The organism is Sphingobium quisquiliarum P25 (assembly GCF_000445065.1).
Taxonomy (GTDB): domain Bacteria; phylum Pseudomonadota; class Alphaproteobacteria; order Sphingomonadales; family Sphingomonadaceae; genus Sphingobium; species Sphingobium quisquiliarum.
The window spans coordinates 1-56,643 of sequence record NZ_ATHO01000146.1 but is presented as its reverse complement, the minus strand read 5'-3'; the positions used below and the strand labels follow the sequence as shown (position 1 = coordinate 56,643).

General features: G+C 62.8%; 52 protein-coding genes, 1 tRNA gene and 1 pseudogene. 36 read left to right on the top strand and 18 right to left on the bottom strand.

What is annotated here, in order from left to right; all coding sequences use genetic code 11:
• From L288_RS38125 to leuA, 7 genes are all read left to right on the top strand, one after another.
• On the top strand, positions 1 to 461 hold a 461-nt coding region (locus tag L288_RS38125; RefSeq protein WP_021239410.1), incomplete at its 5' end, for a tRNA (adenosine(37)-N6)-dimethylallyltransferase.
• A 101-nt stretch (positions 462 to 562) separates the two neighbouring features.
• Positions 563 to 2,311: an acetolactate synthase 3 large subunit gene (locus L288_RS38120; protein WP_021239409.1), complete on the top strand. Its 1,749-nt coding sequence runs from the start codon at positions 563 to 565 to the stop codon at positions 2,309 to 2,311.
• A gap of 10 nt (positions 2,312 to 2,321) precedes the next feature.
• The gene (locus tag L288_RS38115; protein WP_021239408.1) at positions 2,322 to 2,672 is read left to right on the top strand and encodes an LSm family protein; all 351 of its coding nucleotides are present in this window, start codon (positions 2,322 to 2,324) and stop codon (positions 2,670 to 2,672) included.
• Complete coding sequence (gene ilvN / locus L288_RS38110; RefSeq protein WP_021239407.1) at positions 2,672 to 3,187, top strand: acetolactate synthase small subunit; 516 nt, start codon at positions 2,672 to 2,674, stop codon at positions 3,185 to 3,187. Before L288_RS38115 ends, ilvN begins: the two co-directional genes overlap by 1 nt.
• 189 nt (positions 3,188 to 3,376) lie before the next feature.
• Positions 3,377 to 4,396 (top strand): ketol-acid reductoisomerase, encoded by a 1,020-nt coding sequence (gene ilvC / locus L288_RS38105; protein WP_021239406.1) that lies wholly within the window; start codon positions 3,377 to 3,379, stop codon positions 4,394 to 4,396.
• Between the two features lie 356 nt (positions 4,397 to 4,752).
• On the top strand, positions 4,753 to 5,379 hold the full coding sequence (locus tag L288_RS38100; protein ID WP_021239405.1) for a YceI family protein: 627 nt from the start codon (positions 4,753 to 4,755) through the stop codon (positions 5,377 to 5,379).
• 367 nt (positions 5,380 to 5,746) lie between these two features.
• The gene (gene leuA, locus L288_RS38090; RefSeq protein ID WP_021239404.1) at positions 5,747 to 7,417 is read left to right on the top strand and encodes a 2-isopropylmalate synthase; all 1,671 of its coding nucleotides are present in this window, start codon (positions 5,747 to 5,749) and stop codon (positions 7,415 to 7,417) included.
• A gap of 114 nt (positions 7,418 to 7,531) precedes the next feature.
• Here the strand turns inward: leuA and L288_RS38085 are convergent, their stop codons facing one another.
• Complete coding sequence (locus tag L288_RS38085) at positions 7,532 to 7,948, bottom strand: VOC family protein (protein ID WP_021239403.1); 417 nt, start codon at positions 7,946 to 7,948, stop codon at positions 7,532 to 7,534.
• Positions 7,949 to 8,010: 62 nt separating this feature from the next.
• Between L288_RS38085 and trmFO the strand changes: the two genes are divergently transcribed.
• Positions 8,011 to 9,363, top strand: a complete 1,353-nt coding sequence (gene trmFO / locus L288_RS38080) for a methylenetetrahydrofolate--tRNA-(uracil(54)-C(5))-methyltransferase (FADH(2)-oxidizing) TrmFO (RefSeq protein WP_021239402.1) — start codon at positions 8,011 to 8,013, stop codon at positions 9,361 to 9,363.
• A 4-nt stretch (positions 9,364 to 9,367) separates the two neighbouring features.
• On the opposite strand, the gene L288_RS38075 is transcribed toward trmFO, so the two are convergent.
• Complete coding sequence (locus L288_RS38075; protein ID WP_031304719.1) at positions 9,368 to 9,832, bottom strand: EF-hand domain-containing protein; 465 nt, start codon at positions 9,830 to 9,832, stop codon at positions 9,368 to 9,370.
• A gap of 11 nt (positions 9,833 to 9,843) precedes the next feature.
• Entirely contained in the window at positions 9,844 to 10,347 is a 504-nt protein-coding gene (locus L288_RS38070; RefSeq protein ID WP_318253757.1) for a hypothetical protein, read from the bottom strand.
• Between the two features lie 274 nt (positions 10,348 to 10,621).
• Here L288_RS38070 and L288_RS42640 point away from each other — a divergent pair, with 274 nt between their 5' ends.
• The 3 genes from L288_RS42640 to L288_RS38060 all read left to right on the top strand — a co-directional run bounded on the left by L288_RS42640 (position 10,622) and on the right by L288_RS38060 (position 13,736).
• The gene (locus L288_RS42640; protein ID WP_084465967.1) at positions 10,622 to 12,424 is read left to right on the top strand and encodes a TadE/TadG family type IV pilus assembly protein; all 1,803 of its coding nucleotides are present in this window, start codon (positions 10,622 to 10,624) and stop codon (positions 12,422 to 12,424) included.
• Positions 12,421 to 13,020, top strand: coding sequence for a TadE/TadG family type IV pilus assembly protein (locus L288_RS38065; protein ID WP_021239399.1), 600 nt, complete (start codon positions 12,421 to 12,423; stop codon positions 13,018 to 13,020). Before L288_RS42640 ends, L288_RS38065 begins: the two co-directional genes overlap by 4 nt.
• A gap of 74 nt (positions 13,021 to 13,094) precedes the next feature.
• On the top strand, positions 13,095 to 13,736 hold the full coding sequence (locus L288_RS38060) for a TadE/TadG family type IV pilus assembly protein (RefSeq protein WP_236613054.1): 642 nt from the start codon (positions 13,095 to 13,097) through the stop codon (positions 13,734 to 13,736).
• Between the two features lie 51 nt (positions 13,737 to 13,787).
• On the opposite strand, the gene L288_RS38055 is transcribed toward L288_RS38060, so the two are convergent.
• From L288_RS38055 to eno, 4 genes are all read right to left on the bottom strand, one after another.
• Complete coding sequence (locus L288_RS38055; protein ID WP_021239397.1) at positions 13,788 to 15,176, bottom strand: pyruvate dehydrogenase complex E1 component subunit beta; 1,389 nt, start codon at positions 15,174 to 15,176, stop codon at positions 13,788 to 13,790.
• Entirely contained in the window at positions 15,176 to 16,249 is a 1,074-nt protein-coding gene (pdhA, locus tag L288_RS38050; RefSeq protein WP_030540511.1) for a pyruvate dehydrogenase (acetyl-transferring) E1 component subunit alpha, read from the bottom strand. Before pdhA ends, L288_RS38055 begins: the two co-directional genes overlap by 1 nt.
• A 110-nt stretch (positions 16,250 to 16,359) precedes the next feature.
• On the bottom strand, positions 16,360 to 16,671 hold the full coding sequence (locus tag L288_RS38045) for an FtsB family cell division protein (RefSeq protein ID WP_021239395.1): 312 nt from the start codon (positions 16,669 to 16,671) through the stop codon (positions 16,360 to 16,362).
• Between the two features lie 75 nt (positions 16,672 to 16,746).
• A complete protein-coding gene (gene eno, locus L288_RS38040; protein WP_021239394.1) occupies positions 16,747 to 18,021 on the bottom strand; it encodes a phosphopyruvate hydratase in 1,275 nt (424 codons plus the stop codon).
• Positions 18,022 to 18,232: 211 nt separating this feature from the next.
• On the opposite strand from eno, the gene L288_RS38035 reads away from it, so the two are divergent.
• The 5 genes from L288_RS38035 to L288_RS38015 all read left to right on the top strand — a co-directional run bounded on the left by L288_RS38035 (position 18,233) and on the right by L288_RS38015 (position 20,450).
• Positions 18,233 to 18,823 (top strand): hypothetical protein, encoded by a 591-nt coding sequence (locus tag L288_RS38035; RefSeq protein ID WP_021239393.1) that lies wholly within the window; start codon positions 18,233 to 18,235, stop codon positions 18,821 to 18,823.
• A gap of 52 nt (positions 18,824 to 18,875) precedes the next feature.
• Positions 18,876 to 19,247 (top strand): phage holin family protein, encoded by a 372-nt coding sequence (locus L288_RS38030; protein WP_031304716.1) that lies wholly within the window; start codon positions 18,876 to 18,878, stop codon positions 19,245 to 19,247.
• Positions 19,244 to 19,567 carry a hypothetical protein gene (locus tag L288_RS38025; protein WP_021239391.1) on the top strand — a complete coding sequence of 108 codons (324 nt, stop codon included), beginning with the start codon at positions 19,244 to 19,246 and terminating at the stop codon, positions 19,565 to 19,567. The genes L288_RS38030 and L288_RS38025 overlap by 4 nt, the downstream gene beginning before the upstream one ends.
• Positions 19,560 to 20,147, top strand: a complete 588-nt coding sequence (locus L288_RS38020) for a DUF883 family protein (protein WP_021239390.1) — start codon at positions 19,560 to 19,562, stop codon at positions 20,145 to 20,147. Before L288_RS38025 ends, L288_RS38020 begins: the two co-directional genes overlap by 8 nt.
• 78 nt (positions 20,148 to 20,225) lie before the next feature.
• A complete protein-coding gene (locus tag L288_RS38015; protein ID WP_021239389.1) occupies positions 20,226 to 20,450 on the top strand; it encodes a DUF4170 domain-containing protein in 225 nt (74 codons plus the stop codon).
• An 18-nt stretch (positions 20,451 to 20,468) separates the two neighbouring features.
• On the opposite strand, the gene L288_RS38010 is transcribed toward L288_RS38015, so the two are convergent.
• The 4 genes from L288_RS38010 to carA form a co-directional block, all read right to left on the bottom strand.
• Positions 20,469 to 21,107 (bottom strand): rhomboid family intramembrane serine protease, encoded by a 639-nt coding sequence (locus tag L288_RS38010; RefSeq protein ID WP_031304715.1) that lies wholly within the window; start codon positions 21,105 to 21,107, stop codon positions 20,469 to 20,471.
• 26 nt (positions 21,108 to 21,133) lie between these two features.
• Complete coding sequence (gene greA, locus L288_RS38005) at positions 21,134 to 21,610, bottom strand: transcription elongation factor GreA (RefSeq protein ID WP_021239387.1); 477 nt, start codon at positions 21,608 to 21,610, stop codon at positions 21,134 to 21,136.
• An 81-nt stretch (positions 21,611 to 21,691) separates the two neighbouring features.
• A complete protein-coding gene (carB, locus tag L288_RS38000; protein ID WP_021239386.1) occupies positions 21,692 to 25,027 on the bottom strand; it encodes a carbamoyl-phosphate synthase large subunit in 3,336 nt (1,111 codons plus the stop codon).
• Positions 25,028 to 25,079: 52 nt separating this feature from the next.
• Complete coding sequence (carA, locus tag L288_RS37995) at positions 25,080 to 26,273, bottom strand: glutamine-hydrolyzing carbamoyl-phosphate synthase small subunit (protein ID WP_031304714.1); 1,194 nt, start codon at positions 26,271 to 26,273, stop codon at positions 25,080 to 25,082.
• A 154-nt stretch (positions 26,274 to 26,427) separates the two neighbouring features.
• Here carA and L288_RS37990 point away from each other — a divergent pair, with 154 nt between their 5' ends.
• The 8 genes from L288_RS37990 (at position 26,428) to L288_RS37955 (ending at position 35,046) form a co-directional block, all read left to right on the top strand.
• Complete coding sequence (locus tag L288_RS37990) at positions 26,428 to 26,880, top strand: GatB/YqeY domain-containing protein (protein ID WP_021239384.1); 453 nt, start codon at positions 26,428 to 26,430, stop codon at positions 26,878 to 26,880.
• A 227-nt stretch (positions 26,881 to 27,107) separates the two neighbouring features.
• The gene (locus tag L288_RS37985) at positions 27,108 to 27,536 is read left to right on the top strand and encodes a GIY-YIG nuclease family protein (protein ID WP_021239383.1); all 429 of its coding nucleotides are present in this window, start codon (positions 27,108 to 27,110) and stop codon (positions 27,534 to 27,536) included.
• Between the two features lie 2 nt (positions 27,537 to 27,538).
• The gene (gene dnaG / locus L288_RS37980) at positions 27,539 to 29,416 is read left to right on the top strand and encodes a DNA primase (RefSeq protein ID WP_021239382.1); all 1,878 of its coding nucleotides are present in this window, start codon (positions 27,539 to 27,541) and stop codon (positions 29,414 to 29,416) included.
• A gap of 43 nt (positions 29,417 to 29,459) precedes the next feature.
• Positions 29,460 to 31,505, top strand: coding sequence for an RNA polymerase sigma factor RpoD (gene rpoD, locus L288_RS37975; RefSeq protein ID WP_021239381.1), 2,046 nt, complete (start codon positions 29,460 to 29,462; stop codon positions 31,503 to 31,505).
• Between the two features lie 137 nt (positions 31,506 to 31,642).
• Positions 31,643 to 32,323 carry a DUF6975 family protein gene (locus L288_RS37970; RefSeq protein WP_021239380.1) on the top strand — a complete coding sequence of 227 codons (681 nt, stop codon included), beginning with the start codon at positions 31,643 to 31,645 and terminating at the stop codon, positions 32,321 to 32,323.
• A gap of 348 nt (positions 32,324 to 32,671) precedes the next feature.
• Positions 32,672 to 33,517, top strand: coding sequence for an AAA family ATPase (locus tag L288_RS37965; protein WP_021239379.1), 846 nt, complete (start codon positions 32,672 to 32,674; stop codon positions 33,515 to 33,517).
• 10 nt (positions 33,518 to 33,527) lie between these two features.
• Positions 33,528 to 33,941, top strand: a complete 414-nt coding sequence (locus L288_RS37960; protein WP_021239378.1) for a GFA family protein — start codon at positions 33,528 to 33,530, stop codon at positions 33,939 to 33,941.
• 82 nt (positions 33,942 to 34,023) lie between these two features.
• Entirely contained in the window at positions 34,024 to 35,046 is a 1,023-nt protein-coding gene (locus tag L288_RS37955) for a hypothetical protein (protein ID WP_031304712.1), read from the top strand.
• An 18-nt stretch (positions 35,047 to 35,064) separates the two neighbouring features.
• On the opposite strand, the gene L288_RS37950 is transcribed toward L288_RS37955, so the two are convergent.
• On the bottom strand, positions 35,065 to 36,429 hold the full coding sequence (locus L288_RS37950; RefSeq protein ID WP_021239376.1) for a methyl-accepting chemotaxis protein: 1,365 nt from the start codon (positions 36,427 to 36,429) through the stop codon (positions 35,065 to 35,067).
• Between the two features lie 141 nt (positions 36,430 to 36,570).
• Between L288_RS37950 and L288_RS37945 the strand changes: the two genes are divergently transcribed.
• Positions 36,571 to 37,746, top strand: a complete 1,176-nt coding sequence (locus tag L288_RS37945; protein WP_031304711.1) for a vWA domain-containing protein — start codon at positions 36,571 to 36,573, stop codon at positions 37,744 to 37,746.
• Positions 37,747 to 37,749: 3 nt separating this feature from the next.
• On the opposite strand, the gene L288_RS37940 is transcribed toward L288_RS37945, so the two are convergent.
• Complete coding sequence (locus L288_RS37940; RefSeq protein WP_021239374.1) at positions 37,750 to 38,838, bottom strand: anhydro-N-acetylmuramic acid kinase; 1,089 nt, start codon at positions 38,836 to 38,838, stop codon at positions 37,750 to 37,752.
• 119 nt (positions 38,839 to 38,957) lie between these two features.
• Between L288_RS37940 and tyrS the strand changes: the two genes are divergently transcribed.
• On the top strand, positions 38,958 to 40,175 hold the full coding sequence (tyrS, locus tag L288_RS37935; RefSeq protein ID WP_021239372.1) for a tyrosine--tRNA ligase: 1,218 nt from the start codon (positions 38,958 to 38,960) through the stop codon (positions 40,173 to 40,175).
• A gap of 75 nt (positions 40,176 to 40,250) precedes the next feature.
• On the top strand, positions 40,251 to 40,604 hold the full coding sequence (locus tag L288_RS37930; protein ID WP_021239371.1) for a PilZ domain-containing protein: 354 nt from the start codon (positions 40,251 to 40,253) through the stop codon (positions 40,602 to 40,604).
• Here L288_RS37930 and L288_RS37925 read toward each other — a convergent pair.
• Positions 40,576 to 41,655, bottom strand: a complete 1,080-nt coding sequence (locus tag L288_RS37925; RefSeq protein WP_021239370.1) for a mechanosensitive ion channel family protein — start codon at positions 41,653 to 41,655, stop codon at positions 40,576 to 40,578. The genes L288_RS37930 and L288_RS37925 overlap by 29 nt on opposite strands.
• A 155-nt stretch (positions 41,656 to 41,810) precedes the next feature.
• Positions 41,811 to 43,874 (bottom strand): ATP-dependent DNA helicase RecG, encoded by a 2,064-nt coding sequence (gene recG / locus L288_RS37920; protein WP_021239369.1) that lies wholly within the window; start codon positions 43,872 to 43,874, stop codon positions 41,811 to 41,813.
• Positions 43,875 to 44,081: 207 nt separating this feature from the next.
• Here recG and L288_RS37915 point away from each other — a divergent pair, with 207 nt between their 5' ends.
• From L288_RS37915 to L288_RS37900, 4 genes are all read left to right on the top strand, one after another.
• On the top strand, positions 44,082 to 44,351 hold the full coding sequence (locus L288_RS37915; protein ID WP_021239368.1) for an FAD assembly factor SdhE: 270 nt from the start codon (positions 44,082 to 44,084) through the stop codon (positions 44,349 to 44,351).
• A 72-nt stretch (positions 44,352 to 44,423) separates the two neighbouring features.
• The gene (gene mfd / locus L288_RS37910; RefSeq protein WP_021239367.1) at positions 44,424 to 47,897 is read left to right on the top strand and encodes a transcription-repair coupling factor; all 3,474 of its coding nucleotides are present in this window, start codon (positions 44,424 to 44,426) and stop codon (positions 47,895 to 47,897) included.
• A 117-nt stretch (positions 47,898 to 48,014) separates the two neighbouring features.
• On the top strand, positions 48,015 to 48,425 hold the full coding sequence (locus L288_RS37905; RefSeq protein ID WP_021239366.1) for a hypothetical protein: 411 nt from the start codon (positions 48,015 to 48,017) through the stop codon (positions 48,423 to 48,425).
• 25 nt (positions 48,426 to 48,450) lie between these two features.
• Positions 48,451 to 49,143, top strand: a complete 693-nt coding sequence (locus L288_RS37900; protein WP_051209727.1) for a TorF family putative porin — start codon at positions 48,451 to 48,453, stop codon at positions 49,141 to 49,143.
• A gap of 210 nt (positions 49,144 to 49,353) precedes the next feature.
• Here L288_RS37900 and L288_RS37895 read toward each other — a convergent pair whose 3' ends face one another.
• On the bottom strand, positions 49,354 to 51,372 hold the full coding sequence (locus L288_RS37895) for a putative bifunctional diguanylate cyclase/phosphodiesterase (protein WP_021239364.1): 2,019 nt from the start codon (positions 51,370 to 51,372) through the stop codon (positions 49,354 to 49,356).
• A gap of 122 nt (positions 51,373 to 51,494) precedes the next feature.
• Between L288_RS37895 and moaA the strand changes: the two genes are divergently transcribed.
• The 3 genes from moaA to L288_RS37880 all read left to right on the top strand — a co-directional run bounded on the left by moaA (position 51,495) and on the right by L288_RS37880 (position 53,435).
• A complete protein-coding gene (gene moaA, locus L288_RS37890) occupies positions 51,495 to 52,508 on the top strand; it encodes a GTP 3',8-cyclase MoaA (protein WP_021239363.1) in 1,014 nt (337 codons plus the stop codon).
• Positions 52,505 to 53,281 (top strand): NAD kinase, encoded by a 777-nt coding sequence (locus L288_RS37885; RefSeq protein ID WP_021239362.1) that lies wholly within the window; start codon positions 52,505 to 52,507, stop codon positions 53,279 to 53,281. The genes moaA and L288_RS37885 overlap by 4 nt, the downstream gene beginning before the upstream one ends.
• A gap of 79 nt (positions 53,282 to 53,360) precedes the next feature.
• Positions 53,361 to 53,435 (top strand) — tRNA-Asn (locus L288_RS37880).
• A gap of 563 nt (positions 53,436 to 53,998) precedes the next feature.
• Here L288_RS37880 and L288_RS42635 read toward each other — a convergent pair.
• A pseudogene (locus L288_RS42635) lies at positions 53,999 to 54,224 on the bottom strand (IS110 family transposase); the annotation flags it as partial.
• Between the two features lie 203 nt (positions 54,225 to 54,427).
• Positions 54,428 to 55,042, bottom strand: a complete 615-nt coding sequence (locus L288_RS37875) for a TetR/AcrR family transcriptional regulator (RefSeq protein WP_031304709.1) — start codon at positions 55,040 to 55,042, stop codon at positions 54,428 to 54,430.
• Positions 55,043 to 55,137: 95 nt separating this feature from the next.
• On the opposite strand from L288_RS37875, the gene L288_RS37870 reads away from it, so the two are divergent.
• Positions 55,138 to 56,265, top strand: coding sequence for an acyl-CoA dehydrogenase family protein (locus tag L288_RS37870; protein ID WP_021239359.1), 1,128 nt, complete (start codon positions 55,138 to 55,140; stop codon positions 56,263 to 56,265).
• A 10-nt stretch (positions 56,266 to 56,275) separates the two neighbouring features.
• Positions 56,276 to 56,643: thiolase family protein (locus tag L288_RS0122045; protein WP_031304708.1), on the top strand; the 368-nt coding region annotated here is incomplete at its 3' end.

Sequence of the window (56,643 nt, the reverse complement as noted above, 5' to 3'; positions counted from 1 at the left end):
CCGACACGGCCCGCGTCGCCCGCGCGCTGGAGGTGGTGCGCTCCACCGGGCGCACGCTCGCCCTGTGGCAGCAGCATAAGAGCGGCGGCATAGCAGCGCAGATCAGCCTTGCTCCGCTCATCCTGCGGCCGCCCCGCCCGTGGCTGTTCGAACGGTGCGACCGCCGTTTCGAACAGATGGTGACGGGCGGCGGGATAGCGGAAGCCGAACGGCTGATCGCGCGCGGCCTTTCGCCCAGCCTTCCGGTGATGCGCGCCATCGGCGTGCCGGAAATCGCCGCATGGCTCAGCGGCCGGATCGATCACGCGGCGATGATCGAACGCGGGCGGATCGCCACCCGGCAATATGCCAAACGCCAATATACCTGGTTCTCCCACCAGCCGCCCGCCGCCTGGCGCCGGGAAATGGGGCAAATTGATGACAAAAGCATCGAAGACATTGTAACTAAATTTCTTGATTAGCGGTTGACGTGGCATTTTATGTCTAATAGAGGCACCCACCTTGCCTTCGTTCCGCATCTGGAGCAGAGGGCGCAACCTGCATCCAGTGGAAGGATTTCATCGTGGCCGAAAAGAGCGGCGCGGACATTTTGGTTGAGTGCCTGATCGACCTGGGGGTCGAGGTCGTGTTCGGCTATCCGGGCGGGGCGGTGCTGCCCATCTATGACGCGCTTTTCGACCATCCGAAGATCCGCCACGTCCTCGTCCGCCACGAACAGGGCGCGACCCATATGGCGGAAGGCTATGCGCGCTCGACCGGAAAGCCCGGCGTCGTCCTCGTCACCTCCGGCCCCGGCGCGACCAATGCCGTCACCGGCATCACCGACGCGCTGATGGACTCGATTCCGATGATCGTCATCACCGGACAGGTCCCGACACAGCTGATCGGCACCGACGCGTTCCAGGAAGCCGACACGGTCGGCATCACGCGCCATTGTTCGAAGCATAATTATCTGGTCAAGGACCCGGCGAAGCTCGCCAGCGTCGTCCATGAGGCGTTTCACATCGCCACCACCGGCCGCCCCGGCCCGGTCGTCATCGACATTCCCAAGAATGTCCAGATCGCGACCGCGCCCTATGCCCCGCCGCTAAGCTTCGAACATGCAAGCTACAAGCCGCAGACCCAGGCCGACGCCTCCGCCATCGCGACCGCCGTTGAGATGCTGGCCAAAGCGGAACGCCCGGTCTTCTACACCGGCGGCGGCGTCATCAACTCCGGTCCCAAGGCGTCGCTGCTGCTGCGCGAACTGGCGGAACTGACCGGCGCGCCCGTCACCTCGACCCTCATGGGCCTTGGCGCTTTCCCCGCTTCCTCACCGCAATGGCTGGGGATGCTGGGCATGCACGGCACCTATGAAGCCAATTGGGCGATGAACAAGGCGGACCTGATCGTCTGCATCGGCGCCCGCTTCGACGACCGTGTCACCGGCCGCCTCGACGCCTTCTCGCCCAATAGCAAGAAGATCCACATCGACATCGATCGCAGCTCGATCAACAAGACGGTGGAGGTCGACCTGCCCATCGTCGCGGATGTCGGCAATGCGCTGACCGACATGATCACCGCATGGAAGACGCACGGCCACAAGGCGGCCGATCTTTCCGAATGGTGGGCGCGGATCGAAGGCTGGCGCGCGCGCAACAGCCTCGCCTATCCCGAAAGCCGCGAAGAGATCATGCCGCAGGAGGCGATCGCCGAACTCTACCGCGCCTCGAAGGCGGCGAAGGACGTCATCATCACCACCGAAGTCGGCCAGCATCAGATGTGGGCCGCCCAGCATTTCGGTTTCGAAGCGCCCAACAAATGGCTGACCTCCGGCGGCCTGGGCACGATGGGCTACGGCTTTCCCGCCGCGATTGGCGCGCAGGTCGGCAACCCGGACAGCCTGGTCGTGTGCGTCGCTGGCGATGCGTCGATCCAGATGAATATTCAGGAAATGGGCACCGCCACGCAGTATCGCCTGCCGGTCAAGGTGCTCATCCTCAACAATGAATATATGGGCATGGTCCGCCAGTGGCAGGAACTGACCTATGAAAGCCGCTATTCCAACAGCTATTCCGACAGCCTGCCCGACTTCGTGAAGATGGCGGAGGCCTATGGCTGGACCGGCATCCGCATCGAAGGACCGCAGGAACTGGCGGCGGGCATTGCCCAGATGATCGACACGCCTGGCCCGGTGATCGTGGACTGCCGCGTGGCGAAGCTTTCCAACTGCTTCCCGATGATCCCTTCGGGCGCGGCGCATACCGACATGCTGCTCGACCCCAACCAGATTGCGGGCATCATGTCGGATGAGGCGAAGGCTCTGGTGTAAGGATGGGGGCGTGACGCAGCATCTGAAGCTCCGCATCCATGTGAGCGAACCCTTCGACTTCGAACGGCATGCGGGCACGGCCGAGCTGAAAGGCTGGACCGTGGACCATGCCGATGCGGAGAATGAGGATTGGGAAGTGCATCTGGATGAAGGCTTCGATTTTCATGGACGCCGGATCGGCCGCCTGCTCGTCAGCCCGCGCTATGTGGGCGAGCATCTGGCCCGCATGTTCGATGCCATCGCCGGATTTCCGGTCCGCATCGCCCATCGCGACGACGGCAGTTGGCAATATGCCTTCACCGGCATGATTTCCGAGCGCCACGAGCGCGAAAAAGAACCGGAAAACGGGACAAGCATCTGATGCATATCCAGGAAGAATATAGCGAGCGGCACGTCCTGTCGCTGATGGTCACCAATGAAGCGGGCATATTGGCGCGCATCGCGGGCCTGTTCACCGCGCGCGGCTATAATATCGACAGCCTGACCGTGGCGGACATCACGCCCGATCATGCGATCAGCCGCATCACCATCGTCACCAACGGCCCGCCCAAGGTGATCGACCAGATCATTGCGCAGCTCGACCGGCTGGTGCCGGTGCACAAGGTCACGGACCTCACCGCCAACGGCCCCTTCGTCGAGCGCGAACTGGCGCTGGTCAAGGTGTCCGGCACGGGCGAGGACCGGATAGAGGCGCTGCGCCTTGCCGATGTCTTCCGCGCCAAGGTGGTGGACACGACGATCGAAAGCTTCATCTTCGAAATCACCGGCACGACCGACAAGATCGACAATTTCGTCGCCCTGATGCGGCAGATCGGGCTGGTCGAAGTGGGCCGCACCGGCGTCGTCGGCCTGATCCGCGGCAAGGAGCCGAATTGACTTAGACCCCTCTCCCGCCTGCGGGAGAGGGAGGGGCCTGCCGCGAAGCGGTGGGAGGGTGAGGGCCAGTCACGCACGGCCCCATCCGGTGGTTCCCCCTCACCAACTTCGACTGGGGCCCTCCGGCTCGGGTCTTCGTATCCTCTCCCTCCAGGGAGAGGGTCAGGATATGAAAAAGGAAGAACGGACATGAAGGTTTATTACGATCGCGACGCCGACATCGGCCTTATCAAGGGCAAGAAGGTCGCCATCCTCGGCTATGGCAGCCAGGGTCACGCCCACGCCCAGAATCTGCGCGACAGCGGCGTGGCCGAAGTCGCCATTGCCCTGCGCCCCGGTTCGGGCTCGGCCAAGAAGGCCGAAGGCGCGGGCTTCAAGGTGCTCCCCAACGCCGAAGCCGCCGCATGGGCCGACGTCCTCATGATCCTCGCCCCCGACGAGCATCAGGCGGAAATCTACGCCAAGGACATTCACGAGAATCTGAAGCCCGGCGCGGCGCTCGCCTTCGCCCACGGCCTCAACGTCCATTTCGGCCTGATCGAGCCGCGCAAGGACGTGGACGTGATCATGATCGCGCCCAAGGGTCCCGGCCACACCGTCCGCAGCGAATATCAGCGCGGCGGCGGCGTGCCCTGCCTGATCGCCATCGCGCAGGACGCGACCGGCAACGCCCATGACATCGCCCTGTCCTATGCTTCGGGCGTCGGCGGCGGCCGTTCGGGCATCATCGAAACCAACTTCCGCGAGGAATGCGAAACCGACCTGTTCGGCGAGCAGGCCGTGCTCTGCGGCGGCGCGACCGCGCTGGTCCAGGCTGGCTTCGAAACGCTGGTGGAAGCTGGTTACGCTCCCGAAATGGCTTATTTCGAATGCCTCCACGAACTCAAGCTGATCGTCGATCTGATGTATGAAGGCGGCATCGCCAACATGCGCTATTCGATCTCGAACACTGCCGAATATGGCGATATCAAGACCGGTCCGCGCATCATCACCGAAGAAACGAAGAAGGAAATGAAGCGCGTCCTCGCCGACATCCAGTCGGGCCGCTTCGTCAAGGACTTCGTGCTCGACAACCGCGCCGGCCAGCCCGAACTCAAGGCCAGCCGCCTCGCCGCCCAGCGTCACCAGATCGAGGAAACCGGCGCCAAGCTGCGCGCCATGATGCCCTGGATCGGCGCCAACAAGCTGGTGGACAAGGAAAAGAACTAAGGCCCCTGGGCCGGGGCGCCCTTCCGCTGCCCCTCCTCCAGATGCTGGGTTCCACCCATCATCAATTTGCGAAAAGGCGCAGAGAACGTAAGGGAATTTTCTCCCGCGTCCTCTGCGCCGCCGCGCGATTAAATCACATAGAACACTCACTAGAATGACGTTCGCGCCAGGTCGCGGAGGAGGGCGTGCGCCGCCACCGCCGTTCGCTGAGCTTGCCGAAGCCTCCGGCTCACTCCGCCCGCCGGGTGGACAATCACCCTCTTCCCGTAACCCTTCGTTTCCGGTTACACCTCTGGAACAATCGAACGACGCCGCTATGGTAGCGCGTCCCTTGACTGCTTCTGGAGAACCCATCCATGCGCACGTTCCTGATTTCCGCCGCCGCCATCGCCGCCATCGCGGGAGGCACCGCCGTCATAGCCCAGCAGACGCCGGGCGTTCCGGGCGCGAAAGATCCATCGCGCGTGACCGGCGGCACCTATCAGGTCGATCCCGGCCACACCCAGGTCGCCTTCGCCTATGATCATATGGGCTTTTCGAACAATTTCGGCCTCATCTCCCAGCCGACCGGCACGCTGACGCTGGACCCCAAGAATGTCGCTGCATCCAAAGTGTCGATCGACGTGCCGATCGCCAATCTGCGCACCGGCATCCCGGCGCTGGACGAGCATCTGATGAAGGCGGACTTTTTCGATTCCGCCAAATTCCCCAAGGCGACGTTCGTTTCGACCAGCGTGAAGCCTGACGGCGCGACCAGCGCCGAGATCACCGGCAATCTCACCATCAAGGGCGTGACGAAGCCGGTGACGCTCGACGCCGATTTCTATGGCGCGGGCAAGGCTCCGGCGATGGCGGGCGGTAAGGAGAATGTCGGCTTCGTGGCGACGACGACGATCAAGCGCAGCGACTTCAACATGGGCTACGCCGTCCCCATGGTCGGCGACGCCGTCGAATTGAAGATCGTCGCGGCGTTCCAGAAGTAAGCCATCCTCCCCCTCTCCCATCAGGGAGGGGGGGTAAGCGCCACAAGATCGAACACCTTAACGTCATGCTGAACTTGTTTGAGCATGACCAACGTAGCTGCTTCAAATCCGCCCCGTTCGCTTCAAGCGCAGCCGAAAAGCCATTCTATCAAGAAACACTGGACGCGCCGCCCCAAAAAGGGTTAAGGCCGATCCATCATGCAGCGCGTGCTTCTTCCCCTGCTACGACTTACACGCCCTTAGGCGTGGCTTTTGTGCTGCTCTTCGCTTGAATGACGCAGCGATACGCCTAAGGGCATTTTCAAGCAGATAGTCATTCACTGGGCCAGCGCCGCGCTGCCCGTTTGCGTAAAGAAGTAGCTTTCCCATGATGCTGACCGATCCTTCGCAGAAATATCGCCCTTTCCCTCAGGTGGACCTGCCCAATCGCCAGTGGCCGGGCGCCGTCATCACCTCGCCCCCGCGCTGGCTCTCGACCGACATGCGCGATGGCAACCAGTCGCTGATCGATCCGATGAACGCGGAAAAGAAGCGCCGCTTCTTCGACCTGCTGCTCAAGGTCGGTGTCAAGGAAATCGAAGTCGGATTTCCCAGCGCTGGCGCGACCGAGTTCGACTTCATTTCCGGCCTGGTCCGCGATGGCGCGATCCCCGACGATGTATTCCCGCAAGTGCTGACCCAAGCGCGCGAGGACCTGATCGCCACCACCTTCGAAAGCCTGCGCGGCGCGAAGAAGGCCATCGTCCACGTTTATAACGCCGTGTCGCCCGCCTGGCGCAACATCGTGTTCCACATGGACCGTCCGCAGATCAAGGAGATCGCCATCAATGCGGCGAAGCTGCTGCGCGACAATGCCGCCAAGCAGCCGGACACCGATTGGCATTTCGAATATTCGCCGGAAACCTTCTCCACCGCCGAGCTGGATTTCAGCCTGGAATGCTGTGAAGCGGTGATGGAGATCCTCCAGCCAACGCCCGAAAAGCCGCTGATCCTGAACTTGCCCGCAACGGTGGAGGCGGCGACGCCCAACATCTATGCCGACCAGATCGAATGGATGTGCCGCAACATCTCCAAGAGAGACAGCGTCGTCATTTCGCTGCACACCCATAATGACCGTGGCACCGGCGTCGCGGCGGCGGAGCTGGGTCTGATGGCGGGCGCGGATCGGGTCGAAGGCTGTCTGTTCGGCAATGGCGAGCGCACCGGCAATTGCGACCTGGTGACTGTCGCGCTCAACATGTACACGCAGGGCATCAATCCGGGGCTGGACTTCTCCGACATTGATGAGGTCATCCAGACCGTCGAATATTGCAACCAGCTGCCAGTCCACCCGCGCCATCCCTATGCGGGCGAACTGGTCTTCACCGCCTTCTCCGGCTCGCATCAGGATGCGATCAAGAAGGGTTTCGCCGCTCAGGAAGCGCGCAACGACCAGATTTGGGATGTCCCCTATCTGCCGATCGATCCCAAGGATCTGGGCCGTGACTATGAGGCGGTGATCCGCGTCAATTCTCAGTCCGGCAAGGGCGGCGTCGCCTGGGTGTTGCAGCAGGACAAGGGGCTGAAGCTGCCCAAGCGGATGCAGGCCGATTTCTCGAAGGTCGTGCAGGCGCTGGCCGACCAGAGCAGCCGGGAACTGAACGCGGCCGACATCTGGGTCGCGTTCGAAGATCACTACCGCTTGACGGGTGACCAGCCCTACAAGCTGATCGACTATAATGAGACCAGCCATGCGGGCGACCGCATCTTTACCGGCAAGATCGCGCACAAGGGCGGCGAGCGGAGCATTTCCGGGCGTGGCAACGGCCTGATCTCATCGGTGCTGGCGGCGCTGCGCGATGATCTGGGCGTCGATCTGGAGGTGGCGGATTATAGCGAGCATGCGATCGGCGTCGGTACGGATGTGGCCGCGGCGGCTTATGTCGAATGCCGCACACCCGATGGCCGGACGGTCTTTGGCATCGGCACCGACACGGACGTGGCGACCGCCTCGGTTCAGGCAGTGCTTTCCGCCGCCAATAGCGTCGCTGTGGGGTGATCAGCACGGGGCGGATGCCGGTGAAAAACGGCATCCGCGCCTCAGCAGCCTGGTTCGAGCGGCAGGACCTGTCCCTGCCCGCACAGGAACATGAACTTGGGTTAGCCGGAACGATCAGGGCGCTTCGTCAGGCGCGCTCAAGTCGACTTCCGCATGGCAGACGGCTTCCACATTGATGCCGTCCGGGTCCAGGATGAAGGCGGCGTAATAGCTCGGCCCATAATGTGGCCTTAGGCCCGGTGCGCCATGATCCCGGCCGCCCGCGCGAAGGCCCGCCGCATGGAAGGCGTGTACCTGCGCACGGTTTTCGACGCGGAAGGCGATGTGCGTACCCTCCCCCACCGCCTCATTATCGCCGATCCAGAAAAATGGATCATCATCCCGGCCATAGCCATGGGTTTCGCCGCCGCTGAGATTATCGGCCGCCGGGATGGTCATCAGCCGTTGCAGCCCGATGGCGCCCAGCAGTTCATCGTAGAAGTCGCGTGACCGCGCCGCGTTACTGACCGCGATGCCGATATGATCGATCATTTTGCGCTCTCCTTTTGCCGCCGATTGACCTAAACGCCACGCACCAACGCATGGACGGGAAAATGGGCGAAGCGACAGATCATCAGGTGCATATCATCGGCGGCGGGCTGGCTGGGTCAGAGGCGGCCTGGCAACTGGCGCAGGCTGGCGTGAAGGTCCGTCTATCCGAAATGCGTGGCGCGGGAGACATGACACCAGCGCATCAAACCGATGGGCTGGCGGAGTTGGTCTGCTCCAACAGCTTTCGTTCAGATGATGCGGACAAGAATGCCGTTGGCCTGCTGCATCAGGAAATGCGGCGCCTGGGCTCGCTCATCATGGCTCAGGCGGAGCCCGCCAAGGTGCCCGCCGGATCGGCGCTGGCGGTCGACCGTCATATGTTTTCCGATGGCGTCACCCGCGCCTTGGCCGCGCATCCCAACGTCGAAATCGTGCGGGAGCGTATCGACCAGTTGCCTGCCGCGGGAATGACCATCGTCGCCACCGGGCCGCTGACTGCTCCTGCGCTGGCCGAAAGCATCGGGGCAGCAGCGGGCATGGATCACCTCGCCTTTTTCGACGCGATCGCGCCGGTCGTCCATTTCGACAGTATCGACATGGACAAATGCTGGATGGCCAATCGCTGGGACAAGATCGGGCCAGGCGGTGGCGAGGGCAAGGACTATATCAACTGCCCCATGAACCGGGAGCAATATGAGGCCTTTGTCCAGGGACTGCTGGACGGGGAAAAGACCGAGTTCAAGGAGTGGGAGACGAACACGCCCTATTTCGAAGGTTGCATGCCGATCGAGGTAATGGCGTCGCGCGGCCCCGAAACATTGCGGCATGGACCGATGAAGCCAATGGGTCTGGACGATCCGCGCACCGGGCGCTGGCCCTATGCCGTGGTCCAGTTACGGCAGGACAATGCATCGGGCACGCTGTGGAACATGGTCGGTTTCCAGACCAAGCTCAAGCATGGCGCCCAGGTTGAGCTGTTCCGCACCATCCCTGGACTGGAGAAGGCGGAGTTCGCGCGGCTGGGCGGCCTGCACCGCAACACCTTCATCCAGAGTCCCAAGCTGCTCGACGCCACGCTCCGCCTCAGGAGCGCTCCGCACATCCGTTTCGCCGGGCAGATGACCGGGTGCGAAGGCTATGTCGAAAGCGCGGCGATCGGCCTGCTGGCGGGACGGTTCGCGGCGGCCGAACTGCTGGGGCTGCAAATGACGCCGCCGCCGCCGGAAACCGCGCTAGGAGCATTGCTGGGCCACGTCACCGGCAATGACGCGACCGCGGACTATCAGCCCATGAACGTCAATTTCGGCCTCTTCCCACCACTGGAGGACGTGAAGAAAAAGCAGCGGAAGGAAGCCATGACCTCCCGCGCACGCGCCGCACTGGGAGAATGGCTGGGCGAGCTTCAGCCCGCCTGAGCCATCAGCATTTGCATTTGGGCGCTGCGCTGCGCTTGGGCGCGGTAGTAGCAAACTCGGCTGGCGTCAGCTTGCCGTCCGCATTCGCATCCGCCTTGCCAAAGCGATCCGATGTGGCGACCGCCCATTCCTCGAACGACAGAAGATTGTCCTTGTCTTTATCGAGCGCCTTGAAGGCCTTGACCCGGCTGCCCATCATCTCGATGCGGGTGATCACTCCATCGCGGTTGCGGTCATAGCGGGCAAAGCGCTTCTGCTCGCGGCTTTGCGGACTGGCTTCGGCAGGCGTCGGCAACGGCTTGCCCACTGCTGCGGGGTTGCCCTTGGGCAGGTCCTCAATGGCCGGAGGCGGCGGCGGGGCCACCATCGCCTGTGGCACGAGTTCGCTGGTCGCGCGTCCCTGCCACCAGAAAAGGCCCGCCGCTACCAGGAGCAACGCGGCGCCCGCACCTGCCATGATCCGCCCCACAAGGTCCTCCGTCAGCCTGTGCTCAATGCAACGCGCAGCAACCGCAGATAAAGACGCGGCGTCAGTCGCCCAGGCGCTGCCCGGCCCTTTATGATGTCCTGCCGCGCCAGACCATAGGCAATCCGCATCGGCCGCCATGCCGCTGGCCAAGGGAGTGGCCCGGAAAGGAGCTTCACCCTGGCGCGCTCGATCGCGTCAGCGGCGAGGGCGCGGTCGCTCACATGGCCTGACAAGTCCCACAATGCCCAAACGGCGCCAGCCTGGATCAGCCATGGCGGCGCCTCAGCCTCTCCCGCAAGCGAATGAAAGAATCCTCCCCCACGACCATCTGCATAGACGTCCAGATCGATGTCTCCGATCATCGCTTCCCAGCCGTCGAGCCATGCGGAAAGCCCCGCAGGCGGGATCGTTCCGATTTCTCGCAAGGCATCGATAAGGGGTTCGCCCCTTCCCTTCACCCCTTCCTCATCACTCAAGGCTTCATGCCACCAGGCCAGACGAATTTGTCCGATCATCGGTTCGCTTGTCGTTGCCGCCAACTTGGCGAAGCGCGCATCCAGGGCCCAAAGAAGCCGATGGCGCGGCATGCTTTCGCCAGCATAAGCGCTGAGCAATGCTGCCAGCCCGGAAGGTTCCGTATCCACCAGATCAGTCATGACGCATATACCGGCAGGTATAGATTAGCGTCATTTTAACTATGTCCCGAATAATGATCATAACAACTGTCCATTATGGAACAGTGGCTGCCCTGCCTGCATGGGGTCGGGACGAGTACGGGTGTAAGCAAAAATGAGCGACAGGATCAAGCGCACGCTGTTCATTTTGATGCGGCTATATCACAATCAGGCGGGCAATACGCTGATGATCGTAGCTGCTGCGGTCATTCCGTTGCTGGGATTGGTTGGCGGCGCCATCGATATGAGCCGCCTCTATCTCACCAAAGCTCGGTTGCAACAAGCATGCGACGCGGGAGCGCTCGCAGGCCGGAAACAGATGGGTCCGGGTGCATGGTCGGCAGACAATGGCAAGGCCAATCAGGTCGCCCTTCAATTGTTCGATGCCAATTTTGGCACAGATCCGTATGGCACCACCGGCACGACCCGAAGCTTTGCCGAAAACAACAGGAAAGTCACCGGAACAGCATCGGTCACAGTGCCTATGACAGTCATGCGTGCCTTGGGCCAGTCATCCAAGGTCTTGCAAACCACCTGTGAAGCAGAAATGCGAATTCCCAATACAGACGTCATGTTCGTGCTCGACGTCACAGGGTCTATGGCTTCCAAAGCTAACAATAACGACAGCCTCACTAAGATTGAAGGCCTAAAGAAGGCAGTAAAGTGCTTCTACGAAGCACTTGCAAAAATAAACACTAGCGCAGACTGTGGGTCAACGCCGACAGGCAAAAATAGTTCTACAGCGCAGATACGCTTTGGTTTTGTACCATATAGCGTCAACGTCAATGTAGGCAGACTGTTGAAGAACGACTGGATAGCGGACAATTGGACATATCAAAGCCGCGTCTACGCCGGACAGGACTGGAGCTATTGGCGGTCAGGATCAGCTGATATAAGCTGCTCATTGATCAACGACACCAATACCGAGCAATATCGGAACAAGGTGAGTGGCAATGGCAATCAAAAATGCTGGTACGAAAAGCGGACATACGGCGCTGTTTACACCTATAAGCCTATTAGCCTGAATGTCAGTGGATTGAAGGGAGGAGGCAACGCTTGGAATTCATCTGTCACATTACCGCTCGATGCCGATAATGCGAATGTTAGTGTCAGTTGGGATGGATGTATCGAGGAGCGACCAACGGTACGGGCTTCAACTTACGATCCGATTCCGTCGGGTGCAAAGGATCTCGACATCGACATGGTCCCCTACACAGGCGATAGCACAACGCAATGGGGACCGTTACTGCCTAATGCCGTGTGGGGACGCGTAAGCGAAAACGGGAGCAATTCCTATGATGCTGTGACAACCGGCGATCTTTCTCGCAATATAAGTTCCTCTTGCCCCGCTGAGGCTAGAAAATTGCAGGTTTGGCCTTCGGCAGCGAATACGGAAACTTTTGAGGCCTATGTAAATTCCCTTTCGCCGACCGGGAACACCTATCATGACATCGGCCTGCTGTGGGGCGCGCGCCTTGCATCGCCCACAGGTATTTTCGCGCAGGAGAATGCAGCAACCTCTACAGGCGGGCAGATCGAACGACATATCGTTTTTATGACAGACGGTGATACTCAGACGGCGGTTACAAATTACAACGCCTACGGAGTGCCCTGGTGGGACCGTCGACAAACCTCTTTGTCGTCTGCACCGTCGAGCAATGATACTAACGCGCAGGTCAACGCCCGCTTCTCGGCTCTTTGCACGGCGATAAAAAACAAAGGTTTTACCGTGTGGACGATTTACTTCGGCGTGAAAGTCACGACTAGTTCCTCCCAGAACGTTAAGGACACTGCTGCGCGGCTGAAAAATTGCGCGTCAGATGACCATCACGCTTTTACAGCAGCGGACTCCGCCACCCTGATCAGCAACTTTCAGGACATTGCCGATAACATTTCACAATTGAGGTTGACGCAATGAAGGGACATCTTCATTGCCTGTGCAGGCAAGATCAAGGCGCGACGATCGTAGAATTCGGACTAGTGGCGCCGGTCTTCTGCCTTCTTCTGATGGGCGTGCTGGATCTGGGACATTCGCTTTATATGCAGAGTGTCTTGCAAGGAGCATTGCAAAAAGCTGCTCGCGACAGCACACTGGAAAGCGCGTCGGAGGCAACGCAGCGCACCTTGATAGACGGTGCAGTCGAACAACAGATCAAGAATTTGGCCAATAATGCTACTGTAAAGATCACTCGTACGGCCTTCCGCGATTATGGGAGAGCCGCCAACCGTTCTAAGGAACCATTTACCGATACGAACCATAACGGCACCTGCGATGCCGGCGAACCTTATGACGATCTTAACAACAGCAAGTCATGGGATGTAGATAACGGCCAAAACAGTGCGGGCGGAGCGAAGGATACAATCTTGCTTTCAGCCGACATCTCCTACCCGCGCCTTTTCCCGATGGCGACCCTTGCGGGACTACCGGCCAACGTCACGATGAATGCAAGCACCGTTCTGGTAAACCAGCCCTATGGCGAGCAAAAAGCTATCGCGAAAGGGAACTGCTTATGAGCGCGAGATATTTGCCTCCCGTGGTTAGACTTATGGCGCGTCAGCTGTGTTGCCTCCGGCAGAATACGTGCGGCATGGCAATGGTCGAATTCGCCATTTGCCTTCCTTTTGTCATCACCGTGACAATGGCGGGGGCAGAATTGGCGAACTATACGACGACAAAAATGCGGATCAGCCAACTTGCACTGCTGGTGGCAGATAACGCCTCCCGCATCGGATCGGGCTCCATGAACGCCAAAACGATTAGCGAAACGCAGATCAACGATCTTCTGACAGGCGCAGGTCTGCAATCAGGGCGGCTCAATCTGTTCCAGAACGGCCGCGTCATTTTGGCCAGCCTACAACCGTCGGCAACGGAAAACAAATTCGTGGTTAAATGGCAGCGCTGCCGAGGAATGCAACAAGTGACGTCCAGCTATTACACTGCCACCAACACGACCAACCTGAACCTTCCCGTCACCGGCGACATAGATGGCATCACGGTCAAAAACCACTTGGTCACTCCTCCATCTAAAGGAGCGGTAATGTTTGTGGAAATCAGCTATACCTATCAACCGCTGGTCAGCCTGCAATTTCTGCCGAGCATCAATCAGACAATAAATGATAGCGCGGCGCTCACTGTACGTGACAATCGCGATTATACAGGCGGAACCAGCGGGATTTACAATGCCGAAAATGCAACGCGATCGCTTTGCGCCCAATATACCGCCACATGAGCAGGCTAGCAAATGACCCCTCCCGATCAGGAGGGGCTTTGATTCATACGCTTAACCTTTATAGCACACCTTCTTCGCTGCAGTGACGACCCGATCTGCATCGATCAGGGCGGCCTTTTCCAGATTGGCCGCATATGGGAGCGGGACATCTTCGTTGGTCACGCGCAGGACCGGGGCGTCGAGATCGTCGAAGCCTTGCTCCATGACCACCGCCGCGATTTCCGATGAGATGGAGCAGACGGGCCAGCCTTCCTCGACAACCACAAGCCGGTTGGTCTTTTTCAGGCTTTGCAGCACCGTGGCGGTATCGAGCGGGCGCAGGGTGCGCAGGTCGATGACTTCGGCATCGATGCCCTCCCCCGCAAGCGTTTCGGCGGCGTCGAGCGCGACGCCGACGCCGATCGAGTAGCTGACCAGCGTCACATCCTTGCCTTCGCGGACGATGCGGGCCTTGCCGATCGGCAGCACATAGTCATCGACCTTAGGAACATCGAAGCTGCGGCCGTAGACAAGCTCATTTTCCAGGAACACGACCGGGTCCTCGGACCGGATCGCCGCCTTGAGCAGTCCCTTCGCATCCGCCGCGTCATAGGGTGCGATGACGATCAGGCCAGGGACCGCCGCATACCATGGTCCGTAATTCTGGCTGTGCTGAGCGGCTACGCGGCTGGCGGCGCCGTTTGGGCCACGGAACACGATCGGGCAGCGCATCTGGCCGCCTGACATATAGTTGGTCTTGGCCGCCGAATTGATGATGTGATCAATCGCCTGCATGGCGAAGTTGAACGTCATGAACTCGATGACCGGACGCAGCCCGCCCATCGCAGCGCCAGCGCCGACGCCCGCAAAGCCATGTTCGGTGATCGGCGTGTCGATGACGCGCTTTGCCCCGAATTCCTCCAGCAGTCCCTGCGTGACCTTATAGGCGCCCTGATACTCGGCGACCTCCTCGCCCATCACGAAGACACGCTCGTCGCGGCGCATTTCTTCCGCCATGGCATCGCGAAGGGCTTCGCGAACGGTGGTCTTCACCATCTCCGTGCCTTCGGGCAGGTCCGGGTCGGCGATGCTGGCCTTTGTTTCAGAGCCCAGTTTGGACGTGCCGCTTTCAGCCTTCTTGGGCGCTTCCGGCGCAGCTTCGGGCTTGGCAGGAGGCGCGCTCTCTTCGGCCTTGGGGGCTGCCGCCGCTGTCTTATCGCCTTCTCCGGCCATGGTAGCGATGACGGTGCCGACCTTCACGCCTTCGGTGCCTTCGGGCACAACGATTGCTCCGATCTTGCCTTCATCGACAGCCTCGAACTCCATCGTGGCCTTGTCCGTTTCGATCTCGGCCAATATGTCGCCGGACCGCACTTCATCGCCTTCCTTCACCAGCCATTTGGCGAGCGTGCCTTCCTCCATGGTCGGCGAAAGCGCCGGCATCTTGATTTCGATACCCATTAATACTGCTCCACCAGCACGTCAGTATAAAGTTCGGACAGCTCCGGCTCGGGGGATGTTTCAGCGAAGTCCGCAGCGTCGCTCACGATCTTGCGGATATCCTGATCGATCTTCTTCAACTCGTCCTCGCTGACGCCCATCTCGGCCAGATATTTTTTGGCGCCTTCGATGGGATCCGACTTTTCGCGCATCGCCTGCACTTCTTCGCGCGAGCGGTATTTGGCCGGGTCGGACATGGAGTGGCCGCGATAGCGATAGGTCTTCATTTCCAGCAGGATGGGGCCATTACCGTCCTGCACCCATTTCAGCGCCTCTTCGGTCGCGCCGCGCACGGCCAGAACGTCCATGCCGTCGACCTGCAAGCCCGGAATACGGAAGCTTTCGCCGCGCCGGTAGAGCTGGTCCTCGGCCGAGGAGCGATTGACGCTGGTTCCCATGGCATATTGGTTATTCTCGATCACGAAGATGATCGGCAGCTTCCAAAGCTCAGCCATGTTGAAGCTCTCATACACCTGGCCCTGGTTCGCCGCGCCATCGCCGAAATAAGCGACGCACACGCCGCCATCGCCCCTGTATTTGTGCGCAAAGCCAAGCCCCGTCCCCAACGACACCTGAGCGCCGACGATGCCGTGACCGCCGAAAAATTTATGTTCGACGCTGAACATATGCATCGAACCGCCCTTGCCCCTCGAAATACCGGCTTCACGCCCGGTCAATTCCGCCATGATCAGCTTGGGATCGATGCCGTAAGCAAGCATGTGGCCGTGATCGCGATAGCCGGTAATCACGCTGTCCTTGCCAGGCTCAAGCGCCGACTGGATGCCAACGGCAACAGCTTCCTGCCCAATATAAAGGTGGCAAAATCCGCCAATCAGCCCCAGCCCATAAAGCTGGCCCGCCTTTTCCTCAAACCGGCGAATGAGAACCATCTGCCGGTAAAATTCCATCAACTCTTCCTTGGACGCCTTGTAATCAGTGGGCGCTTCAGGGCGAGGCCGGTTATGGTCGGCGCTTGCAGGGCTGGGGGCCTTTGCTTTGGCGCGCGAAGGACGCGGCGTCGTTGGTTTCGCCAAGGTTCTTATCCTTTTGCGTGGACAGGGATGGAAGGAACGCCCGTATAGCGGCAGAAGTCCGCCGATTGCAACGTTAAGGAGCCGGAAAAAGGCGTCCGCCGCCCCTCAGGTCAGTTCAGCGGAACAACGACTTCGTCATGATGGATGACGCCCAACTGGCGCCGGATCAACTCATCACTGAGGTCTGGGTCAACCCTGCGCGGATTGAGCAGGTCGACACGATTGCGCAGTTCATTCCTGTGCGCCTCAACCTGCTTCAACTCCGCCTTGGCATGGTGCAACTGCCGCGTGTAATCACCCCATGCCAGCACCCCGTTGGAACCGAGCACGACATAACCAGCGAAGAACAGCAGAAGAAGCATCGCAATCGCCGGCCCAATAGCCGAAAACAACAACATGCGAAGTTTAGCGATATGCGCCATGGACAAGTTGAATCACAGCCGGAGGTCAGCCGCAAGTGAAATCTTGTTCACCTGCGGCCGGTTCGTCGCAAGAACTTAGCGGAAGATGGAACGGCCAGCATAAACGGCGACGTCCCCCAACTCCTCTTCGATGCGGATCAGCTGATTATATTTGGCGAGCCGGTCCGAACGCGCGAGTGAGCCGGTCTTGATCTGGCCGCAGTTGGTTGCAACAGCGAGGTCTGCGATCGTCGCATCCTCCGTCTCGCCCGAGCGGTGCGACATGACAGCAGTGTAGCGCGCGCGGTGCGCCATATCGACCGCCGCCAGCGTTTCCGTCAAAGAACCGATCTGGTTCACCTTCACCAGCAGGGAATTGGCAAGCCCCTTGCCGATGCCCATTTCCAGCCGCTTGGGGTTGGTGACGAACAGGTCGTCGCCCACCAGCTGGCACTTGCCGCCGATCTTGTCAGTCAGGATCTTCCAGCCGTCGAAATCATCTTCGGCCATGCCGTCTTCGATCGACTTGATCGGATAGCGGGCGACGAGATCGGCCAGATAATCGGCCATTTCGGCGGAAGTCAGGCTCTTGCCCTCGCCCACCATCTCATATTTGCCGTTCTTGAAGAACTCGGTCGAGGCGCAGTCGAGCGCCAGCATGACGTCATCGCCGGGCTTGTATCCCGCCTTCTCGATCGAGGCGAGGATGAAATCCAGCGCATCAGTGGTCGAAGACAGGTTCGGCGCAAATCCGCCTTCATCGCCGACGGCGGTCGCCAGCCCCTTGTCATGCAGACCTTTCTTGAGGGTGTGGAAGATTTCCGCGCCCACGCGGACCGCATCGGCCAGGCTTTCCGCGCCGACCGGCATGATCATGAATTCTTGGAAGTCGATGGGGTTGTCGGCATGCTCGCCGCCGTTGATGATGTTCATCATCGGCACCGGCAGGACATGAGCCGACACGCCGCCAACATAGCGGTAGAGAGGCAGACCACGCGCATCGGCCGCAGCCTTTGCCGTGGCCAGGCTGACGCCCAGAATGGCGTTCGCGCCAAGCCGGCCCTTATTCTCCGTCCCGTCGAGCGAGATCATCGCGGCGTCGACTTCGGCCTGATCCTCGGCGTCGAGGCCGATCAGTTGTCCGGCGATTTCGTCATTCACGGCCGCCACGGCGGCAAGCACGCCCTTGCCCAGATATTTGCTGGCATCGCCGTCGCGCTTTTCCACCGCCTCATAGGCGCCGGTTGACGCGCCGGAGGGTACGGCCGCGCGGCCGAAGCTGCCATCTTCCAGCATGACATCGACTTCGACAGTGGGGTTACCGCGACTGTCGAGGATCTGACGAGCGTGGATATCAAGAATGGCGGTCATGGTCGCTCCCTGGAATAGCGTGTTAGGCCTGCATGCGGCACCGCTTAGCCAGCACCTTGCCCGATGGCAATCCGAAGGGCTTGCAAGGACTCGAAAAATGCCGATGCTCAAAATAGTAACGGCAACGGAACTGTGGCACGCCGCGAAGCATTTGGACGGGTATCCACTCGCCCGCATCGCGACCCCACCAAATTTGAGGAGACATAGGACGATGGCCGACACACCGGAAACCCCGCCCGCAAAGCGCGCCAGGAAAGCTGCTAACCCCAAGCCAGCAAGCGGCACGAGCGTAACGCCGAAGCCAGCGGCGCCGGTGAAGACTGCTGCCACGGCGAAGGCATCAAGCGACCCCTCGGTCTCGCAGGGCCTTTCCTCCCAGATCGCTCCCATCAAGGCACAGGCCGAAAAGGCCGCGCGCGCGGCTGCCGACAAGCTGAACGCGGTCGATTGGAAGGCGCATATCGATCCGCTGAAGGATCAGGCGGCGAAGACCGCGATATCCGCTGCGGGCGTGGCGAAGGACAAGACGGGTTCGGCGATGCAGAGCCTCGCCAAGCTGATTTCCGACACGGCCGGGACCGTCGACGCCAAGCTGGGGCCGCAATATGGCGATTATGCGCGGCAGGCGGCCGAGACGGTGGCGGGCGCCGCCGACAAGCTGGACAGCAAGGATGTCGATCAGTTGATGGCCGAAGCGCGCGATTTCGTGCGCAAAAGTCCTGCGGTGGCAATCGGCGCGGCGGCGGTGGTCGGCTTCGTCCTCATGCGGCTTGCGAAGGGGTCGGGCGAGGACAAGGCCTAAGCCGGTAATCCATGCCGATCAAAACAGACCCCGGGCCGGGGCGGAGGGGCGTTTGACTGAAGATTCTAGCCTAGTGCCGGAACCGGATACGGAAGCAGAAGGCGACACCGTCCGCGCGGCGTTCGCACGCCTTTATTCCGATGGGCGCGCCTATGCCGATGCGGAAATCGAGCGGCAGAAGCTGCGTGCAGGCATCGCTGGATCAGGCGTCAGGGATGCGGCGATCTTCGGCACGGCCGGGTTCCTGCTGGTCCTTTCGGCGCTGATCGCCCTGCTGGTGGGGCTGATCATGACACTCGCTCCGCATATCGGGCCCGGCTGGGCGACGGCTGCGGTCTTCGGCGGATCGCTGATCATTGCGCTGGCGCTGCTGCTGATAGCCAAGTCGCGGATCACGCGCATGAGAAAGGCGCTGCGGTCATGACGGCAGAGGAGAGATACCGGCTGGCGACAGCCGAAGCGGAGCGGAAGAAGGCCGCCTTCCTGTCCAGCGCGGCGGAGGCGAAGGCGCGCGTTTCGCCTGCCCGGATCAAGCAGGACGTAAAGCAGAAGGCGGGCGAAAGCCTGCACAATGCGAGCGCGCAGGCAATGGCGAAGGCCAATGAGCATCCGGTCGCCACCGCCGCGGGCGCCGGGGCGTTCGTCCTGTATCTGTTCCGCCGCCCCCTGGCGGCACTTTTCCGGCGGACATACGTTCGCCTTTCCAATCGCACACCGGATCAATCGGAGAATGATGATGGCTGATATCCGCGCTCAGATCACCCGCGTTCGCGATGCCGCGAACGACATTGCAGGAACGGCGACGGGCAAGTTGCGCGACACGACTGAAAAGGCGCGCGACAATGCCAGCGACCTGATCCACAGCGGCCGCGAACGCGCCGGAGACGCCTATAGCGAGGCCAAGGACCGCACCCAGCGGATCGCGACGCGCGCCAATGAAATCGTGCAGGAGCATCCCATCGCCGCAGTTGCCGGAGCGGTCGCCGCTGGCGCTGTCATCGCATGGATGTTCCCCAAGAGCCGCGCTGCGCTCAAGGCCTTGCCCGCTCTTGCGACCACGGCGGGCAGCAAGGTGGTGGAAGCCGCAATCGCGGCGCGTGCCGCTGCTGCGGAGGGAGCGGAGAATGTCAAGGCCAGCGCCAGCGACGCGCTGCACCAGGCCCGCGAAAGCGCAAACCATGCCGCAGCATCCGCGCGCGAAACCGCCGCGTCGGCTGACATCACCGGCACGGCATCGCGAATGGCCGACGATCTTGTCGCTCTGGTCAGCAGCAAGATCGACGCGGCAAGCGAAGTGCTGAAAGCGCGCCTGCCGAAACGCTGATCGCTTCAATCCTCCTCTTGGATGCGGGCGGCCCGGCTGCTAGGTTGCCCGCAGCTTCCAAGGGAGATTACGAAACATATGAGCAAACTCCACCTGGTCATGGGCGGGCGCGTCAAGGACCCTCAAACCCTTGAGTTTGAAGATCTTGGTTCGATCGACATAGTGGGCGTCTTTCCCGACTATGCGTCTGCGGAAAATGCATGGCGGGGAGCAGCGCAGCGGACCGTCGACGATGCCGAGATGCGCTATGTGATCGTCCATCTGCACCGGCTGCTGGAGCCCGATCTTCCACAAGGCGCATAAACCATTGGGCCGTGGCCGTCATACCAGCGAACGCGGCCCCTTTCGAAATCGCCACCATAGCAGCGGCCGGGTTAGCAGCAGGCCAGCGAGGAAGCCGCCGATATGCGCGGCAACGGCGATCTGCCCCAGGTCGCCCATACCGCCTGCGGTCGCCACGCCGATCATCAATTGAATGACGATCCACCCGGCCGCAAGCCAGAGCACTCGCAGGACATTGGCGGAAAAGGGCCCCATCCGGCGAATGGGCTGCTGGCTGTAGAGCAGCGCATAAGTGGCAATGACAGCGGAAATCGCGCCGCTCGCCCCCACCATCGGGTTGGCGGAGGCAGGCTGAATGGCCCATTGCAATGCGCAGGCGGCATAGGCGCCAGCCACGTACAGGACCAGGAAGGCGCCCTTATGAAGCACCTGCTCCACCTGCCGCCCGCAAAAAACCAGCATCAGCAGATTGAAGCCCAGATGCAGCCAGCCCGCATGAATCAGCGTACAACTGAGCGGCGTCAGCCATTCGGGCACCGCCAGCACGCCATCGAACAGGCCGGGATCGGCTATGCGCGCGGGGATGAAGCCGCCGAGCAGGGCAGCATTGTCGATCTGCCCGGTCAGCAACAGGATCACGAACGCGGCAAAGGTGATCGCCGCGATCGAACTGGTCATGCGGCCTACGGGCAGTTTCACTTCGCTCAGATGAATTCGATCTTGTCGACCAGGTAGAATTTGTCACCCGATGGAACGGAGACTTCGACCTCTTCGCCGACCTGACGCCCGATCAACGCCCGTCCGAGCGGACTGTTGTAGCTGATCATGCCCAGCTTCGCGTCGGCTTCGGCCTGACCCACAATCTGATATTTCACCGGCTTGTCATCCTCATCGAGCAAGGTGACGGTCGCGCCGAAGATCACCTTGTCACCCGACAGGGTGGCCGGATCGATGATCTGCGCGCGCGACAGCTTGTCTTCCAGATCGGCTATGGTCGCTTCGACCTGACCCTGCCGTTCCTTCGCGGCATGATATTCGGCATTTTCCGACAGGTCGCCATGAGCGCGCGCTTCTTCGATGGCGTCCACGATCAAGGGCCGTTCGGCCTTGAGTTCGCGGAGCTGCGCAGTCAGCTTGTCATAGCCCGCCTGCAGCATCGGCATCTTTTCGACGGTCGCCATTATCGAAGATCCTTTGTCAAAACTTCCCTTTGGCGGCCCCTTCGTCGAGGCCGCCCGCAGCATGGTTCCTGATGCAGGGGGTCAGGCTTGCGGCTTTGGATAATAGGACTGTAGGGAACGCACTTCAAGGGCATGGCCGCGCAGCGCCTCGATCGCGTCCGCCGCAGCAAGGCTGGCGGCCGCCGTGGTGAAGCTCGCCACCTTGGCGCGCAGCGCGCTCGTGCGGATCGCCTTGCTGTCCTTGAGCGACTGCCACCCTTCCGTCGTGTTGAAGATCAGGTCGACGTCGCCATCGGTGATCTTGTCCACGATATGCGGGCGGCCTTCAGCCACTTTGTTCACCGGCTGCACTTCGATGCCCTGTTCTTCCAGATAGCGGGCGGTGCCGCCGGTCGCGATGATGGTGAAGCCGAGCGCCGCCATCTTCTGCACCGCGGGCAGGATGACGGGCTTGTCGCTATCCTTGACCGACACGAACACCGTGCCGCTGGTCGGCAGCATGGTGCCGCCGCCGAGCTGCGACTTGGCGAAGGCGGTCGCGAAATCGCTGTCGATGCCCATGACTTCGCCGGTGCTTTTCATTTCTGGCGAGAGGACCGGGTCGACGCCGGGGAAGCGCGCGAAGGGAAAGACGGCTTCCTTGACCGCGATATGGCTGATCGCGTTGCGGTCGATCTTCGGCAGGTCTTTCAGCTTCTCGCCCGCCATGACCCGGCTGGCGATTTTGGCGATCGGCGTGCCGATCGCCTTGGCGACGAAGGGCACAGTGCGGCTGGCGCGCGGATTGACCTCGATGAGGTAGACCGTTCCATCCTTGACCGCGAACTGGATGTTCATGAGGCCGCGCACGGAGAGCGCACGGGCAAGGACATCGGCCTGACGCTCAATTTCCGCGATCACCTCGTCCGACAGGCTGTAGGGCGGCAGCGAGCAGGCGGAGTCGCCGGAGTGAACGCCCGCTTCCTCAATATGCTGGAGCACGCCAGCCACCACCACATCGTCGCCATCGCAGAGCGCGTCCACGTCCACCTCGGTCGCGTCGCGCAAATATTGGTCGATCAGGACGGGGGAGTCGCCCGACACCTGAACGGCGGTGGCGATATATTCCTCCAGTTGGGCCTGACCATCGACGATCTCCATGGCGCGGCCGCCCAGGACATAGGATGGGCGCATGAGGACGGGATAGCCGATCCGGTTGGCGACGGCGATCGCTTCCTCCCGGCTGCGGGCGATGCCGTTGGCGGGCTGCTTGAGCTTGAGCTTGTCGATCAGCGCGGCAAACCGTTCGCGGTCTTCGGCAAGGTCGATGGCGTCGGGCGAAGTGCCAAGGATCGGGATGCCCGCATCCTCCAGCGCCTGCGCCAGCTTGAGCGGAGTCTGGCCGCCAAACTGGACGATGACGCCCGCAAGCGTGCCGTTCGACATTTCGACGCTCAGGATTTCCAGCACGTCCTCTGCGGTCAGCGGCTCGAAATAGAGGCGGTCGGACGTGTCATAGTCGGTGGACACGGTCTCCGGGTTACAGTTGACCATGATGGTCTCATAGCCCGCCTCGCTGAGCGCGAAGCAGGCGTGGACGCAGCAATAGTCGAACTCGATTCCCTGCCCGATGCGGTTGGGTCCGCCGCCCAGGATGACGACCTTTTTCCGGTCGCTGGGCTGCGCCTCATTCTCCGCCTCGCCAAAGAGCGGGGCTTCATAGGTCGAATACATATAGGGCGTCTTCGCCTCGAACTCGGCCGCGCAAGTATCGATGCGCTTGAAGACGGGGCGTACGCCCAGCTTGTGGCGCAGCGCGCGCACTTCGGCTTCGGTGACGCCGCCGGTCATTGCCTTGACCGCTTCGTGGATCAGGCCGGAACCGCGCGCGATGCCCCGTTCCATGCCGCGCAGGTTGGCGGACTTGAGCGCCAGCCAGGCAAGGCGCTGATCCGAAAAGCCCATGGACTTGAGCCGCCGCATGCCATCGGCATCCTGCGGCAGGCCGTTTTCCAGCACCTCCGCTTCGGCGTCCACAATCTCCTTGATCCGCTCCAGGAACCAGGGGTCGAACTTGGCGATGTTATGGATTTCCGAGACGGTCAGCCCTTCGCGCAGCGCCTGTGCGGCGACGAGCAGCCGGTCGGGCGTCGGCTGGGACAGCGCCGCAACGATATCATCCCGCGACGCGCCTTCCAGATGGGTGACGTTGTTGAAGCCGCACAGGCCCGTTTCTAGGCCACGCAGCGCCTTCTGCATGGATTCATGGATGTTGCGGCCGATCGCCATCACCTCGCCCACCGATTTCATGGCGGTGCCGAGCAACGGTTCGGAGCCCTTGAACTTTTCAAAGGCGAAACGGGGGATCTTCGTCACGACATAGTCGATGGTCGGTTCGAAGCTGGCCGGAGTCGCACCCGTGATGTCGTTCTCTATCTCGTCCAGCGTGTAGCCGACGGCGAGTTTCGCCGCGACCTTGGCGATCGGGAAGCCGGTCGCCTTCGACGCCAGCGCCGAGGAGCGGCTGACGCGCGGGTTCATCTCGATCACGATCAGGCGGCCGTCCTTCGGATTGACCGCGAACTGGACATTGGAGCCGCCCGTTTCCACGCCGATCTCACGCAGCACCGCGATGCTCGCGTTGCGCATGATCTGATATTCCTTGTCGGTCAGCGTCAGCGCGGGCGCGACGGTGATGGAGTCGCCGGTGTGGACGCCCATCGGATCGACATTTTCGATCGAGCAGATGATGATGGCGTTGTCGTTGCGATCGCGCACGACCTCCATCTCATATTCTTTCCAGCCGAGCAGCGATTCCTCGATCAGCACTTCGGTCGTGGGGGAAGCGTCGAGCCCTTCGGCGACGATCCGCTTGAATTCTTCCTTGTTATAGGCGACGCCGCCGCCGGTGCCGCCGAGCGTGAAACTGGGGCGGATGATGGAGGGCAAGCCGGTGAACTCCAGAGCCTCCAGCGCTTCTTCCATCGTGTGGGCGATGCGCGAGCGAGCTGACTCAAGACCGATCTTGTCCATCGCATCGCGGAACTTCAGGCGATCCTCAGCCTTGTCGATGGCTTCGGCGTCGGCGCCGATCATCTTGACCCCGAACTTCTCCAGCGTGCCGTCATTGAACAGGGCGAGCGCGGTGTTGAGCGCCGTCTGGCCGCCCATGGTGGGCAGCACCGCGTCAGGCCGTTCCTTTTCGATGATCTTCGCCACGATTTCGGGCGTGATCGGTTCGACATAGGTGGCGTCGGCAAATTCCGGGTCGGTCATGATGGTGGCCGGGTTGGAATTCACGAGAATGATGCGATAGCCCTCTTCCTTGAGCGCCTTCACCGCCTGGGTGCCCGAATAGTCGAACTCGCACGCCTGGCCGATGATGATCGGGCCGGCGCCGATGATGAGGATGGAGGAGATGTCGGTGCGTTTGGGCATTATTGCTCTCTAACTAAAGAATGAACTCGAAGGCTGAACGGGTTTTTGAAAGTCACTTCGAGAGGCTGTCGACGAAGCGCTTGAAAAGGTAGAAGCTATCCTGCGGGCCGGGTGAGGCTTCCGGGTGGTACTGAACAGAAAACGCTTTCTTATCAGTAAGTTCTATCCCGCAGTTGCTACCGTCAAAGAGCGACACATGGGTCGGCTTCACGTTGGCGGGGAGCGTGTCGCTATCCACAGCGAAGCCGTGGTTCATCGAGGTGATTTCGACAAGGCCATCCTCCAGCCGCTTGACCGGGTGATTGGCGCCGCGATGGCCCTGGTGCATCTTCACCGTCTTGGCACCTGCCGCGAGGGCGAGCATCTGGTGGCCGAGGCAGATGCCAAAGACGGGCAGGTCCGCGTCCAGCGCCTGCCTGATGACCGGCACGGCATATTCGCCGGTCGCGGCAGGGTCGCCGGGGCCGTTGGAGAGGAAGAGGCCGTCCGGCTTCTGCTCCATCACCTGATCATAGGTGGCGGTGGCGGGGAGTACGGTGACGCGCGCGCCCGCCTTTACGAGGTTGCGGAAGATGTTGTTCTTCGCGCCATAGTCGATCGCGACGACGTGGGGGCGTGGTTTCTCGACTTCGCTCGAAACGAACGGGGTTTCAGTTTCATCGAGGCCATAGCCATCGCCAAGCTTCCAGACGCCGTCTTTCCAGAGGCGGCTTTCCTTGCCGGTCACTTCGATGGCGAGGTCCATGCCTTCAAGGCCGGGCCAGTTGGCCGCTTTGTCGGCGAGGGCGGCGATATCGAAACGGCCCTCAGGATCGTGGGCGATCACGACATTGGGCGCGCCCTTCAACCGGATCATGCGGGTGAGCGCGCGCGTGTCGACGCCGGAGAGGCCGATGCGGCCGTTTTCCTTCATCCACTGGTCGAAAGGCTCGACATTGCGGAAGTTGCTTGGCTCGGTGACGTCCTGGCGAACGACGCAGCCGAGGGCGAAGGGATTGTCCGCCTCCACGTCGTCAAGGTTGGTGCCGACATTGCCAATATGGGGAAAGGTGAAGGTGACGATCTGCCCGGCATAGCTGGGGTCGGTCATCACTTCCTGATAGCCGGTCATGGCGGTGTTGAAGCAGAGTTCGCCCACCGCATCGCCAACCGCGCCGAAACCGCGGCCAAACACCGCGCTGCCATCGGCGAAAACCAATACCCCTGTCGCTCCTTTGGGCACGGTGAGGGTCTTGGCATCAGCCATGGTATCGGTGTCCTTCATGCTTTTGCGGGAACCCGTCTTCAGCGGGTTAAACGGCCGGTCACCTATGCCTGTGAAGCCCTGCGGTCAACCGCTGTTAAAAATCTCTTTTGGCATTATATCTGGTCTTTTCCCGTAGCACAGGATTCGTGTCGCCATGATTCGCGAGAAGGTAAAAAGCGCCCAGGTCGAAGCCATGAAGGCCGGGGACAAGGAACGGTTGGCCGCCGTGCGGCTGATCCTCGCCAAGCTGAAGGACCGGGACATCGAATTGCGGACGGCTTCGAGCGTGCCTGATGACGATACCATCGTCGTCGAGGTGTTGCAGAAGATGGCGAAGCAGCGGCGCGAGTCGATCGAGATGTTCAAGAGCGGCGGGCGTGATGAGCTGGCCGCGAAGGAGCAGGCGGAGCTTGGGGTGATCGAGAGCTTCCTGCCGCAGCAGTTGAGCGAGGATGAGACGCGGGCTGCGATCGAGGGGATCAAGGCTGAGGTGGGCGCAAGCAGCGTCAAGGATATGGGCAAGGTGATGGCGGTGCTGAAAGAGCGGCATGGGTCGGTGATTGATATGAGCAAGGCCAGTGGGCTGGTTAAGGCGGCTTTGGGGTGAGGCGATTGGGGGAGTTTTGGGTTCCCCTGCCCTCCTTTCTTGCTCTTTCCCACCTCCGTTCGTTTCGAGCGTAGTCGAGAAACGATATGCGCGCGCTTTCCGTTTCTCGACTTCGCTCGAAACGAACGGATGGAGGAGCGCTCGAAACGAACGGATGGAGGAGCGCTCGAAACGAACGGAGGTGGGTCACCGCTCGACATGGGCGAAGCTTTGCGCATAGTGTATGGATGGCGTTCTGGACCTACATGCTGAAATGCTCCGACGGGCGCTATTATACCGGCCACACGGACGATCTGGAGCATCGGATCGGCCAGCATCAATCGGGGCAAGGCAGCCAGTTCACGCGGAGGCGGCTGCCCGTGACGCTGATGTGGAGCGAGGCATTTTCTTCGAGGATCGAAGCGCTGGAAGCTGAGCGGATCGTTGGCGGCTGGTCGCGCGCGAAGAAGGAAGCGATGATTTCCGGCAACTGGCCTTTGCTGTCGTTTCTAGCCCGGCCGCCGCGGGAGCGTCCGGCTTCGGCGGAATCGCCGGGGACTGGTTTCTCGACTTCGCTCGAAACGAACGGAGGGGGGGAATGTGAGCCGCCTCTGGACGAAAACCGGGGAGTTGACATGCCCTCCCCCGACCCCTCCCTTGAAAGGGAGGGGCTTTAATAGTGAGCCTCTCGCCCGCCTTCCTTGACGAACTGCGCATGCGTACGTCGCTGTCCACGCTGATCGGGCGGACGGTGAAGGTGCAGAAGGCGGGGCGCGAGTATAAGGCCTGCTGCCCCTTTCATAACGAGAAGACGCCCAGCTTCACCATCAATGACGAGAAGGGCTTCTACCATTGCTTCGGGTGCGGGGCGCATGGGGATGCGATCCGGTGGATGACGGATCAGCGCGGCCTGCCCTTCATAGAGGCGGTGAAGGAACTGGCGGCGGCGGCGGGGATGGATGTGCCCGCGCCCGATCCACGCATGGCCAAGCGCGCGGAAAAGGCGAAGGGGCTGCATGACGTCATGGCGGCGGCGCAGGCCTTGTTCGAGGAGCAGCTTGGCGGGATCGAAGGGGCCGAGGCGCGGGAGTATCTGAAACGGCGCGGGATTGGCGAGGCCACGCAGCGGGCTTTCGGCTTTGGGTTTTCGGCGGACTCCAAGGGCAAGCTGAAAGGCGCGCTGGGGGAGTTTGGCGAGGCGATGCTGATCGAGGCAGGGTTGCTGATCGATCCTGATGGCGAGCGGGAGAGCTATGACCGTTTCCGGGGACGGCTGATGCTGCCGATCCGGGATATTCGCGGGCGGGTGATCGCTTTTGGCGGGCGCATCCTGGGCCAGGGTGAGCCCAAATATCTGAATTCGCCGGATACGCCGCTGTTCGACAAGGGGCGGACGCTCTACAATATCGATCGCGCCTCCCCCGCCAGCCGCCAGAGCGGGCGGGTGATCGTGGTCGAGGGCTATATGGATGTGATCGCCCTTGCCCAGGCCGGTTTCGGCGAGGCGGTCGCGCCGCTGGGCACGGCGCTGACCGAGCATCAGATCGAGCGGCTGTGGAAGATGGTGGATGTGCCGGTGCTCTGCTTCGATGGCGATGCGGCGGGGCAGAAGGCGGCGATCCGGGCGGCGGCGCGGGCGCTGCCGTTGTTGCGGCCGGGGATGAGCCTGGCCTTTGCGACCCTGCCTGCGGGCCAGGACCCCGACGACCTGATCCGGGCAGAGGGACCTGCGGCGATGGAGCAGGTGCTGGACGCGGCGGAACCGCTGGTCGAGCGGCTGTGGAAGCATGAGCAGAATGCCGCGCCGCTCGACACGCCGGAGCAGCGGGCGGCGTTGAAGCAGCGGCTGAACGCCATCACCGGCGCCATCGCGCATCCCGATGTGCGGGCGCATTATGTGCAGATTTTCCGGCAGCGTTATGATGCGCTGTTCTTCGCGCGGCCTGAACAGGGGGGCGCCCCCCGGCACCAGCGGGGCGGCGGCGCTCGCCAGGGCTGGCAGCGGGACCGGCGGGGCAATTGGAAGCCCCCCCTGCCCCCGGTCGGCAGCGAGGCGCGGGCCATCGGGATGAGCGGCATGGAGCAGCGGCTGCTGCGCGCGGTGCTGGCCAGCCTGCTGCGCCATCCAGAGCAGATCGCGCTGCACCGGGAGATGCTTTCGGCGCTGCATATCGGCGATTCGGCGCTGGCCGGACTGCTGCGCGCGATGGTGGCCGCGTCCTTCACGCAAGAAACAGTTGAAACAGAGGGCCTCCTTACCATATTGGGCCAAGGTGAAGTGTATAATATGGCGAAGGGAATGCTCCGGGCCGACACGTTCACATTCACCCCCAACAGGATGAAGACCGATTCAAGTCGCGTTTCGCGCGATCTGGAGGAGGCTATCCGGGTGATGGCGCAAGGACCGGAGTTAGAGACGGCGCTGGCGGAAGCCACCAGACGAGCAAGGGAAGACCTCAATGAGGAGACCTTTGCCGAGCAGCAGCGTATCCATCGGTTGAAGATGGATCACGACCAGCGCTTGGCGGAACTGGCGCAGTCCGAAGATATTATGTGATTTGATCGTCCCGACACCGGGGCGGCGGAGTTAAGGCGAATAAATGGCGAGCAAGGCGACAGGCAAGGGTGCGGGCGAGGATGTGGATACCGGCGATGCGCCGCTCCTTGATCTGAACGAGGCGTCGGTCAAGAAGCTGATCGCGCGCGCGAAGAAGCGCGGCTACATCACCTATGACGAGCTGAACGATGCCCTGCCGCAGGACCAGATGTCCTCCGAGCAGATCGAGGACATCATGGCCGCGCTCAACGAGATGGGCGTGAACATCGTCGAGAATGAGGAAGCTGGCGAGGACGGCGAGGACAGCCGTGACGACAGCGACGATGATTCGGCCGATGACGGTTCCGATGACGATGGCGGCCCCAAGCTGGTCACCGAGAAGAAGAAGGAAACGGTCGATCGCACCGACGACCCCGTGCGCATGTATCTGCGCGAGATGGGGGCGGTCGAGCTGCTGAGCCGCGAGGGCGAAATCGCCATCGCCAAGCGGATCGAGGCCGGGCGCGACACGATGATCCTGGGCCTGTGCGAAAGCCCGACGACCTTCAACGCGATCATCGAATGGTCGACCGCGCTCAACAATGGCGAGATGCAGCTGCGCGAGATACTGGATCTCGACGCGATGCTGTCCAAGGACCCGGCTCCTGAAAATCTGGAGGAAGGGGCCGAGGATGATGACGGCGAAATCAGCGAGAAGACCGCTGGCCCCAGCTTCAAGGAAGAGGAGGAGCCCGAGGAGGAGGCAGCCGATTCCGACGAGGATGAGGATGATCTGACCGAGCGCCGCGCCCGCCGGGTGGAAGAGGATGAGGAGGAGGACAACACCCTCTCCCTCGCCCAGATGGAAGAGACTTTGAAGCCGATGGCTTTGGAGAAGTTCGCGACCATCACCGAGATTTTCCGCACCTTCTCCCGCGCGCAGGAAGCCCGCATGGCCGCGATGGCCAATGGCGAGGCGCTGAGCCAGAAGGCGGAGGACGAATATCAGGAACTGCGCGAGAAACTGACCGCCGAGGTCGAAAGCGTCCAGTTCCACCAGCAGAAGATCGAATATCTGGTCGATCAGCTTTATGCCTATAACCGGCGCCTGACCGCGCTGGGCGGGCAGATGCTGCGCCTGGCCGAGCGTCACAAGGTGAGCCGCAAGGACTTCCTCGACCGCTATGTGAACCATGAGCTGGACGACGGCTGGATGGATCGCGTGTCCGGCATCGACAAGAAATGGGCTGCTTTCGCCGCCGCCGAGGGACGCGCCGTCGAGCGCATCCGCACCGAGGTGAGCGAGATCGCGCAGGCGACCGGCATGTCGCTGGGCGAGTTCCGCCGCATCGTCAACATGGTGCAGAAGGGCGAGCGCGAAGCGCGGATCGCGAAGAAGGAAATGGTGGAGGCGAACCTGCGCCTCGTCATTTCCATCGCTAAAAAATATACGAACCGTGGCCTGCAATTCCTTGATCTTATTCAGGAAGGCAATATCGGCCTGATGAAGGCGGTCGATAAGTTCGAGTATCGGCGCGGTTACAAGTTCTCGACCTATGCGACCTGGTGGATCAGGCAGGCGATCACGCGTTCGATCGCGGATCAGGCGCGGACCATCCGTATCCCGGTCCACATGATCGAGACGATCAACAAGCTGGTGCGCACGTCCCGCCAGTTCCTGCACGAGCAGGGCCGTGAGCCGACTCCGGAGGAAATGGCCGAGCGCCTGTCCATGCCGCTGGAGAAGGTGCGCAAGGTGATGAAGATCGCCAAGGAGCCGATCTCCCTGGAAACGCCGATCGGCGACGAGGAGGATTCGCATCTGGGCGACTTCATCGAGGACAAGAATGCGATCATCCCGGTGGATGCGGCGATCCAGGCGAACCTCAAGGAAACGGTGACGCGGGTCCTGGCTTCGCTGACGCCGCGCGAGGAACGCGTGCTGCGCATGCGCTTCGGCATCGGCATGAACACCGATCATACGCTGGAGGAAGTGGGCCAGCAGTTCAGCGTGACGCGCGAGCGCATCCGCCAGATCGAGGCGAAGGCGCTGCGCAAGCTGAAGCATCCGAGCCGCAGCCGGAAGATGCGCAGCTTCCTCGACCAATAGAGGCGCAGGCGCGGCGAAATGAAGGAAAAGGGCGGCTTCCGGGCCGCTCTTTTTTTGCCCCGTAAACGGCTCTTTTACCCCGTCATCCTATCTTTCCGGTTCAGCGGCAACGGGTTGCGCCGCATAGGGAAATTTCAATGAGCCAAGCAGCAGCGCGCCATTCGCAGGGCGGCATTTCTCAGGTCGTGGAAGCGCTGGTCGCAGCCGACGGAACCGCGGGCCATGCGCATGCCGCCAATGTCCGGTCGGGGATCGGGCGGGACGCGGTGCTGACGCTCGCCGACCTGGCGGATGCGGCGCATTATCTATGCCTGCTGCATGGCCGCCATCCGGGCGTGATCGATCATGCCGCGACGCGATCGGCCGACAATGCGGCGCGCGCCTGGCTGGTCCAGTCAGCCGAAGCCTTTGCGCGGGAGCGGGCCTATCTGACGCAGGTGACGGTGGCGGCAGGTCCGGCCCCAAGTACCGCCGGGCAGAGCGATTGCGAAACCGTGGTCAGCCAGCAACGCCATGCCCTGGACATGCTCGCCCAGTCCGACCGGCGCGGCTGCGCCATGGGGGCGGCGATCGCGCTGGTGCTCGACTGGCGCGCCGTGCGTCACGGGCTGGACATGGCGGCGATCCGCGTCGGGTTGGAGCCGCATGCCTGCGACCTGCCGGACCGGGCGGAGACGCTGGCCGTCGCCCGCGCCATTGGCGGCAATGACGCGGCGGACCGGGCGATACAGTTCGGCGCGCGGCAGTTGCTGGCGCAGCAGCGGGGCCTGTGGGACCTGTTGCAGGCGCGGGCCGAAATCCGCCAGCAGAGGCGCTGACCCTCCCCTCCCCGCCTGCCCCGTCATACCAGGACCAACGGGCATTCAGTTTCGCAGCCTGCAAATGGCGGCTCTTCGCGCCTCCGGTCCTCACATAATAGAGCAGGATGCGCGCCGGGCCATGAAAAACCACCATTTTAGCTGCGCTGGGCTTTCGGCTCGGATAGCCGCCTCCTGAACATCGATCGTTCCTAAGCCGAGGCATGAGCCGGACGTGCGCCAAGCGCCGGCCGGGCACGGGCCAGAAGACGGCCCGCGGCCCATTCCAGAGGAGGTCCGGGACAAACGCATTGCAGGCGCGAGCCGCTTTCCCTAGGTCGGTAGCGAACAGGAAAAGCGGACGAGCCGATGCGATTTGAAGGTACGGAAGATTATGTCGCGACCGATGATCTGAAGGTCGCCGTCAATGCAGCGGTGCTGCTGCGCCGCCCCCTGCTGGTGAAAGGCGAACCGGGCACGGGCAAGACGGTGCTGGCGCAGGAAATCGCCAAGGCGCTGAACGCTCCGCTGATCGAATGGAACGTCAAGTCCACGACCAAGGCGCATCAGGGCCTGTATGAATATGACGCCGTGGCCCGCCTGCGCGATGGACAGCTGGGCGATCCGCGCGTCCATGACATCAGCAATTATATCCGCAAGGGCAAGCTGTGGGAGGCCTTCACCTCCCCCACCCTGCCCGTGCTGCTGATCGACGAGATCGACAAGGCGGACATCGAGTTTCCCAATGACCTGTTGCAGGAACTCGATCGCATGGCGTTCCACGTCTATGAGACGGGTGAGACCGTCGCGGCGAAGGAGCGGCCGGTTGTCGTCATCACGTCCAACAATGAAAAGGAACTGCCCGACGCCTTCCTGCGCCGCTGCTTCTTCCACTATATCAAATTTCCCGATCGCGAGACGATGCAGGCGATCATCGACGTCCACTTTCCCGGCATTCAGAAGATATTGGTCAGCCGCGCGCTGGAGATTTTCTACGAGATACGCGAGGTGCCGGGCCTCAAGAAAAAGCCTTCCACCAGCGAATTGCTCGACTGGCTGAAACTGATCCTGGCCGAGGATATGCCGCTGGAGGTGTTGCAGGATCGTGATCCAGCCAAAGCGATCCCGCCGCTGCACGGCGCGCTGTTGAAGAATGAGCAGGATATCATGATGTTCGAGCGGCTGGCCTTCATGGCGCGGCGGCAGGGCAGATAGGAGACGGCTGATGGCGCATGGAGCGGGTTGCTTATGCGGTGCGGTCCGCATCAGCATCGATGCGGAACCGATGGCGGCGCGCATGTGCTGGTGCCGCCTGTGCCAATATCTGGGCGGCGGAACGGGAACCGTCAACGTCTGCTTCCCGGCGGACAAGGTCGAAACGCAGGGCGAGGTCCGCTGGCATGAGAGCGTGGCGGACAGCGGCAACAGGATGCGGCGCGGATTTTGCCCGCAATGCGGAACCCCGCTGTTCAGCCTTGCCGAATCGCGGCCGCATCTGCTGTTCATCCGGGCCGGGGCGCTGGACGATCCGGGGCTGATCGGCCCGCAAGCGGTGATCTGGACCAGTACGGCCCCCGATTGGGCGCATATCGATCCTGATCTGCCCCATTATCCGGCCCAAATTCCTCCGGTATCCTGACAAGCCCTTGCGGTGGCGCTGAATCCGCGTCATCCTGCCTTTTCCATTCAAGGCCGCGCGAAGACGGTCTGGATCAGGAAGGATGCCAGTGCGACTCCATGCATTGCCCATGATCTCGGCCGTTCTGGCCTTGACCCTGCCCGCCGCTGCGCGCGCGGACGAAACTGCGCCTGTTCAGGAGGCGTGGACCGCCACCGGCGATATGCTGCGCGCGGGCGCGGCGGGGATCAGCGCGCCTCAACAGGCGGGCGGCCTTTCGCTCTCCAAGAGCGGGGAAGCGTCCAACGGCGGCAGCGGCATCGACAATTATGCCCAATATCTCTCGCAGGACGGCGCGATCCAGGCGACGCTCTACATCTATCTGCCAAGCTATGCCGACGCTTCGCTGGCGGCCTACATGACCGACAAGGCGATCATGAGCCGTTTCGGTGCGAAGACGCGCCGCACGGCCTATGACACGGTGCGCGTTGGCGGGCGCGATGGCGGAGCGATCAGGGCGGTATATGAAGATGCGGCCGATGGCGCGCTGACCACGGCTGCGGCTTTCGTGCATGCGGGCCGCTGGCTGGCGAAGATTCGCGTGACGGGCCCGGCGGAGCGCCAGCGCGAGGTGCTGGCCGGGCTTGACGGCATGTTGTCCTCCCTGCGCTTTGACGATGCGGCGTCGATCCATTCGACCAGGGCGGTGAGCTATGCCGATTGCGCCGACAGCGCATCCGCACGGGCGGCGGGCGCGGACGATCTGGCGTTGAAGCCGGAAGGCGGCGCGGCCCTGTGCGTTCGCAGCCGCATCGAAACGGCGGACGGTTCCTACGAGATGTTGCAGGCGCAGGGCGTCAAGGATGGCCCCGTCATCATCCCGGCCGATGACATGGGCACAGTGCTGGCCTTTGACCGGACGGCCAGCGGCCGGGGTTACCGGCTGTCGATCCATTCGGTTGGCCGCACCGATTTCTACGGCACCTACGCACGGCTGCCCGGCGCGCAGCAGATTGCCGCCATGCTGAACGGCAAGGACCCGCAAATCGCACAGGCCAGCAGCACCGCCGATTATGCCGCCAACGGCAAGGTCACGGTGCGCCATGCGCAGGACAAGGCGAACTGATCGCGGCAGGCCCGCGCGTCAGATCAGATAGCCGACCTCGTAAAGGCCCCAGCGCCTGCCGCGAAAGCTGAGCGGCACGAAGACGCTGCGCAGCGCCCGGTAGCGCCCCTCGCCCAGATCCTGCCGGTAGGTGAAGAGGAAGAAGTCGCCCTCTCCGTTCAGCGCCCGGCGGGTCTGGCTGTCCATGAAAATCTGGCGGTTGCGCGAATGTTCGATGTTCCAGCGGGGCTGGCCCGGCCGCTGCGGCAGGCTGCGCACGCTGATATGGGTGGGCAGATAGCCATTGATGTCGATGAGGCAGCACCCCACGATCGCATCGTCCTGCGCCGTTCTGCGGTCAAGGATCGGCTGAATCACCCGGTCGGCAAAGGCGCAGAAGCCATTTTCATATTGCGCGGGATCGGACCCGGCAATGGGGCGGTATTCCGTGTCGAACAGGGCGGCGGCGGTCAGTTCCCCGGTCTCCAGCGCCTGCGCGATCAGCCGCTGAACCTCCTCCGCCCCCTCTTCCGCGAAGGCGATGTAGCGGCTGTTGCGGGTGGGCCGCCCGGCATGGGCCGCAGCGTTCAGCATGTCGTTGGCCATGCCTTCCAGCGTTTCAAGCTGTCCGCGCGCCGTTTCCACGCGAGAGGCGCTTTCGATCGCCGATCCGCTGAAGGTCGCGAGGCCCTGACGCAACGCCGCGACATCGGCGTCGGCCGCATCGGTGCAGGACATGATCGCGTCCGACCGTTCGCCAAATTGCGCGACAAGGGACGCGATCTCCACCACCGCCTCGCTCAACATATCGATATGGGTGCTGACGCCACGGCCGCGCACGATGTTCGCCTCCACCCCGCTGATCAGGCTGCGGGCATCGCGGTCGAGCTGGCCGAGCTTGTCGCCGACCGTCGCGGCCGCATCGCCCGCCTGCCCGGCGAGGCGGCGGATTTCCTCCGCGACGACGGCAAAGCCCTGGGTCGCTTCGCCCCCGCGCGCCGCTTCGATCGCGGCGTTGACGCCCAGCAGGCGGGTCTGCCGCGCGATGCCCGCAAGCTGTTCGGATATGCCGCCCACGGCCTCGATCACGTCCAGGAACTGGCGCAGATGGCCTTCAAGGCCCGTCACATGCTCGACAAGGCCGCTGAGTTCCGTCAGTGCGGTCGTGACGGCTTCATGCCCGTCGGCGATGATGTGCCCGGCGCGCCGTGCCGTCAGGCCGAGTTCCTGCGCCGCCGCGACGCTTTCATTCTGGCTGGCCGCAAGCGTTTCCATGGTGGATTGCAGTTGGGACAGGCGGGCCGAGTCTTCCCGGATGCGCACGGTCAGCTCACCGAGGAACCCTGCCGTTTCGCTGCATTGCAACGCGAGGTCGCCAGACCGTTCCCCCAGCCCGACCAGCAAATCATCGTTACCCAATGAACGTTGTCCCCATTAACTGGATGGATAGTGCCGCCTTTACGATGCAATGCAATATTTTTTACACAATGTGTCCTCCCGGCCATGCTTGCATCCTGCCTCCGCCTGTCGGACAAGGGCCGCGTCATGATGCTCAACTTCCTAGACGCGCTCCGCACCGCCGGTATCCCTGCCGGGATCAAGGAGCATCTGCTCCTGCTGGAGGCGCTTGACCGCGACGTGATCGCGTGGAAGCCGGAGGAATTCTATTATCTCGCCCGCGCCACCTATGTGAAGGATGAAGGGCTGCTGGACCGCTTTGATCAGGTCTTCGCCCGCGTGTTCAAAGGCGTTCTGGGCGGCGAAGAGGTCAAAGCGGACATACCGGAAGAATGGCTGCGGCTGGTCGCGGAAAAATATCTCAGTCCTGAGGAAATGGAGAAGATCCAGTCGCTGGGGTCCTGGAACGAGATCATGGAGACGCTCAAGAAGCGGCTTGAGGAGCAGAAGGAACGCCATCAGGGCGGCAGCAAGTGGATCGGCACCGGCGGCACATCACCCTTCGGCCATGGCGGCTACAACCCGGAAGGCGTGCGGATCGGCGGGGAAAGCCGGCACAAGCGCGCGATCAAGGTGTGGGAAAAGCGCGAGTTCCAGAATCTGGACAATGACAAGGAACTGGGCACGCGCAACATCAAGGTGGCGCTGCGCCGCCTGCGCCGCTTCGCCAGGGAGGGCGCGGCGAGCGAACTGGACCTGGACGAAACCATCCGCGGCACGGCACGGCAGGGCTGGCTCGACATCCGCATGCGGCCGGAGCGGCATAATGCGGTGAAGCTGCTGCTGTTCTTCGACGTCGGCGGATCGATGGACCCGTTCATCAGCCTGTGTGAGGAACTGTTTTCCGCCGCGACCAGCGAATTCAAGAATATGGAATTCTTCTACTTCCACAATTGCCTGTACGAAGGCGTGTGGAAGGACAATCGGCGCCGCTTTTCAGAGCGTATTCCGACCTGGGACATACTGCACAAATATGGGCATGACTATAAGGTCATACTGGTCGGCGACGCGAGCATGAGCCCCTATGAGATCGCGCATCCGGGCGGATCGGTCGAACATATGAACGATGAGGCGGGCTCCGTGTGGATGAGCCGGCTGCTGCATACCTATCCCGCCGCCGTGTGGCTCAATCCGCTGCCTCGCGCGCACTGGGACTATAGCCAGTCGACCCGGATGATCCGCGAGATCATGAGCGACCGCATGTATCCGCTGACCATCGAGGGCATCGATGCCGCCATGCGGGAACTGACCCGTAAGCGCTGATCGTCAGGCGGGGGGAAAGAGCACGCCGCCTGCCATCTCGCGCGGCGCTCCGGTGGTGCCGGGAAAGCTGATCGGCAGGCCCTTGAGGTGCCGTACCGCCATATAGGCAAAGCCCTGCGCCTCCAGCGCGTCGCCGTCCCAGCCAAGATCGTCCACCGGCCGCACGTCCACGCCGGTCCGTTCGCCGAGCATCGCCATGAGGGTGGCGTTATGGCGCCCTCCCCCCGCGACATAGATGCGCCGGGGCTTTTCGGGCAGATGCTCCAGCCCGCGCGCCACGGCGGCGGCGGAAAAGGCGGTGAGCGTGGCCGCGCCGTCCTCCAGACCCAGGCCGCGCACGGCGTCGACGGAAAAGGCCTCCCGGTCGATGCTCTTGGGCGGGGCGAGAGCGAACCAGGGGTCGGCCAGCATCTCGCCAAGCAGGGCTTCGTCCACCTGCCCGCGCGCCGCGATCTGGCCGCCAGTGTCGAAGGCGGCGGCGCTATGCGTCTGCATCCAATTGTCGATAAGGCCGCTCGCCATGCCGGTGTCGAAGGCGATCAGCGATCCGCCCGGCCCGACCGCCGTCACATTGGCGACGCCGCCAAGGTTCAGGATGGCAACGGGCTTGGGCAGGGCTTGGGCAAGCGCGCGGTGATAGACCGGCAGCAAGGGCGCGCCCTGCCCCCCTGCCCGCACATCGGCGCTGCGCAGGTCGCCGACGACCGGGATGCCGAACGCGCCAGCCAGCGCCGGGCCATCGCCGATCTGCCACGTCCATCCCCATTCCGGGCGGTGGGCGACGGTATGTCCATGAAAGCCGATGACGGAGATGTCCTGCGCCACATGCCCGCTGCGGCCGAGCAGGTCCGCCACGGCATCGACATGCAACGCCGTCAACTCCTCCTCCACCGCATGGATCAGCGGCTCGAACCCCGGCTTTTCCATGGCCATGGCGCGCTGGCACGCTTCGGTCAGGCGCAGGCGGAAGCCGTCACCATAGGCCTTTGCATGAAAGGCGGCGGGCGTGACCCGCCCCTGGCCGTCCGTCTCGATCAGCGCCGCGTCGATGCCGTCGCGCGATGTGCCCGACATGAGGCCGATTGCCAGCATGGATTGGCTGTTGGTCAAGGTTTCGTCCTTCCGCTCACTCCTGCTCTGTGGGGCGGAATGGATCCTGAAACAAGTTCAGGATGACGGGTAAAGATGACAATGCTAGAGGGCGCGGCGTTATGACCAGCTATCAATCCGACCTGCTCCGCCTGCTTGAGACGCGCGGCTATATCCACCAGTTGACCGACGCGGAGGGGCTAGATGCCCTGGCCGCCAGGCAGATCGTGCCGGGCTATATCGGCTTCGACCCGACCGCACCGTCGCTGCATGTCGGGCATCTGGTGTCGATCATGATGCTGCGCCAGTTGCAGAAGGCCGGGCACAAGCCGATCGTCCTGATGGGCGGGGGAACCGGCAAGATTGGCGATCCGAGCTTCAAGGATGAAGCGCGCAAGCTGCTGACGACCGATCTGATCGCGCAGAATGTGGCGAGCATCAAGCGCGTGTTCGAACGATTCCTGACCTTTGGCGACGGTCCTACCGACGCCATCATGCTGGACAATGCCGAATGGCTGGACCGTTTGGAATATATCCCGTTCCTGCGGGATATCGGCCAGCATTTCTCGGTCAACCGGATGCTGAGCTTCGACTCCGTGAAGCTGCGGCTGGACCGGGAACAGTCGCTGAGCTTCCTTGAGTTCAACTATATGATCCTCCAGGCCTATGATTTCCTGGAGCTGTCGCGCCGGTCGGGATGCCGGTTGCAGATGGGCGGATCGGACCAGTGGGGCAATATCGTGAACGGCGTCGAACTCGCCCGGCGCGTGGACGGCATGCAGGTGTTCGGCCTGACCACGCCGCTGCTGACCAATGCGGACGGCACGAAGATGGGCAAGACCGTGGGCGGCGCGGTGTGGCTGAACGAGGATCAGCTTTCCAGCTACGACTATTGGCAATTCTGGCGGAACACGGCGGATGCCGATGTGGCGAACAGGCTGCGGCTGTTCACCGACCTGCCCATGGATGAGGTCGAGCGTCTGGCCGCGCTTCAAGGCGCGGAGATCAACGAGGCGAAGAAGATCCTCGCCAATGAGGCGACGGCCCTGTGCCGGGGCACCGAAGCGGCGGCCGCCGCATCCGAGACGGCGCGCAGGACGTTCGAGGAAGGCGCGTCGGACGCCAACCTGCCCACGGTCAGCATCGGCACGGACGGGCTGAACGTCGTTCAGGGCACGATGGCGCTGGGCTTTGCCGCGTCCAACAAGGAAGTGCGGCGCAAGCTGGCCGAGGGCGCGATCCGCGTGAATGGCGAGGTGGTGAGCGATCCTGCAATGGCGTTGAAGCCCGGCGACAAGCTGAGCTTTGGCGCAAAGAAACATGGGTTGGTAACCGCCTGAAAAATAAAGGGGTTAATCAGCGATCAACCATGGCGGGTAAGAAAGGGATGATCTTCCTTACCATAAGCTGCGCCCATGTCCTCGGTGCTCGCAAACCTGGCCCATGTCGCTAAATCCCGCGATCCTTCCATCGATCAACGGCGCGTGCCCCGCGTCCTGGTCGACATGGTCAGCCATATAAACTTCAACGGCCGCTCTTATGGAGCGCGGATCATCAACATATCGCCGCTGGGCCTGATGTGCAGGACCGAGGGGGAACTGCTGATCGGGCAGCATGTGTCCGTGTGGCTGCCGATCGTCAGGGATATGCAGGCCGAGGTCCGCTGGGCCGAGGACAAGCGAGTCGGCATGGAGTTCCGCCAGCCCATCGAGCCGCGCCTGTACGACGCCATGCTGTCGCTCATCCCGCCACGGCAGACGGCGTGGTGAAGCCATCGGCGGCCTCGATCCGCTGACGCGACCTGACCAGCGCCTCGGGCATTTCCGTGCGCAGGAATTGCAGCATCTCCTCCCGCACCTCGCAGCGCAGGTCGAAGGCGATGCCTGCATTGCGCGCGCTCAGCAGCCCGCGCAGTTCCAGCGCGTCGGCGCGATGATCGGTCACCTGCAATATGGCGACGCGCCCGTCCCAGCGCGCATTGGCCTTCACCGCTTCGACGAAGCGGGCGCGGATGCGTTCGACATCGGCCGAAGGATCGACATAGAGGAAGACGGTGCCGAGCAGGTCGGACGTCTTCGTGGTCCAGTTCTGGAACGGCTTTTCGAGGAAATAGGAGACAGGCACGACCATGCGCCGGTCGTCCCAGATGCGCACCACCACATAGGTGAGCTTGATATCCTCTATCCGGCCCCATTCCCCTTCCACGATCACAACGTCATCCAGGCGGATCGGCTCTGAAAAGGCCATCTGGATACCCGCGATCAGATTCTTGAGCGCGGGCTGGGCCGCCGCGCCGACCGCAAGCCCTGCAAGACCCGCCGACGCCATCAGCGTGACGCCCACCGTGCGTACGCCCGGAATCATGATCAGCATCAAGGAGACGATGAGGAAGCCGATGATGAATTGCGCCACGCGATAGAGGATGCGGATGCGGGTATGCTGGCGGCGGGCCTTCAGATTATCCTCGACGCTGATGTCGCTGCGCCGTTCGAGCAGGACGCGAAAGGCGCGCATCAGGGCGAAGATGAGCCAGCCCATCAGCAGGATGAAGACCATCCCCGAACCGATCGTCCAGATGGATTCGACGCGGTCGCTGAATTTCAGCGGCTGGACCCCGGCGGCGAGCGCCATCAGCACGACGAGCCAGCGGGTCGGGTGATAGATGGCGGGCAGGATCACCGGATCGAGCTTCATCCGCCGCGCGATCCGGCTGGCTATCCAATAGGCAAGCCAGTGCAGCAGGAAGGCGGCGGCGACCGATATGCCGATCGAGATCGCCGCCATGGGCGTGATATGGTGCAGGCTGATGTCGGATTGCATGTGATGGGCAACGACAGGGCGGCGGGATTGTTTCGCGGTTGCAGCATGAGGGTGAGATAAGCCGTGTTGCTGCGTAGGCGAGGACCCGGTTTCTGCCGTTCCATAGATATGCTGCCGTTCGGATTGGGTTCCTGCCTTCGCGGGATGACGGCGTACTAGCCGCTGCGGAGCAGGCCGACGGCGGCGTCCCGTTCGAACAGATAGAGGCAGATGCGCGCCGCCTGTCCCCTCGCCTCGCTGAGGCCACCGTCGCGGTCGATCAGGAGATGCGCGTCGTCGCGCGCCGGGTCGAGCAAGGCGGAGAGATGTTCGGGCGTGGCGATCTTCAACTGCTGCTCGCCCGATTGCTTCGTGCCCAATATCTCGCCCGCCCCGCGCAGCCGCAGATCTTCCTCGGCTATGCGGAAGCCGTCATTGGTTTCCCGCATCAGGGCCAGACGGGCGCGGCTGGTTTCGCTGAGCGCGCCGCCGCGAAGGAGGATGCAGACGCTATGGTTCTGCCCCCGCCCCACCCGGCCCCGTAGCTGGTGAAGCTGCGCCAGGCCAAAGCGGTCGGCGCCTTCGATGATGATGAGGTTGCTGTTGGGCACATCGACGCCGACCTCGATCACCGTGGTGGCTACGAGGATTTTCGTGCGGGCGGAGGCAAAGGCCTCCATCGCGGCGTCCTTTTCCGGGCCCTTCATGCGGCCGTGGACAAGGCCGACGCGTTCGCCAAAGCGCATGCGCAGCATTTCGGCGCGGGCTTCGGCGGCGGCCTGATCACTGGTTTCGCTTTCCTCCACCAGCGGGCAGACCCAATAGGCCTGTCCGCCGCCTTCGACATGGCGGGCGAGCGCTTCGACCACTTCGTCGAGGCGGTTGGCGGACATGACCACGGTCTGGATCGGCTGGCGGCCGGGCGGCATCTCGTCGAGGCGCGAGACGTCCATCTCGCCATAATAGGTCAGCGTCAGCGTGCGCGGGATAGGCGTGGCGGTCATCACCAGCAGGTGCGGCGTGCGTTCGGCCTTGGCGGCGAGCATCATGCGCTGGGCGACCCCGAAGCGATGCTGTTCGTCGATCACCGCGAGGGCGAGATTCTTGTAGCGAACGGCTTCCTGAAAGATGGCGTGGGTGCCGACGAGTATGTCGATGCTGCCGTCCGCCAGCCCCATGAGGGTGGATTCGCGCGTCCTGCCCTTTTCCCGGCCGGTCAGGATAGCGATGGAGACCGGCAGGCCCGACGCCATCTTGCGCAGCGTTTCATAATGCTGGCGAGCGAGGATTTCAGTGGGGGCGAGGAGCGCGCCCTGAGCGCCTGCCTCGACCGTGTTGAGCAGCGCCATGAGCGCGACCAGCGTCTTACCCGATCCGACATCGCCTTGCAGCAGGCGGAGCATCGGGACGGGCTGGGCCATGTCGCCTTCAATCTCTCCGAAGGCGCGGCGCTGGGCCCCGGTGGGAGCGAAGGGGAGTTTGAGCATGGCGCGAAGGCGGCCATCTCCGGCGATGGGGACGCCCCGGCGCTTGCGGGAGGATTGGCGGACCAGCATCAGGGCAAGTTGACCGGCGAAAATTTCATCATAGGCAAGCCGCTCGCGCGCCTTCGCGTCGCTGGGATCGGCATGGATGCGGGCAAGCGCCTCCCGCCATGCTGGCCAGCCCTTGCGGCCGAGCAGGCTGGGTTCGATCCATTCAGGTAGGTCGGGGGCACGGGCCAGCGACTGGCTGACCAGATCGCGCAGGCGGTTGTTGGTCAGGCCCTCCGACAGTCCATAGACCGGCTCGCGCGCGGGGATGGTGGCGGCTTCCTCCGGCGGGAGAACATAGTCCGGGTGGACGATCTGAAGCGCGTCGCCATAGGCCTCCAGCTTGCCGGAGATGAATTTGGGCTCGTTCAGCGGCAGCAGCTTGCGGGGCCAGGCGCTGTTCTTGCCGAAATAAACAAGGGTGACTGTGTTGCCATGCCTGTCCTGCGCGATCACGCGGAAGGGCGCGCGGGCGCTGCCGGAGGCGCGATAGTCGGTGGGTGTCAGGGTGATGCCGATGACGCGGCCGGAGTCGCTCTGGGCAAGATCATCCACCATATGGCGGTCGATGAAGCTGACCGGCAAATGGAAGGCGACATCGATGGCGCGGGCAAGGCCGAGGCGCTCCAACGGCTTGGCCAGCGCGGGGCCAACGCCCTTGAGCGCTTCGATTTCGGCGAAGAGTGGGTTGAGGATATCCGGGCGCATGTCTATCTGGCGGTGTCTAGCCCAGCCGGGACGATGCGCAAACATCCGATCGGCTAAATTCCTGTGCCCGTCCTCTACCGCCCTTCGTGCTGAGTAGGGGCTGAGCGAAGCCGGAGTCCCGTATCGAAGCAATGGGCGCTCATGTTCCTTCGATACGCCACTTCGGCAGGCTCAGTGGCTACTCAGGACGAACGGAGAGTAGTGAAGATGAACGAAGATCCTCGCATCCGCCGCCTGCAATTCCGGGCATGGCATCGCGGCATCAAGGAAGCGGATCTGGCCGTGGGGGGCTTTTTCGACCGCTATCATGCCGAATGGGGGCAAGAGGAGATCGACTGGTTCGAGCGGTTTATCGAGGAGCAGGATGCCGACATCATGGCCTGGGCGCTGGGCACGCTGCCATTGCCGGACGAATGGCGCGGGCCGATGTGGGACAGGTTCGTGAAGATGGATTTCGTGGAGATCGGGAGGAAGTGAGACCATCCCGCTTGCCTTCGCCTACGCTCAGGCGGGCACTTCGACAAGCTAGTGCGAACGGATGTTGTTAGTTTGACCGACCTTCAGAAAATCCTCAATGCTTCCGCCCCCGTCACCCTGTCGGGCGTGCCAGCGGGGTTCCAGCCCTGGCTGCTGGCGGACATCGCACGCGCGGCGCCTTCGCGCGCCCTCTTCGTCGCGCCGGACGAGCAGCTTATGCGGGCGGTGGCGGATACGGCGCATTATTTCGCGCCGGAGATCGAGATTGTCGAGATTCCCGCCTGGGACTGCCTGCCCTATGACCGGGCCAGTCCTTCGCTGCGGACGGCTTCGGCGCGGCTGGCGGGGCTTTATGCGCTGCAAGGGAAGCCCAAGGGGCCGCAGCTTGTCCTCACCACCATCAACGCGCTGACGCAACGGACGCTGACGCCGTTCCGCGTGCGGCAATTGGTGGCGAAGCTCGCGCCCAAGGAGCGGATCGCGATCTCGCGGCTGGCGGAGATGTTGCAGGCAAATGGCTATGTGCGGACCGATACCGTGCATGACCGGGGCGAATTCGCCATTCGCGGGGGCATTGTCGACCTGTTTCCCGGCGGCGAGGAACAGCCGCTGCGGCTTGATTTCTTCGGGGATGAGATTGAGACGGTGCGGCGGTTCGATCCGGCCGACCAGCGGACCAGCGGGAGCGTCGAGGGGTTCACGCTGCTCCCGGCTTCCGAGGCGCTGCTGGATGAGGAGACGATCAAGCGTTTCCGGGGCCGCTATCGCGAGACGTTCGGGGCGACGGCGACGGGCGATCCGCTTTATCAGGCGGTGAGCGACGGGCGGCGGCTGGCGGGGATGGAGCATTGGCTGCCGCTGTTCGAGGAACGGCTGGTGCCGATGACCGAGCATCTGGGCGATGACACCGTGGTCGTGCTGGATCATGGCGTGGCGGGCGCGGCCGAGGCGCGGTTCGAAGCGATCCGCGACTATCATGCCAACCGGGTGCAGGCGAAATCGTCCGATCCGGGGGCTTATCGGCCCCTGGAGCCCAGGGCGCTCTATCTGGACGCGGAGGAATGGGACGCGGCGGTGCGCGCATGGCCGATGCACGCGACCACGCCCTTTCATGAGCCGGAAAGCGCCACCGTCCTTGATTTCGAAGTCGATGGGCCGCGCGATTTCGCGCCGGAGCGGGCGCAGAACGCCAATGTCTATGAGGCGGTGAGCAAGCATATCGCCGCGCTCCAGCGGGCAAAGAAGAAGGTGGTCATCGCCAGTTACTCCGGCGGTGCGCGGGAGCGGCTATCGGGACTGCTGATCGACCATGGGCTGAAGCGGGTCGCGGCGGCGGATAGCTGGCAGGAGGCGCTGGGGATCGCTGCGGGAGGCAGCACCGTGCTGACTGTGTTGCCGCTGGATCATGGCTTCACCGCGCCCGATGTGGCGGTGCTGACCGAGCAGGACATGCTGGGCGACCGGCTGGTGCGCCGGGCCAAGCGCAAGAAGAGTTCGGATGCTTTCCTTGCCGAACTGGCGACCCTCTCGCCGGGCGATCTGGTCGTGCATATGGACCATGGCATCGGCCGTTATGAGGGGCTGACGCAAATACCCGTCGCCAAGGCGGCGCATGATTGCGTGGCGCTGGAATATGCGGGCGGCGACAAGCTCTATGTGCCGGTGGAGAATCTGGAGGTTCTTTCCCGCTACGGGTCCGATAGCGAAGGCGTGAGCCTCGACAAGCTGGGCGGCGAGGCGTGGCAGCGGCGCAAGGCGCGGATGAAGGAGCGCATCCGCGAGATTGCGGGTGAGTTGCTCAAGACGGCGGCGGAACGCGCGCTGCGGGCGGCTACTGTCGCGGAGCCGGACAGCGCGGGCTATCCGGCGTTCGTGGATCGCTTCCCCTATCAGGAGACCGAGGATCAGGACCGCGCCATCACAGACGTGATCGAGGATCTGGGCGCGGGGCGGCCGATGGACCGGCTGGTGTGCGGCGATGTCGGCTTCGGCAAGACCGAGGTGGCTTTGCGCGCCGCTTTCGTGGCGGCGATGGCGGGGATGCAGGTGGTCGTGATCTGCCCGACTACCCTGCTCGCCCGGCAGCATCATATGAATTTCGAGGAGCGGTTCCGCGGCTTTCCGGTGAATATCGGCCGCCTGTCGCGGCTGGTGCCGGACAAGGAGGCCAAAGCCGTAAAGGCAGGGCTGGCCGATGGCACCATCGATATCGTGGTGGGGACCCATGCGCTGCTGGCAAAGGGCCTTGAGTTCAAGCGGCTGGGGCTCGTCATCGTGGACGAGGAACAGCGGTTCGGGGTGACACACAAGGAGCGGCTGAAATCTCTCAAGACCGATGTGCATGTGCTGACGCTGACGGCGACGCCGATCCCGCGCACCTTGCAGATGGCGATGTCAGGGCTGCGCGAACTGTCGGTCATTCAGACGCCTCCGGTCGATCGTCTGGCGGTGCGGACCTACATCATGCCATGGGACGGGGTGGTGATCCGCGAGGCGCTGCTGCGCGAACATTATCGCGGCGGGCAGAGCTTCTTCGTCGTGCCGCGCATCGCCGACCTGACCGAGGTCGAGGAATATCTGCGCACCGAAGTGCCGGAGGTGAAGCCGATCGTCGCCCATGGCCAGATGAGCGCTACCGAGGTCGAGGAACGCATGTCGGCCTTTTACGACAAGCGCTATGACGTGCTGCTATCGACTACGATCGTTGAAAGCGGGCTCGATATCCCATCGGCCAACACGCTGATCATCCATCGCGCAGACCGTTTCGGACTGGCGCAGCTTTACCAGCTTCGGGGGCGCGTCGGCCGGTCGAAGACACGAGCCTATGCCTATTTCACCACGCCCGCCAACCGGGTGATCACCGAAACGGCGGAAAAGCGGCTCAAAGTGCTGTCCGATCTGGATACGCTGGGCGCTGGCTTTCAGCTTGCGAGCCATGACCTGGATATTCGCGGCGCGGGCAATCTGGTGGGCGACGAGCAATCGGGCCATATCAAGGAAGTCGGCTTCGAACTGTATCAGTCGATGCTGGAGGACGCGATACTGGAAGCCAAGGCTGGCGGCGCGGGGCTGGAAAAGCGGGAAAGCTTCTCTCCGCAGATCAGCGTGGATGCGCCGATCCTGATCCCGGAAGATTATGTGCCCGATCTCGACCTGCGCATGGGGCTTTATCGCCGCCTGAACGAGGTCGAGGACCGGCAGGGGCTGGAAGCCTTTGCCGCCGAACTGATCGACCGTTTCGGCAAGCTGCCCGCGCCGACGCAGAACCTGTTCAAGGTGATCGAAATCAAGCAGAATTGCGTGAAGGCCAACATCTCCAAGATCGATGTGGGGCCCAAGGGCGCGCTAGTCAGTTTTTTCGAGGACCGTTTCCCCGCGCCGGAGGGGCTGATCGCCTATATCCAGCGGCTGAACGGCGTGGCGCGGCTGCGCCCGGACAGCAAGGTCGTGGTGAACCGCGCCTGGGCCGATCCCGCCGCGCGGCTGAACGGCGCCCTGCAATTGTCGAAGGGGCTGGCAAAGGCCGCTGGTCAGGAGAACGCCTGAAGGATTTCCAAAGGCAGCACCCTTTGTCGCCTGTCAGCAAAGTAGCAGCAACAGTCGCTATCTAAATTCCATGCCGATGACCGGACATGAAAGCCCGGCATCGAGCAGGAGAATGACATGAGTGTAACCCTCATCGCGATGGCGGCCGCGGCTGCCACCCATAATGTGCAGATCGACCATGGCGGTAAGCCGGTGCAGGTGACCTACTCCGCTCGGACGGAATATGTCACGAAGACCGTGGGCGCGAAAACGCCCAACCGCATGAGCACCCAGCGGTGCCAGTGGACCGCGAAGGTCATGGTGGACCGTTCGCTCAACCAGGGCCCGGCGCTGGCGCGCACGGTTTCCAGCGACAAGCGCTATTCGGGCAGCGAGCATGGCGCCTGCATCGGCGGCAGCCGCGCGGCCGAACGCCATATGGCGCAGCATCAGGCGGAAATCCGCGACCATGTGATCGCGGTTGCCGAACGGGATCGCGGTCCGCTATTGGCCGAACTCGATGCTGTCCGAAATCTTGCCTCGAACTGAGTTGCGCCTTGCGCTGGCGGCCGGGATGACCTTGGCCGCCAGCGCCTCCCCTGCCCTCGCGCAATATGCCGGGGGCGTTTCCGGATCGATCGAAGTTGCGACCGATGAGCGGCGGCGGGGCCTGAGCTGGAGCGAGGGCGACCCGGTGCTGCGCGGGTCCGTTTCCGTTCCCGTGAGCGAAGGGCTGAGCCTTGATGGCACGGCGGTCTCGCTCTGGGGCAGCGACCGGCATGGCGGCGCCGATGCGGTAATCGATCTTGGGCCAAGCTATGTACGGCAGCTTGGCGGCTGGCGGCTGTCTGCCGAGGCGCGCTATCATCTGTTCCCCGGCGCATCGGACCAGGGCTATGGCGAGATTGGCGGCGGCGCCGGCTTCCTGCTTGGCCCGGCGAGCGTCGACCTGTTCGCCAGCTACGCCCCGCGCCAATCGGCGATCGGCGGCGACAACCTCTATCTCTCCGCTTCCGCCATGGCCGGGGTGCCGGGCACGCCATTCACCGTTTCGGCGCGCGTGGGACGATCGTCAGGCGATGTCCGCGACGCATCGCGAGCGGCGCGCCTGCGCCCTGAGGGCGCTTATTGGGACTATGGTTTCGGGGTCGATTACCTCCAGGGACGCTGGTCGGCGGGCCTGCGTTACGCCGACAGCGGCATAGAAGGTCCGGGCAGCCGCCATGCTGGCCCCAGCCTGATCGGACGGCTGGCGCTGAACCTTTGACGTTGGGTCGAGCGGCGGGACTTCAAAACCCTTCGGCTGCCTGCTTGCAGCAGGCGCTCAGGATAGGGCTTCGACAAGCTCAGCCCGAACGGTGGGGGGGATTTCCGAACGGATGGGATTTACGAACGGACGGGTTTTACGAACGGACTGGTTTTTCGAAAGCTGCGGGATTTTCCACGGGATGGGCGATTTCCGCTCATCGCATGATCTTCACGACTGCGACGCGAGCCTGACCAACTCGTCCGACGACACTCCGGCCGAACGCAGGAAACCCTGATAATAATCGCAGCCTTCGCGGGCGAGCAGTTCCAGCTGCTGCTGGGTTTCCACCCCTTCCGCTATCACATGCAGGCCCAGCGACTTTGCCATATGGATGACGCCCCGCACGATGATGCGGTCGCGGGAAGTGCCCGCAATGTCCTGCGCAAGGCCACTGTCGATTTTCAGATAATCGAGCGGCAGGCTCTTGAGATACGCAAGGCTGGAATAGCCGGTGCCGAAATCGTCCACGGCAACCGCCAGTCCTTCGGCACGGAGCGCGGTCAGCAGCGTCGTGGCCGCCTCCACATCCTCGATCAACCCGCTTTCGGTGATCTCCACCGTCAGGCGGGACCGGGGAAAGCCGCTGCTGTCCACCAGGCTGAGGAAACGCGCCATGAAGCCGGGCTGTGCGATGTCCTCCGCCGTGACGTTGATGGACAGGCGAAGGGCGCCGAGCGCGGGCGGCCAGGCCGATGCCAGCCGTAGCGCCTCCGCCTGGATATGGGCCGACAGCGGGAGCATGTAGTCGGACCGCTCCGCCGCCGCGAATAGCATGCCCGCGCCGAGCGGCCCATATTGCGGATGGTTCCAGCGCGCCAGCGCCTCGACCCCCACCATCGCGTCCCCGGCGACGGGATATTGCGGCTGAAAGAGGATGGCGATCTCCCCCCGGTGCAGCGCCAGCCGCAGGTCGGTTTCCAACTGCTCCGCATCCACCTGACGGCTGCGCTTTTCGGCGGAAAAGATGCGGATGCCCTCCCCGCCGCCCTGACGCGCGTCGGCCAGCGCAGTTCCGGCCCGGCGCAGCAGTTGAGTGGCGTCGTCCTGCGCGCGTGACTGGGCGATGCCGCAGCGCGCCGTGAGCCGGATGAGATGGTCGCCCGCGCTGAAAGGACGGCCCACCGCGCCGATCAACTGGCGCGCGAGGAAGGTAGCGCGGTCGCTGGCCGCAGCCTCCCCGGTCAGGCCGATCAGGAATTCGGTTCCCGCGATCCGCGCGACGATCGCCCCTTCGGCGACCTCGGCTGCGATCCGCTCTATCCGGCGGGCGATACGGCCCAGCAATGCGTCGCCGACCAGCGGGCCATAGGCCGCATTCATCCTGTCGAACTGGCTGATGGACAGCAGCAGCACCGTGGTCGCCATGCCCGTGCGCTGCTCCAGCCAATCGACCGCCGCCTGACGGGATCGCAGCCCGGTCAGTTCATCCCGCTCGACCGTGTCGGGCGCATGCGCGCCGGTCAGCCATTCGACGTCAGCGGCCACGATGCCATCGGACTTGCGCAGATGATGGACCAGCCGGTCCTCGCCTCCGCCCGGCGCGGCATGGGCGAAGGATTCGACGCGGCCGCTGCGCATCATCGCCCGGAGCGCGGCCATGATCGACCGGCGTTCCGGCCGGGGCAGGCAGCGGATGAAGGCGGCTGGGCTGATCATCTGCCGGTCGAGGCCAAGATGGCGCGCCAGATTGTCGCTGAGCTTGATCTCACGCCCGTTCGCATCCATTTCCCAGAACAGGGCGTCGCCGCGGCGGATGCGCTGGGCGCGCTGGCTGGACGATGCTCCGCCCCCCAGGCGCTCGACCAGCCGCTGCGCCGAGGCGAGGACCGCGCGAAGCTCCTCCGCCGAAAATGGCGCGGCGAGATAATGGGTCGCCCCCGCCTCCAGCAGAGCGGGCACGCCGCCGATCTGGTTGCGATCGACCAGCACGATCAACGCGCCTCCCCCCGCATTCACGGAGGGAACGATGGGCGCAAGAGCCGCGCCGTCCCCATCGGCGGGTCCGCGCATGTCCACCAGCGCGACCTGCGCATCGCTGTGCATCAGGCGGCGGGCGGCGTCGCTTGCCCGCCGCGCGGCAATGACGCGCCAGCCCGCCTGCCTCACCGCAAGGGACAGGCCGTCACGATCGCCGGGAGAAAGGATGAAGAGACTGCGCTGCCCATCGGCTGCACTATGGCCGCTCACACATGATACTCCCTGGAGCGGCACGCCGCCACATTGCCCTGGCGCATCGATACTCACCTGCTGGCCTCGCCGCAACCGCTGCCCGCTTGCGCGCGGCAAGTCCATGCCCTAGCTAACAGGGCATGGACATGGTCGATCTACCGCGCGCGGCGTTGATTGACGCGCTTGGTCGCCGGATCAGCTATCTGCGGATTTCGGTGACGGACCGGTGCGACCTGCGTTGCCGTTACTGCATGGCGGAGCGGATGACATTCCTGCCCCGCGACCAGTTGCTGACATTGGAAGAGATCGCGCTGCTCGCCGACCTGTTCATCGCGCGAGGGGTGCGGAAAATCCGGCTGACGGGCGGGGAGCCGCTGGTCAGGCGGGACATTATCGACCTGGTGCGCCGGATCGGGCGGCATGTGGGTGAGGGGCTGGACGAACTGACGCTGACCACCAACGGCACAAGGCTGGCGGACCATGCCGATGCGCTGTTCGATGCGGGCGTCCGGCGCATCAACGTCAGCCTGGACAGCCTGAACCCGGACAGGTTCGCGCACATCACCCGGCGCGGGAATATCCAGCCGGTGATGGACGGGCTGGCGGCGGCGCGTGCGGCAGGCCTTGCCGTCAAGATCAACATGGTAGCGCTCAAGGGCGTCAATGAAGACGAGATATTGCCGATGCTGCGCTGGTGCGGCGATCAGGGCTTCGACCTCACCCTGATCGAAACCATGCCGCTTGGCGAGACTGGCGAGGACAGGACGGACCATTATCTGCCGCTGACGGAGGTGGCGAAGCAGCTTCGTAAGCATGTCGAGCTTACCCCCATCGCGCATCGCACGGGGGGCCCGTCGCGCTATCATGCGGTCGAAGGCATGGCCGCCCGCCTGGGCCTCATCACGCCGCTCAGCAATAATTTCTGCGCTGATTGCAACCGCATGCGCATGACGTGCGAGGGCAAGATCTTCATGTGCCTGGGCCATGACGATCATGTCGACCTGAAAAGCGCCTTCCGCACCGGCGGCGTCGCGGCCGTCGAACCTCTGATCGACCGCGCCTTGCGGCTCAAGCCTGCCCGGCATGATTTCCGCATCGGCGCTGGCGCTCCCCCCGCGGCGGTACAGCGGCATATGAGCGTGACCGGCGGATGATCACCGAACCGCGGCGCGCGCTGGTCGCGTCCCCGACTCAGGCGGCCAAGGCCGCGGAAGAAAGGCTGCGCGCGGCCTATGACTTCGTGCCGGTCAACGAAGCCAATATGCTCATAGCCCTGGGCGGTGACGGCTTCATGCTCCAGACGCTGCATTCGATGCTGGAGGGCCGCCACATCCTGCCCGTGTTCGGCATGAATCTGGGCACGGTCGGCTTCCTGATGAACGAATGGCGGCTGGAACGGCTGGAGCAGAGGCTGAATGCCGCAAAGTCGTTCAAGGTCAACCCGCTGCGCATGACGGTGGATACGGTCGATGGCGAGCGTTTCTCCATCCCTGCCATCAATGAAGTGTCATTGCTGCGCGAAACCCGTCAGACCGCGAAGCTGGAGGTGCAGGTCAATGACCGGTCGGTGCTGCCCGAACTGGTGTGCGACGGCGTGCTGGTGGCGACCCCGGCGGGATCGACCGCCTACAACCTGTCGGCGCATGGGCCCATATTGCCGCTGGGTTCCAGCCTGGTGGCGCTGACCCCGATCAGCCCCTTCCGCCCCCGCCGCTGGCGCGGCGCGATCCTGCCGGAAAGCACGACGATCCGCTTCACCGTCCTCGACCCGGTGAAACGCCCGGTCAGCGCCGTGGCCGACCAAAGGGAAGTGCGCGACGTCGCCCAGGTGGAAGTGCGCATCGACCGCGCCACGCCGCTGACCCTGCTTTTCGACCCGGAACATACGCTGGACGACCGCATCGCGGCGGAACAGTTCATCGCCTGAAAAAATCTGCAACTCAGCCCTTGCCATCCGAAGAATCCCGCTGCTATAGGCGCGGCCTGCCCAGCGAGAGCCGGGCTGCTCCCCGATAGCTCAGCGGTAGAGCATTCGACTGTTAATCGAATGGCCGTAGGTTCGAATCCTACTCGGGGAGCCATTTTCGCACTTTCGGGTGCAGACCCCCTTTCAGTGGGGTATCGCCCCATTGGGGGATCCAATCTTTTCGCGCTAATCGGACGGCTTGCGGCAGGTTGTTACTAGCTCCCCGTTGGCGAACGAGCAGTTCGATGGCACAAGATTCAGAGCCTACGCTTGCTGGAAATAGGCAGCGTTTCAAACCGGTTATGCGCCGTTCGGGCGAAATCAACCAACGCGACACCGTCGTCGATCACGTCATCCTCAGCCAAGGCCAGGCTCTCGAGATCGCGGACGCACCTGTCTCTTTCCTCCTTCCACGTCGCCACCACGCGATCGTGAAACTCGCTTGTCGCTCCCCCTCGATCTTGTCGAAGTAGAGCGTATCGAGCCGGTGTCGGAGGCGGTCAGCTTCTGCTCGAACCTTGACCACCCGTTCGTCGCGTTCGCGAATCTCGTTAGCACGGCTCTCGCAGCAAAGTGCAAGAGCGTGAACCGCAATCGTTCAGGGGGGCAACTTTGGACGCCTATCACCTCAGAACCGGGGTCAACATTGCAGATTTATTCACAGACGGACATATTCCGCGACATCAACCGGACGGTATGTCCATGCGCTGCTAGCGCACGGCCCATATGATGGGCACCGCAACAGGCCTTCCATCGCCACAACGCATGGCGCAAGCGATGCTGCGAAGCTGATGACCGTCTCACGTTGCATACGCCTGCGAACGACAACCTTACCGGCGCCGCCGAGACCTACCACGCTACAGCTGTTCTTGCCGAGGTTGATCCCCAGAACCGAACCATCCATGACCTTCTCCTTCCTCAAACGATCCAATGCCGGTTAAACAACAACGGTTCGGTTAAGGGGCGGGCCATCCATAAAGGGGGGTTCGTGCGCAGGCTTTTGGTCGATCACACGGCGGAACCAGCAAAATCCACGGACTGACCGAGACCGCCGGGTGCCCGCGCATCCTGCTGATCTCGCCCGTCAATACATCCGACATAACAATGTTAGCGCGGGTCGATCCCATGCATCAGCACCTCTACCATCGACGCAGCAATCTGTTGCGCCGTCTGCCCACCATCGGGCACATGCCAACGTGCAGGCCAGTTGAGGGCGCCTGCCAAGGTAAAAGCAGTTATTTTGACGTCCCTTTGCGCGATAGAACCATCTTCAATTGCTTCGTTCAACATCTGCCGCATGGCGGCATCGATCTCCTTCTTCAGCGCCCTGTATTGGGGCAGGCTTTCCTTTGAGAGTGCTTCTTCGCCTGTACGGATAACGCACCTGCCGAAATCTTCCATATTGATTTCGGCGTACCGCCGAAGGAACTTAATGAGGCGCTCACGTCCCGTTCCCGCTTCTGCCCTCGCCTGTTCGGCAGCCTGGAGCAATTGCTGTAAGCCGATGGTCACGCACTCCAAGAGTACTTGGTCCTTGCTCGCAAGATAGTGATAGATCGTCCGTTTGGACACGCCTAGACTTGCCGCTACATCATCCAGCGACGTCGCGTGAAATCCTCGATCGTTGAACATCCGCACTGCCGCTCGCAAAACCGCCTCGCGTTTTGCAATTCTATCCGCTTCCCGCTGAGACGCGCTTCTGAATGGCGAAATATCTTGCATCTTGAAAAGCCCGACTGATGTGACCGCCCCCTATTGACATAAAACTTATTCGCATACAATACACTCGCAAGTGCATATTGTTCGGATCAGTGATCATGATTCTTTCTGATACACAATCAGCCATCCGCGACACCGTTCGCGCCTTTGCTCAGGAAGAGATCAAACCCCGCAGCTTCGCCTTCGAGGCGGCAAAGGGGTATCCGCCCGAACTGTTCAGCCAGATGGCAGCATTTGGTCTAATGGGGATGACGGCACCGGAGGCGGTAGGTGGCGCGGGGGCAGATTATGTTTCCTATGCGCTCGCTCTTATGGAATTGGCGGCGGCGGACGGTGCGCTCTCCACAATCGTCAGCATTCAGAACAGCCTCATCGTTTCGGGGCTTCTAAAGGACGGTTCGCCCGAGCAGCAGGCGCGCTTCCTGCCTGATTTGATCGCGGGGGAATTGATCGGCGCTTTCGCCCTTACGGAGACGGATGCCGGATCAGACGCTTCGGCGATCCGAACGCGCGCAGTGAAAGTCGACGGCGGCTATCGCTTGTCAGGCGCCAAGCAGTTCATCTCCTCGGGCAGGATCGCAGGTATCGCTATCGTCTATGCCGTCACTGATCCCGAAGCTGGCAAGCGTGGGATAACGGGGTTCATCGTCCCGACCGACAGCGAAGGCTATGCCGTGGACAAGGTCGAACACAAGCTCGGGCAGGCGGCCTCCGACACCTGCGCGATCCGCTTCAATGACCTGTTCGTTCCCGATGCGCTTCGTCTGGGCGCCGAAGGCGCGGGCTATGGCATCGCTCTTTCGAACCTGGAGGCGGGGCGCATCGGGATCGCGGCGCAGTGCATCGGCATGGCGCAAGCGGCGCTGGACATCGCGATCACCTATGCCAAAGAGCGCAAAAGCTTCGGCAAGCCCATTATCGACCATCAGGCGGTCGGTTTCCGCCTGGCCGATCAGGCCGCCCGGCTGGAGGCGGCACGCCAGCTCGTCCTGCATGCGGCCGTGATGAAGGATGCGGGCGAACCGTGCCTCAAGGAAGCGTCGATGGCGAAGCTGGTCGCCTCCGAAACGGCTGAAACTGTGGTATCTTCGGCGATCCAGACACTGGGCGGCTACGGTTATCTCGAAGAGTTCGGCGTGGCGAAAATCTACCGCGATGTCCGCGTCTGCCAGATTTACGAAGGCACATCAGACATTCAGCGCATGGTTATAGCTCGCGCATTGTAGGAGAGCAAGGATGCAGGACGATCCTGTCGTTATCGCTGGCTATGCCCGCACCCCGATGGGGGGTTTCCAGGGCGCGCTTTCGGCGCTCAAGGCCACTGAACTCGGCACGGTGGCGGTCAAGGCCGCTGTCGAGCGCGCGGGCGTGCAGCCGGACGCTGTGGACCGCATCTATATGGGCTGCGTGCTTCCCGCCGGGCTTGGTCAGGCGCCCGCACGGCAGGCGGCGCTGGGCGCTGGCCTTCCCCGGTCGGTCGAAGCCACCACGGTCAACAAGATGTGCGGATCGGGCATGCAGGCGGCGATCATGGCGGCCGAAGCGATTGCCGCGGGCGGGGCCGGGATCATCGTCGCGGGCGGCATGGAAAGCATGACGAACGC

What these genes read in the sequence shown, in the direction of transcription:
- ilvN (WP_021239407.1), top strand. Translation starts at nt 2,672, where the DNA reads ATGCATATCCAGGAAGAATATAGCGAGCGGCACGTCCTGTCGCTGATG.
- ilvC (WP_021239406.1), top strand. Translation starts at nt 3,377, where the DNA reads ATGAAGGTTTATTACGATCGCGACGCCGACATCGGCCTTATCAAGGGC.
- L288_RS38100 (WP_021239405.1), top strand. Translation starts at nt 4,753, where the DNA reads ATGCGCACGTTCCTGATTTCCGCCGCCGCCATCGCCGCCATCGCGGGA.
- leuA (WP_021239404.1), top strand. Translation starts at nt 5,747, where the DNA reads ATGATGCTGACCGATCCTTCGCAGAAATATCGCCCTTTCCCTCAGGTG.
- L288_RS38085 (WP_021239403.1), bottom strand. Translation starts at nt 7,948, where the DNA reads ATGATCGATCATATCGGCATCGCGGTCAGTAACGCGGCGCGGTCACGC.
- trmFO (WP_021239402.1), top strand. Translation starts at nt 8,011, where the DNA reads ATGGGCGAAGCGACAGATCATCAGGTGCATATCATCGGCGGCGGGCTG.
- L288_RS38070 (WP_318253757.1), bottom strand. Translation starts at nt 10,347, where the DNA reads ATGATCGGACAAATTCGTCTGGCCTGGTGGCATGAAGCCTTGAGTGAT.
- L288_RS42640 (WP_084465967.1), top strand. Translation starts at nt 10,622, where the DNA reads ATGAGCGACAGGATCAAGCGCACGCTGTTCATTTTGATGCGGCTATAT.
- L288_RS38065 (WP_021239399.1), top strand. Translation starts at nt 12,421, where the DNA reads ATGAAGGGACATCTTCATTGCCTGTGCAGGCAAGATCAAGGCGCGACG.
- L288_RS38060 (WP_236613054.1), top strand. Translation starts at nt 13,095, where the DNA reads ATGGCAATGGTCGAATTCGCCATTTGCCTTCCTTTTGTCATCACCGTG.
- L288_RS38055 (WP_021239397.1), bottom strand. Translation starts at nt 15,176, where the DNA reads ATGGGTATCGAAATCAAGATGCCGGCGCTTTCGCCGACCATGGAGGAA.
- L288_RS38045 (WP_021239395.1), bottom strand. Translation starts at nt 16,671, where the DNA reads ATGGCGCATATCGCTAAACTTCGCATGTTGTTGTTTTCGGCTATTGGG.
- eno (WP_021239394.1), bottom strand. Translation starts at nt 18,021, where the DNA reads ATGACCGCCATTCTTGATATCCACGCTCGTCAGATCCTCGACAGTCGC.
- L288_RS38035 (WP_021239393.1), top strand. Translation starts at nt 18,233, where the DNA reads ATGGCCGACACACCGGAAACCCCGCCCGCAAAGCGCGCCAGGAAAGCT.
- L288_RS38025 (WP_021239391.1), top strand. Translation starts at nt 19,244, where the DNA reads ATGACGGCAGAGGAGAGATACCGGCTGGCGACAGCCGAAGCGGAGCGG.
- L288_RS38020 (WP_021239390.1), top strand. Translation starts at nt 19,560, where the DNA reads ATGGCTGATATCCGCGCTCAGATCACCCGCGTTCGCGATGCCGCGAAC.
- L288_RS38015 (WP_021239389.1), top strand. Translation starts at nt 20,226, where the DNA reads ATGAGCAAACTCCACCTGGTCATGGGCGGGCGCGTCAAGGACCCTCAA.
- L288_RS38010 (WP_031304715.1), bottom strand. Translation starts at nt 21,107, where the DNA reads ATGACCAGTTCGATCGCGGCGATCACCTTTGCCGCGTTCGTGATCCTG.
- greA (WP_021239387.1), bottom strand. Translation starts at nt 21,610, where the DNA reads ATGGCGACCGTCGAAAAGATGCCGATGCTGCAGGCGGGCTATGACAAG.
- carB (WP_021239386.1), bottom strand. Translation starts at nt 25,027, where the DNA reads ATGCCCAAACGCACCGACATCTCCTCCATCCTCATCATCGGCGCCGGC.
- carA (WP_031304714.1), bottom strand. Translation starts at nt 26,273, where the DNA reads ATGGCTGATGCCAAGACCCTCACCGTGCCCAAAGGAGCGACAGGGGTA.
- L288_RS37990 (WP_021239384.1), top strand. Translation starts at nt 26,428, where the DNA reads ATGATTCGCGAGAAGGTAAAAAGCGCCCAGGTCGAAGCCATGAAGGCC.
- L288_RS37985 (WP_021239383.1), top strand. Translation starts at nt 27,108, where the DNA reads ATGGCGTTCTGGACCTACATGCTGAAATGCTCCGACGGGCGCTATTAT.
- rpoD (WP_021239381.1), top strand. Translation starts at nt 29,460, where the DNA reads ATGGCGAGCAAGGCGACAGGCAAGGGTGCGGGCGAGGATGTGGATACC.
- L288_RS37970 (WP_021239380.1), top strand. Translation starts at nt 31,643, where the DNA reads ATGAGCCAAGCAGCAGCGCGCCATTCGCAGGGCGGCATTTCTCAGGTC.
- L288_RS37965 (WP_021239379.1), top strand. Translation starts at nt 32,672, where the DNA reads ATGCGATTTGAAGGTACGGAAGATTATGTCGCGACCGATGATCTGAAG.
- L288_RS37960 (WP_021239378.1), top strand. Translation starts at nt 33,528, where the DNA reads ATGGCGCATGGAGCGGGTTGCTTATGCGGTGCGGTCCGCATCAGCATC.
- L288_RS37955 (WP_031304712.1), top strand. Translation starts at nt 34,024, where the DNA reads ATGCCAGTGCGACTCCATGCATTGCCCATGATCTCGGCCGTTCTGGCC.
- L288_RS37945 (WP_031304711.1), top strand. Translation starts at nt 36,571, where the DNA reads ATGATGCTCAACTTCCTAGACGCGCTCCGCACCGCCGGTATCCCTGCC.
- L288_RS37940 (WP_021239374.1), bottom strand. Translation starts at nt 38,838, where the DNA reads ATGCTGGCAATCGGCCTCATGTCGGGCACATCGCGCGACGGCATCGAC.
- tyrS (WP_021239372.1), top strand. Translation starts at nt 38,958, where the DNA reads ATGACCAGCTATCAATCCGACCTGCTCCGCCTGCTTGAGACGCGCGGC.
- L288_RS37930 (WP_021239371.1), top strand. Translation starts at nt 40,251, where the DNA reads ATGTCCTCGGTGCTCGCAAACCTGGCCCATGTCGCTAAATCCCGCGAT.
- L288_RS37925 (WP_021239370.1), bottom strand. Translation starts at nt 41,655, where the DNA reads ATGCAATCCGACATCAGCCTGCACCATATCACGCCCATGGCGGCGATC.
- recG (WP_021239369.1), bottom strand. Translation starts at nt 43,874, where the DNA reads ATGCGCCCGGATATCCTCAACCCACTCTTCGCCGAAATCGAAGCGCTC.
- L288_RS37915 (WP_021239368.1), top strand. Translation starts at nt 44,082, where the DNA reads ATGAACGAAGATCCTCGCATCCGCCGCCTGCAATTCCGGGCATGGCAT.
- L288_RS37905 (WP_021239366.1), top strand. Translation starts at nt 48,015, where the DNA reads ATGAGTGTAACCCTCATCGCGATGGCGGCCGCGGCTGCCACCCATAAT.
- L288_RS37900 (WP_051209727.1), top strand. Translation starts at nt 48,451, where the DNA reads ATGACCTTGGCCGCCAGCGCCTCCCCTGCCCTCGCGCAATATGCCGGG.
- moaA (WP_021239363.1), top strand. Translation starts at nt 51,495, where the DNA reads ATGGACATGGTCGATCTACCGCGCGCGGCGTTGATTGACGCGCTTGGT.
- L288_RS37885 (WP_021239362.1), top strand. Translation starts at nt 52,505, where the DNA reads ATGATCACCGAACCGCGGCGCGCGCTGGTCGCGTCCCCGACTCAGGCG.
- L288_RS37875 (WP_031304709.1), bottom strand. Translation starts at nt 55,042, where the DNA reads ATGCAAGATATTTCGCCATTCAGAAGCGCGTCTCAGCGGGAAGCGGAT.
- L288_RS37870 (WP_021239359.1), top strand. Translation starts at nt 55,138, where the DNA reads ATGATTCTTTCTGATACACAATCAGCCATCCGCGACACCGTTCGCGCC.